Below are 57,671 nucleotides of genomic sequence, written 5' to 3'. Positions count from 1 at the left end.
AAGCAGCGGGCAACCATTCTAAATCTCCATTACGACGAAGAAAATGAAAATGCCATCCTACGTTTAAATGAGGAAGGAAAAGCGAGTATCATTACGCTTGTCATGAAAAAGGAAACTTTACATAATCAGCGCTGGTTTCCTGTACATATTCATTTAGATATGGATCAAGGTAAAGCCTCGCTATCGGCAAACAACATGGAATCTCTGTCCAGCGCAGCCGGACTACCCAAGGAATATAATCCATCGATTATCTTCGGAAAAAGTGATCATTTGATTGATGTGCCTCCGGTGGCTATACGGAACCTTTGGATTGGAAATACGAACGAATCCTACTTTTTCCCCTTTCGAGAACATGCTGGAACGCGCGTGCACGAGCAGCACGGAGTGGTCATGGGGAACGTCAGTAACCCCATATGGCTAATTAACGATTCCTACCACTGGAAGCAGACTTTCGAGAAGGCATCCCTTACAAATGCAGGATCTGATTACAGTGCCGCGCGAAACGAGGTTTACTATTTTAACGCCGAGGGTATGACCATCTTCAACATCAAGAGTGGCGAAACCAAAAGCGTCAAATTCGCGTCTTCATGCCCCATTCGGATCGTTCTGGGCAATAGCTTTGTAGATGAAGGGGCCGGTAAGCTGTATGTATATGAGACGTTCTACGATCCGCCCTATTCCGGACCAACACTGGCGAGCCTTGATTTAAACACTCTGGTATGGACGGCCGAGAGTAACGATAGGGTTGGACTTGAGCTGCACCATCACAGTTCTTTTTTTAACAACCGCGATAGCAGTTTCACCGTGTTTGGTGGTTTTGGTGCAATGCGCTATAGCAACGAGTTTTACACGTATTCCTTGCTGGAACATTCCTGGCGGACTGCGAAGATTAAAGGAGATCACATCGTCCCACGGTATTTCAGTTCCGCTGGGCAACCGATGGGTGACCGAGATATTGTTTATTTGTTCGGTGGTATGGGTAACGAAGCAGGAAAACATATCATCGGCAGAAAATATTTCTACGACCTTTATAAATTAGATCTAGATAAGGGAGAGATACGCAAAAAATGGGAAGCCCCGGGAGAGCCAATAGATTTTGTGCCAGCACGCGGCATCGTCATCCCCGACAGCATTAATATGTATGTTTTAGGCTACCCTGAGCATCTAACGAACTCTTTTATTAAACTGTATCGCTATGATCTAACGCGCGGTGAACACACGATCTTAGGGGATTCCATTCCTATATTTTCTGACCGCATATCCACCCGAGCAAAATTATATTATGACCATGCGCAAAAGAAGTTAGTCACGCTCGTACAGGAATCTCCGGACGACGTGCGCTCAACGCTTAAAGTGTTCGTTCTGGATTTCCCGCCTATATCCGAAGCTTCATTAAATGCTTTGCACAAGCAGTCCACCACGCGTGCAAAACTACTTGATGCACTCCTAGCGTTCTTGCTCTGCACGGCTTTAATACTACTCATCCGTAAGGCTCAAAAACCTCGTCCACGTGATATTCTACCGGACAGCCTCCCAGTTGAAGCCCCTATTCAAGCTACAGGACACAAACCTAACAGTGTTCAACTATTCGGCGACTTTACTGTAATAAATCGAGCGGGGAAGGATATCTCGCATCTTTTCAGTCTACGCTTACGTCAGGTATTCTGTTTACTGCTTTCCAAAACCGGTGAGAATGGTGTCAGTTCACAGTTGTTAAATTATACGCTATGGCCAGATAAAGAAAAAGAAAAGGCAAAGACTCTACGTGGGGTAACAATCAATCATCTAAGAAAAGTGTTAAGCGAACTATCGGGTGTTGAGATTGTGTTTAGCAAAGGTCATTTCCGTCTGGTTATTGGCGATGAGTGTTACTGCGATTACTTAGAATGCATGCGCCTAGTCGATGAACTACCAGAAATGCGAAATCAGAACGAATACCTTAGTATTTTATCTCGTGGCAAGTTCCTACTTGGGACAGACGATATCGTATTTGATAAACTAAAAGAAGAAACTGAATCAAAGGTAATCCCTATGTTGTTGGAAGACCTAAGACAGTCGGCGAAATTTAATCGTCCTCATAAAACGATTCAGATAGCCAATTGCATCTTTCAATTCGATCCTATTAATGAACAAACGCTATCCTACTGTATCAAAGCTAAAATTCAGATTAAACAAGAGGTCAAGGCGCACGAACTGTATTACCGTTTTTCGACAGATTATCAAAATGTTATGGCCGAAAAATTTGCTATTAGTTTTCAGGATCTTCTCAAAAAACAATACACGAGCAGCGATTGAATAAATTTTTAATACTTGTTCAGAATAGTATAACAACTTAAAGGGCTCTAAAACTAAAAATGCACCGCAGAAGCCAGGTCAAACGATTGATTATTTTTTAAAAAATTAAATTAAAAATCTTTACCCGTAAAAAATTCGATCAATAGTCGCTTAATGAACACGGGCGTAATCCAAAAGTTGGCTAGAGATTTTCTTATGTGGCATACTATATAGGCGCAACATCAAATCAAAAAATGTATACTAAAAATCTTATCATAGATCAACGATAGCTGCTCGCGTTTTTCTTAGTTTTGAACTAAACATGAAAAATATCGGATTTTTATCATTTGGTCACTGGGGAAATCACCCCTCTTATCAGACGCAATCAGCGGGCGATACATTGCTTCAGTCAATTGATTTGGCTGTCGCTGCTGAGCAAATCGGAGTAGATGGCGCTTACTTCCGTGTGCACCATTTTGCAAAACAACTTGCCTCCCCTTTTCCGCTGTTAGCGGCTATCGGCGCCAGAACAAGCAAAATAGAAATTGGCACGGGCGTTATCGACATGCGATACGAGAACCCGTTATATATGGTCGAAGACGCTGGTGCGGCCGATCTAATTTCTGGAGGTCGATTACAGCTAGGAATTAGCCGAGGTTCGCCAGAGCAGGTACTCGAGGGATGGCGCTACTTCGGTTACGAGCCACAACAAGGCGAAAGTGATGCAGACATGGGACGGCGTAACGGCTTGGAATTCTTCCAAAAATTAAAAGGAATTGGTTTTGCGCGACCTAATCCGAACCCCATGTTTCCGAATCCTCCGGGCCACCTACGCTTGGAGCCGCATTCCGACGGGCTCCGCGAGCGTATCTGGTGGGGAGCTGGTTCTAACGCGACAGCGGTATGGGCGGCTGAAAATGGCATGAATCTTCAAAGTTCAACGCTAAAAGATGATGAAAATGGAAAACCATTTCATGTTCAACAGGCCGAACAAATAAGATTATATAAAGAAGCGTGGAAGCTTGCAGGGCACGATCGTGAGCCACGTATCTCCGTGAGCCGTTCCATTTTTGCTATCGTCAACGACCAAGATCGCATGTATTTTGGCCAAGAATCCGAGCGAAGTGATCAAATCGGAATAATTGAAAAGGATAAACGTGCAATCTTCGGGAGAAGCTACGCGGAGGAGCCGGATAAATTAATTGAGCAGCTTGCAAAAGATGAAGCTATTCAAGAAGCCGACACAGTGCTGTTAACTATTCCAAATACCTTAGGTGTCGATTATAATATTCACGTACTCAATTCCATTATTAAGCACGTGGCCCCGGGACTAAATTGGCGCTAAAATCAAGGAAAGAGAATATGGCAAAGTACTGTTCTCTTTCCTATTTTGCGAAACGTCCTTCGATCTAAGTTTCTAAATCAGCTCGTTCTTTCAATTTAAAACGTAACAGCTCTTCGAACCAATAAACTTCGGCCGTAAATGCCATGCTTAACATAAAAAATTGATAAATTCTTCAATATTACGACGAAAATTCGTCCAATTATGTATTTCTTGTATATACACGACCATAACGCTCATAAAAGGAATCAATACTGTTATCATTCCAAATCTTGAGATTTTCGGCATCTCATATATGTAAAAACTGCCTCTTCCAAAATTTGAAAGAGGCAGTTTTAAAAAAAATATTCCTTGTTAATTATAGCCGGGGTTTTGCTCTAGAGCATTATTTCCCGAAATAGCTTGTGTAGGCACCGGAAAACGGTTCAAATGTGCCGAATTCTTTGGTGCGTGGTCCCACCATTGCTCTGTAACAAAACTGTTCCACCGTATTAAATCTGTACGGCGACGTCCCTCGCCTATAAACTCAATACTCCATTCATCTAGCATTCTATATTTGTCCAAATTGGTTGCCGTGACTGGATTGGGGTCCGCCGAATCTAGAAAGTTCCGTTCGCGGACCTTGTTAATCAAGTTTGCTGCCTCAGCGGAATTACCTTCGCGTAAGTTGCATTCGGCCAACATATAATATATTTCAGCCAATCGAATGATTGGAAGGTCAGCTCCCCAACGAAGTGTATTTTCGGCTATATTTGGAATCGGCACCTTGACCAGACGAATGCCTGTGTTTTCCTCACCTTCCGATATTTTAGATGGTAGTTTATCTACACTAGTATATTTCTTACCTGCACCAACTTCGGAAAAACGTCCAACTTGATCGACAAATACCAGTGGTTCATCTTTATACTCTTCACCGCCGATAATCTCGGCTCCTTCCGGTGATTTGTGTGCCCCCACTATAAACATCCCTTCATATTGCCCACTTCCAGTAAATCGATATGGTTGCTTTCTGATGTCGCCTTGATCGAATTTTTCAAAGGGAGAGCCTAATTTAAACTCCATTGTATAAAACGTTCCGTCGGGTTTACGCGAAGGCTGTAAATGGGCTCCGTTATTTCCTCCTAAATCTTGATTAAAATACTGTTTGGTATTATAGTGGTAAAAATCGGCGTAAAACCACTTGTATTCCATTTTTTTAAATTCCGATGGCATAGACCATATTAATTCAGGCGATCGATCATTTTTAAACCCGTGAGGCCCGTTCCAATCACTGTCAATTGCATACGTACCATATTCGTTGTTTATAATTCCCTGCGCTAATACTTTAGCTTCCGCGTACATCGGCTTATTAATATAAGACTCAGCATTAAAATACAATTGAGCAAGCATGGCTGCGGCTGCCCCTTGTGTAATTGCACCTTCTTCTGGCGCACCATCCACTTTTGCAGGAATCGTTTCGATCGCTTTTCTCAGGAGCTTTTCTATATGGTTAAAAGTTTCGACGTCGGTATTGCGTGGCAAGCCTTCACCTTCGAGTGATTCAAAAACCGGCATACCACCAAAAAAATCTAGACCACGTAAATAAAAAAACGCGATCAATGCATCCAGTTGACTCAGATGTGAAAGTTTTAACTCTTCGGTCAGTTGAAATTGTGTATAATCGAGTTTTTCCAAATCACTTTTCGCATCTAAAGCGAGCGCTACGCCCATCAACGTACCACGCCAGGATCCCCAAACCCAATTGTCGTCGGGAGTCCAAGTATGGTAATGAAACCGTTCATTCTCTCCCCCGTTATACCAATGACGACCTTTGGTGGTAATTGCGAAATTATCCGCCGTATATTCCTGGAGGCGCCAACGATCCTCACCTAAGTACCATTTAGCGTGTGTGAAAGGACGAAATAATGCGGCCTTTATATCCTTTTCATTTTCAAAAAATGTCTCTGGTGTCACCGAACTATAGAATTCCTGATCTAGTTTAACGCAGCTTCCGATAGATAGAAGACCGAGGCCAGTGCATAAAAATAAAATATATTTTTTCATCGTTATTTTCATTAAAAATTAAGTTGTAATCCGAACATGAACGTTCTGGTTTTCGGGAATACATTTTTTTCCTCGAAACCAGGTTCTAAGCCGTTAATATTTACTTCCGGATCTAGTCCTGAATATTTGGTAAAAACGAAAAGATCACGCCCCGTGGCGTATACTCGCAAGTTATTTAGCGGTTTTATCGCAGCCTTGTTGAATGTGTAACCAATACTAATTGCGTCTACTTTTAAAAAATTCCCCTTCTCCAACCAGTAATCGGAAAGTTCTTTCTCACCAACAATATTCTTGTGATCCTCGTATGCCTCTTCTAACACGTTCTGTCCTTGCACATTCGGTAAGCTATAATACATATTAATCATGTTAAATACGTCATGACCTAACCAACTACGCATGTATATGCTTGCATCCCAATTCTTGTAGGTAAATTGATTGTTCCAAGAAAGCTGAATGGTCGGGATCGCCTGTCCGACGAATGCTTTTTCTTCTTGTGTTTTGGCTTTATCACGCACGTCAAATGCATTCCCCTCTTGGTCGAATAACATCCAATAACCGTCCTCGGTAAATCCAGCAAACTGCCATAAAAAGAATCTACCAATTTCTTGATTCGGATATAGCCGCACGGCAGTACCTGGAGAGCCCGGCCCTGGAAAATTTTTATTATCCGCGAATGTTTGACTTCCCCATAATGAATTTAATTTACTCGTGTTATGCGAGCCGACAATTGCTGTGCGATAGGTGAAGTTTTCATTGTCAATAGCGTTATAATTTAACTCAAATTCAAATCCATTATTTTCCATACTACCAACGTTCATCGTTGTTTTATCGTGAATGGCTGGCGGTTGGGATACCGAAATATCGTATATCAAATCGTCAATTACACGTTTATAAACGTCAAAACGACCTCCTAGCCTATTATTCAAGATGGAAAAATCCATTCCTAAATTATATTCCTTTTTAACTTCCCATTTTATCCCGGGATTCTGATTATGTTTAACGCCATAGGTTTGAAACCATTTGCCGTCTTGCAAAAACCAGGAATCGGCACGATACATCCTAGTGGATACATCTGCGCCAAACCCCTCATTACCTGTTTCACCATAACCTGCTCTAAACTTCAAGTCATTAATAAACGAAACGTCTTTCATGAACGATTCCTCGGACATTCGCCATCCTAGAGATAAACCTGGGAAAAATCCCCAACGATTCTCTGGGGCAAATTTAGACGAACCCTCGTACCGGGCGGTACCGGTAATGATATATCGATCCAAATAAGAGTAATTTACACGTCCAAAAAAAGCAGCCAATTTCACCCATGGATTTTTCCATGAGCCGAGCTCTGCACGCCCCTCCGACAAATAGCTACCGGAGGCAAAATCGTGCTCTCGGATACCATCAACCGAAAAATCAGAATTAGCTCCTTTAAAACCCTGACCGTTAAAATCCTGATAACTATAGCCACCAACCGCATTTATAGAGTGATCTTCCCATCGTCTATCATAAGTTAAAGACCACTCGACAACGCGATCTGTAAATCGCTTGTAGTCCTGACTAGCAAAGCCGTCTACGTTGTCTTCGCGCGATATACGGTGTTGTGCGGAGCGAAATAAAGAACCGTGCTCGGTATTCCGTTTCACTCCGACTGTTGCGCTCGTAGTTAGGAATTCGTTTAATTTAATTTTTAATGTGGTATTCGCTAAAAGGTAATCATATTTGCGCCGATCATCACGAAGCTTAACTTCGGCTAAAGGGTTCCAGTAGTCATACCCACCCACGAGCACGTTGTAACCAGTAATGTCATTATCATTAAATGGCGTCTCAGTAGGATTCAAAACCATCGCCATATTAAAGATGTCCTGATTCGTAAAATCAGCATCGGCTTCATTATAACTTATATTAGTTGCTAACTCCGCACGGCCGTCGAAGAATTTGAAGTTTGTATTTACACGTCCGCCAATTTCACCTCTTTTGGATCCTAAGGCAATACCCGTTGCGTCCCGCTTGGTGAACGTCGCATAGACGTTGGCATTCTCTGAACCACCACTAACGTTTATTACCTGACGATGACTAAAAGGGTTGTCGTTCGTTACCTGATCGTACCAATCAGTCCGATGTCCAAGGTCATCCCCTAATCCAAGCTCAACAAATCGGTCTGCAGAAAGCACCTCCGGCCGCTTACGAATTCCCTCGAGAAAATATTCCGAAGTAAAGTTAACAACGGCTTTTCCGATCTGCGGGCGCTTTGTGGTAATTAAAATAACGCCCCCCGAAGCCCGAGTACCATATATCGCTGCACCTGATGCGTCACGTAAAATATTAATTGATTCGATATCCTCTTTGGCAACCGAATTCACGTCACCACCTGGCACCCCATCAATAACAACTAACGGTCCTTGCGATGCCTTCACGGAATTAACCCCGCGAAGCTGCAGGCTTACGCTAGAATTAGGGTCAGTACCATTTTCAGACACGACATTCAAACCCGGAACTTTCCCTTGCATTGCCATGAGCGGGGATACAGAGCCTGGCACCATTTCATCAGGCCGAATTGTTGTCACCACACTTGTTAGCTGCTTCTTCTCCAGCGAGCCATATCCAACGACTACCACCTCGTCAATTCCTTGGGGATCTTCTTGGAGAGTGACCACCAATTGTTTTCCATCAACCGATACTGTTTGGTTCAAATAGCCCACCATTGAAATGGTCAATGTTGCTCCGCTTGAGACGCCCGGTAATTCGAAATCACCGTCCTTGGCGGATTGTGTTGCGAGCGAGGATCCATTGACCGTGATTGTTGCCCCGGGTAAAGGGTTTCCATTGGCGTCTTTAATAACCCCTTTTACATCTTGTTGGAATGCAGAAAGTACATACGTCGAGGCTGCCGCATCGGTAATCGGAAGCACAGAGAGAGAGCCACTGAACAATAAAATTTTTGTTAGTGTCCTAAAATTAATAGGTTTTGTTTTCATCCAGTTTAAATAGTTTATGCGTTGAAACGATGGGTTTATAAACCGCTAAAATCAGACATCAGTGTTCGGGCGAACATTAATATCATATTAGCTGAATCGTTGCAGCAAATATACAATTTAATGCGAGAGGAGGAAAACAGGTCTGAAAACAACGGTGATAGGCATCTCCACCGTTAACTGCTCAAAAACAAATTGGTATTATCCTGTAGGGTATAAGTATTTTACTTTCTGAACGATACGACCAAGTTTGATTATTTTCATATTTGTTTAAACTTGGAATTTTTCAAAGCATAAAAAAGACAGAAACGCCTACACATTGTATAGGACGGACGTGACAAGAACCCTGAATGGTAGCCATGGCGGCCGGTAAAAGACTTTAACCAAATAAATCATATAACGGTAGATTTTTCTAACCAATTAGCGTAATAATTCGTACGTATTTAAGTTGGTGTATCAACTAGATTCGTGGTTCGCTAGCCGGCTACAGCTTCATTAAATTGCGCATCAAAACTAATTATTGACGACTGTAAAAGGTTCGTCCTGACCGTTGTGACAGGTCTTACATGAAATGTTTCGCAGCACGCCGTCGTGTTCATATTTAAAATGCTTTTTATTGATTTTGTTTGTCATCTTTATCATTGCACGCGCTACATTTTTCTTTGGATTTTCGTCTGACGCGAAATCCAAACCGCGCTCGCCGTGCGGCTTCGCAGCATGACAATGTCCACATTTCACACCCAACGCTACATTAAAAGACTTCATTGTACTATCCAACTCTGCGTGGCTGATACTTTTTGGAAGAACCTTGAGATTGATTGGTTGATCGTCCTGTTGTTCTTGTTGGAATCCACTCATGCCGACGACAATAGCAAGTAGAGAGGTAATTACGGTAATATTTCTTCTCATATTAATGTGTTTAACAATAACATTTTCCTATACAGCAAATATCCAGCCATTTGTAATATAAATGTCAGATTTCAACAATAAGAATAGTTACTTTTTTTTGCAAAATAAACCCGGGTGGGCGTCGAAAAATACTAATTTCAATTAATCGTCAAACCTAAAAAGCCGTAGCCGTGAGGACATGAATTATTTAAATCGACCGAATTATTATTCATGGCCCATCTTAATAAAGAAAGCTCAGCAAAAAAGCCGAGCTTTCACGAAAAAACACATCAGTAAAATTGCTTGAATTTAAGAAACGCTTACCTGCTGTGCCGGTTTAACACGTTCCAGATCCTTTTGTAAAATGATTGTTAAAACGCCATTTTCATAACTGGCGTGTACGCGTTCGGTAAGTATGTCATCTTGTAATTGAAATGCGCGCTGGAACGACGCATTGGGCTGTTCCTGGTGAATGAAATTTGCGGCGGCATCTGCTTCTAACGCTAGACCTGATATTGTCAGTATTTGTTTGTCAATACTTATTTTAAAGTCTTCTTTCCGACGTCCGGCGGCGTAAAGCTGCACTTGGTAAAACTCGTCATTCTCCATGATGTTCACGGGAACGTGTTGGCCTTGTGTGGAGTCACCAACTGGTGAACTGTCTGCAAAAAAATGTTGTTGAAGCTTCTCAAACTTTTGCTTGAAATTTCCATTACAGAATTTATTTTCGCCTTGGAAACCGGTTTTTGAATAATTATCTCTATTGAACATGTTGTTTTAATATTTAAAGAATTAATAGATAGGTACGATTGTTTTTTTATTTTCTTGAAATGCGTGTTGCACCGGAACTATAGCGCTTTGCTGCTGGCGGTATACGGCGTACATTGGATATGGGCTAATCGCGCCGTGCTCACTTGTTACCGAACGCTTGCGCTTTCTTATTTTTGCCGATACAAATGAAGTTACGCCAATACCTACGGTAATAAAAAGTATTAATTTAAAGATTGTCCCAATAATTAGGGTTGCTATCCCCAATAATACCGTTAAGACGAGTAGTCGGGGTAAAATGAATCGAAATTTATTTTTCATGTTTTTAATTTTTTATGAATTTTTAAAGGCCTTTGGTATTGTAGACGAATACCGCTATGGATATACTTTAAATTATTTCACTTTTCTTTTCAACAGCACAACGAACAACTGCAAAACCGGGATGATACCCAAATTCTACAATCAACGAAAAAAGACGAAAGCGTGGTTAGACATACAGCGTATCGAATAAAGCTGCATGATTTTGGACGACGAATTTTTATTGCGACGCATAGCCCTATGAGCGGTTCGAGGCACCGCAATGCTAAACGTATTTTGAGATCAGAGTGAAGTAAAGATTCGATCTTACGCAGGAAACTTGGTGCAGAATTGTACGTCGCGACACGCTGCTCTGTTCGTGCGCACCTAAATTATTGCCAGGTTAGATGGTGACAGCGCCACCTTCGTATTTGTCCTTTAATAGTTGTTCTAGTTTTTCAATTTCGGATTGATACATCGTTTTTTTTCGTGTTCCAAAATACAACGTATTCTCGAGCGGCTCGTCCCCTTCCCACACCAATACAATTTTTCCGGATTCTACTGCCTCGCGACATAAGAAATCAGGGACCACAGAATAGCCTTCAGAATTACTTAAACAACGGATGATAGAAGAGATATTAGGTACAATATAATTGGGTGAAAAATCTGGTCGTTCCCCAAAATGTCGCATCCAAAAATCCTTTAAATGATCCATGTCCGCTGCCGTGCTGTACCATAATTGATTTTTCAAGTATTCTACCGCTTCTTTTAAATTTCCACCCGCTATCAACCTATCCAACACGGTGGTATCGGTATTACTTCCAGCTATTAAAACAATTTTTTCTCGCGAAAACGGTTGATAAATCAAATTTTTCTGATTGCCACTGCGGGAAGTTACAATGAGGTCCAATAATCCATGATCCAAATCTTCCTGCATCTGCTTATATAAGCCAAATTTGATAATTAAGTTAAAAGGCAAGTCAGAGATGTACTCCTCCAAGGTGTACTGAAACGTTTCAAAACACATCCCTACTGAAATAGTTGCGCGCTCAACTAGTGTACGTTTATGAAACTGCTGTTCTGCCAACTCCAATTTAAGTAATGGATCTAATATAAAATTATATATCATTTTTCCTTTTTCAGTTGGTACCATCCGACGTGCCTGCCGATCAAACAATTTATACCCCGTATATGCTTCCAATGAGTTTAAATGCAAACTCACACCGGGTTGTGAGATATATAATTCTTGGGCAGCAGCTGACAGCGTACCCGTGTCGTAAATCGCTTTAAATGTTCTTAACCATTCTAAATTCCAGCGCATAACTATAATTAATATAATAGATGTATCAAACTTAAATTATTTTAAATATACATAAAACTAATAGATCTTTGCGCTATCAATAATTAAAATTATCGCAAATGAATGTATTTATCATTAATGCAGGACAGATATTTTCTCATTCAGGGGGAAAATTCAATGACTCACTAACCGATTGGACAAATCTATTCTTCGAAAATACGGGCAGTTCAGTACGTATTTTCAATATCAATGATGGCTTCGAAGCGAGTGCTCAAGTTAAAAATTTTAAGTGGGCAGATCTTATCGTCTATCATACCCCTATTTGGTGGTTTCAACTGCCCAACCGCTTCAAGTTGTATATCGACAACGTCTTCAACGAAGGGCATCGTAACGGAATGTACTCAAGCGACGGCCGAAGTAGAAAAAACCCGGCAATAAATTATGGGACGGGCGGATTAATGCACGGCAAAAAGTATATGGTCACAACGACCTGGAACGCTCCGGACACCGCATTTACACTTGAAGGTGAGTTTTTTGATCAAATTGCTGTAGACGACGGGATTTTGTTTGGCTTTCACAAAATGAATCAGTTTGTTGACTTGCAAAGAGTTTCTGGAATGCATTTTCACGATTTAGAAAAAAACGCCACACCGAAACGAGTTGATAGTTATCATCAGCAGTACATAAAGCACTTAGAAAGTCAGTTTCCAACTATCTTAAAATAAGCAACTTACTAACTGATCGGGTCAAATATATAGGCTCGCATTCTTTATAACTTTCAAAATAGTTGCGGGTACGTATAACCGAAATTGGCCGCACCAAGAGGTCCAAAAAAGGGTTCTTTTATCGAGCGAATTGTGCCAAATAAAAGAACCTTTTTTATCTAATTCCCCACTTTAAGCCAAACGCACCTTAAAAGCCACATTTGTCTTGAAAACGTCTTTTCCATTCCTCGCGTAACCGGTCTCGATCTTCGGGAGATCGATCATCTTGATCTCCGCTATCTATATCGTATTCGCGCCTAAATCTTCGCGGCCTTCCGGGCTTACCGCCAAAAAATAATTTCGCGAGTAAAAACAAGCCAAATGCTTGCCAATAGGTAATTTCCTTCAGCCCAAATATATCAGGCATAAGCCAGTTCCATAAGTATTGCACGACCGCGATAACTAACAGAACCATTGTGATCACCGCTATGACAATTAGCGCGATCTTTCCTTTGCTCTTTTTTTTCATATTTCTATTCATCGCACATCATATTAATAATTTAACTCCTCATACAGCGCACGCATACGAAGACGCAAATGCTTCACCGCGTACCCCTTCCTACTTATTACGGTCTTTAAATTCACGCCATCCTGCAGGGCTATCTCTTTGAGCGTCATCTCTTCAATTTCATTACGAATATACACCGTACGTTGATTTTCTGGTAACTCGGCTAGTGCCTTCATTAACTCATCCCAAAATATGTCTTTAAAGATCTTAAGTTCGGGATTATTACTGTCATCAGCAACTAGTAAATGCTCAAGGGAAAAGTCTTCTTCGTCCTTTGCTGCCGTCAGATCTTCCAGCGAATCGTTTTTCTTTTTTCGATAGTTGTCGGTAATTTTATTTCGTGTAACCGAGTACAACCATGCCCCTGTATTTTCTAACCCATCAATATCACTTATCCGGGAGAATTGATACCAGACTTCCTGCAGAATATCTTCCGCATCCACAGCCTTGCTAACCCTCGCTTTCACAAAGTGCATCAATTGGTTGCTATAAGTTTTTACAACCGCCGCAAATGATCGAGCATTTTTTTCCGCCATGTTTTCTGGGTAGAGCCTATCCATAATAGTATAGACGAATAAATCCCGCTTTTACTTTAAACTATTTAAATAATTTAGTGACAAGTCCGCTAAATCTTAAATGAAGTGGTTCGCACCCCATATTTTACCTTGCTTAGGGTTTGGCGAGCACTTGCTTCTGCATCGTGAGTTCTTTTTTTAAATCCGAGTATGAAACATTTTGCACATCAATACCGCCATCAATGGCGAGCGAAGCGGCTATTGCCGCGCTTTGAGCAAGAATCATAAAAACAGGTTCCATACGTATGCTTCCGAAAGCTATATGCGAGCTGGAAAGACATACCGGGACCAGTAAATTTGTACACTCCTCTTTTTTAGGGATTAGTGAACCGTAGGATATCTTGTATGCCCCACGTTTGGGCGCGACGCCGATATCCCCTTCATTTTGTACGTACCCGTCTTTCTTTACATAACGTTGCACATTATGCGAATCAAGGGCATAGGACCCCATCCCGACGGGATCTGCCACCTCCTTATCACTAAACGTATCGTGTTCGGTCATCACATATTGCCCCACCATCCGCCGCGCTTCACGAATATAAAGCTGATGCGGCCAATTACCGTTATCCACGAATTCATCTTTAGCAAGCCCCCACAGGGACATCCGGGCGCGCACATCGTCAGGCACTTTAGGATCATTAGCTAAAAAATACATTAATCCTTTTTGATAGCGTTCGTGCGCTTTAATGATCTCTTTTCGCTCTTCATAGGTGCTTTCGGGATAGCCATAATTCATTCCGATAAAATCGGTACTAAATGGACCGTGATTATTTGTGTCTGTTTTCCGATTAGGAATGGCATCAAACTTCTCAAAGGTCTCGCTCCAGCCCGATGCAAACACCCGCGCTAGGAGTTCATAATTTTCAGCATCATAGCCTTCTGGCTTTTCGAATGGCACCTTATTTTGGGGAACGTTACTCAAGCACATTCTAAAGCAGTAGGCTTGTATGCGCTCGTCCGCCTCACCATAGTTGCCGGGAAACTCCCCCGAAACACCATATAACAGGCCGCTGGAGCTATCTCCCGCAGTGCGATACGGACTAATATCACTTTTAAACCAATGTCCGTGATGAAGGACACCCGTTTGTACGCCGTTCCATTTTTCGTTGTATGTGTTTCTGGCTTCTCGTCCTACATGATAGCTGACTCCTGCGGCCGCCATCAGGTCACCTTCGTAAGTCGCATCAATGAACATTTTTCCGACATAAGTCTTTCCGTTAAGTGTTGTGATGGATACGATACGATTCCCCTCTAACTCTACGCCACGTTCCCTGTCTAACCATTCGTCCCTGTGCACCACTAATCCAAATTCTAAAACGTAATCCTCGAATATCGACTCGGCAACATGAGGTTCAAATATCCACATCGTTCGATTTTCGCCATCCATTGCTGGTGTCCCTTGTCCCTGGTTTCCATATTCATCCTGCTGCTGCCAGCTCCAGGCTGAGCTATCTTGGTAGTGCATATATACACGGTGATAAAAATCTCGTGCCAATCCGCCAATCACAGATTTGTCTCCCGTATCACTAAATCCAAGTCCACCTGACGATAATCCACCTAAATGTTTGTCGGGCGAGACGATAATAACGGACTTTCCTGATTTTTTAGCCTGAACAGCAGCAGTGATGGCCGCTGATGTCCCGCCGTATATGATTAGGTCCGCCTTTTGCGAATCGCGTTGGTTTGACTTACAGCCGCCTATTAAAAATATGGCTACAGCGCTAATCGTAAATAGTAGCTTTTTCATAAGAAGTCTTTTTTTATCGTGTTGTAAGATTGCGGCACGACCACACAGCGAGCGTTAGATCCCAATCTATCAAAATTTTTCACGTCGGGTTTGTTTAATTTGTTTTCTCCGGACCAAACGCCCACAATCTACGGCCTGTAGGATCAAACGCATATAAACTTAAACGGATGTCGATAATCGAGGAACGCTTACCGAAGTTTTAGGAAACAGCAATATCATTATCAATTAGTTCAATTCGGTTGTTCACTAGTTGTTCTTTTCCCCAGGCACGTAAATATAGAAAAATATTATGGGATGTTTGTTAGTCTGCTCCGATCTTGTCAAATAATATATAATCCCGGGTCGCTCATGATTAACCCTGCCTATTTAGCCGAAATTGAGATATAAATAGGCGAAATTAAACGGTAAGAATTTTACCACACACCGTTTTTATGCGTAATTTTGAGTAATGGAAACACAAAAGAACAACCCATTGCATGGTAAAAGACTGGACACTATAATTGAAGAATTATTAGCGCATTACGGTGGATGGAAACCCTTAGGGCAAATTGTAAGAATCAATTGCTTTGTGGAGAACCCGAGTATGAATTCTTCCTTAACTTTCCTACGCAAAACCCCGTGGGCGCGTAAAAAAGTAGAAGACTTATACATTGAAACCTTTTACTGTTAAGACCTTCGCTCCTGCTGGGGCAAAATCCGCTACATGGAAAAAGTAGCATGCGAGCGCAGCAGATCTAGACCATTTTTGTATATTTATCCGCCGATGCCTAAATTGCATGATCGGTATCCTTAAAATGCGCCTAACGGTTTAAATGTACTGCCCGTATATTAACGACATCAAAATATAGCTAACTATTTTAAAACTATACGTTTTTTAATAAACCACACAAACTATGAAGAAATTCTTCTCCAGCTTATATGTCCAAGTTATTCTGGGTATACTTATTGGAATTTTCTGCGGCGTATTCTATCCCGATTTTGCGATTGAATTGAAACCATTTGGCGATGGCTTTATCAAGCTCATCAAGATGATTATTGCGCCATTGATATTTAGTTCAATTGTAATCGGTATTGCGGGTATGCAAGATGTCAAGAAGGTGGGAAGAATTGGTTTAAGCTCCTTGATTTACTTTGAGATTATGACGACGGTTGCGCTGTTGATCGGTCTTGTGTTTGTCAATGTCATTCAACCGGGCACGGGAATGAATGTCGATCCGAAGAGCCTAGACCCCACGGCAATAGTTGACTATGTACAAAAGTCTACCGAACAAAATGATGTGATGAGCTTCCTGTTAGGGATAATACCTGACAATGTGATTGCCGCAGTTGCCTCGGATAATCTACTGCAAGTGCTGCTCGTCGCGGTTCTTTTTGGTATCGGTCTGACCAAGATAGGCCAAAATTCCGCAGAGCCGGTTATCACGGTGTTGCAGTCTTTCCTCAAGGGAATTTTTGCGGTTATAAGGATCATTATGTACCTGGCGCCAATCGGCGCAATGGGTGCGATGGGGTTTACGATTGGGAAGTATGGTATCGAGGCGCTTTCCTCACTAGGTCTGTTAATGGTTAGCTTCTATGCTACATGCTTGGTGTTCATTATTTGCGTAATCGGCGGCGTACTGTATATCTATGCGCGGGTGAATATTTTCAAACTACTAAAATATATTAAGGAAGAATTACTCATTGTCCTTGGTACTTCATCCTCAGAGTCTGCCCTGCCTGGGTTGATGCAAAAGCTCGAACATGCAGGATGTTCAAAGCCAATTGTAGGCTTAGTGATTCCTACGGGATACTCCTTTAATTTAGATGGCACCTGTATCTACCTTACGATGGCTGCAGTATTTATTTCACAGGCGCTCAACATGCATCTGAGTCTTCAGCAAGAAATCACGTTGTTACTCGTTCTACTGCTTACTTCCAAAGGAGCGGCCGGCGTGACTGGCAGCGGATTTGTTACGTTAGCAGCCACGCTACCTGTAGTAGGACATGTACCGGTTGAAGCGGTCGGTTTGATACTCGGCATCGATCGGTTTATGAGCGAAGCTCGCGCAATTACCAACATTATCGGAAATGCTGCCGCAACAATCGTCATCGCCAAGTATGAAAAAGGACTAGACCCGGTACTCCTGCATGATAAATTAGGCGTAAAGGAGCCCACCTAAACTCTTCGGTGCATCAATTGTTAATCTTTGCGGGAGTTTTTAACAAAACTTAACCCCGAAAGAAGTAGAATTAACCGTATTTTTATTGGGATAAGCTTGTTATTTTTATAGCTATGCAACTAAACTACACGAGGAGCAACTTATGGTTATTCGTCCTATATTCAGTATTATTTTACCCTGATCCGGGGTGTGCGCAATCGCCAACTGTTCGGGCAGGTACCGTATTATCCATAGACCGTACCGTGGTATTGGAAGGCGTCGCTATATCAAACCTCACTCGAAATATTCGTGAATTGTCCGATAACCGGGGGAACTTCAGCATCTTGTGTAGTCCGGGGGATAGCCTTGAATTACGCGCAGACGGTTGGAATACCGTCGGGGAAGTTGCGGAAGATCTTCCCGACACGATATTGCTTACCAGGACAAGGATTCAACTCGATCAAGTTATCGTTTTCGGCCGCAGTGGAAACTCGACACTACAAAACCTCAAAAACATCGCGGAAGAGAACAACAAGAAAAACGGCATCTATTATCAAGGCAAGCCGCCAATCGCGTTACTGTCTCCGTTTGGTGGAAAGCCAATCACTTTTTTTTATGAACTCCTTTCGAAACATGGAAAGCATGCACGCAAAATGTCCCAAACTATCGCCAAAGGAAAGAACGACGAAAAAGTAGACGAATTCTTTAATGTCGATTTAATACAGTCTATAGTCCCTTTATCCAACGCGGAGGTAAACGAATTTATGGACAAATTTCGCCCTCACTACGAGCAGGTTCGCGCGTGGACGAGCTACGACTCGCATGTCTATATCAAAAATAGTTACGCGGCATATACCGCTCAACAGCGAGACAAAAAATAGCTGGCTCGTTAGTCAATTACCTGCATAAATTTGCGGATTAGTTCATCGCTATCCGAAACACCCATAGAGTCAAGTAGCTAGATATGTGACGAGTATAACGATCGATCCGCGATCACTAAATTAGGGCGAAGAATTTCATCCAAAGGCCGCTTTCGGCGATTCATCGCGCTGCGGCGCATCTAGAAGTCCTGCTATTTAAATAATACGCCTTTAAGCACGCTTGCCGCTTGTTGAATGGCTACTTGTACTGCTGGAATATGTGCTAGCGGATTTAACATACCATAATCGTGAATAAATCCACGGTACTCGCTAATAACTGTGGGTACCCCAGCTTGATCAAGCTTTCGTCCATATGCGACGGCCTCATCATGTAGAATATCATTTTCTGCTATTTGTATTAGTGTTGGCGGCAAACCGTTGAGCTGCTCGACTTGCGCTTGAAGTGGTGAGGCATACTTGTCTTTGCGAGCATCTAGGTCTGGAAGATAATTGTCCCACATCCATTTCATCATTGGGGCTGTCAGAAAACGCTCTTGGGCAAATTCCGTATAGGAGCTTCGGGTGAAGTCCGCGTCGGTAACGGGCCACAATAGTATCTGCTGCATTATCGAAGGTCCTTGCATATCTTTAGCCATCAAGGCGACCACAGCAGCCATATTCCCTCCTACACTATTTCCTACTACAGCTAGTTTATTACCATCAACACCAATTTGCGCTCCATTTTCCTGTACCCATTTAGTGGCCGCATAGGCTTCATTGATCGCTACGGGAAACTGTGCTTCGGGCGAAGGGGTATAATCAGGAAAGACAGCTACGGCCCCGCTGCTCACGACCAGGTCGCGCACCAGCCGCTTATGCGTAGGGTAATCCCCCAGGATCCACCCACCACCATGAAAAAACATAAATACCGGTAATATTTCGGCAGCGTTCTTTGGTTTGATAATATGTATATTGACATCAATGCCCTCCGATGAGATTGTCTGTTCAGATTCCTGTATATCCAAATAATTGAACCTCACGGAGTCTTGGGCGCCGATTAAAACTTGACGAGCTTCATCAGGCGCTAGAGATTCTATGGGCGCATCATCGCCGCTATTCAATTCTGTTAAAAAGTCACGAATGTCTTTGGAGATGCGCTCGTCCTTCGCTGCCGCTACCGGTTGTCTTTGCTGTGCCATAGTGAATATTTTAAAAAGTGATTGTCCTTATACTAAGTATAACCTATTAGCGGCAATACTGTTCTAACTTTTTATTATTTTCAACCCCCGCCCCTGTTTTAGCAATTCGACACTTTAGTATCTGTGGACCTACTTTGGGCTCCCCAAATAGCGATGAACTTTCTATGGTTATTGTAAATTTCATTTGAGAGGTATTTTACAGATATCTTCCAAAGGTTGAGTTTTGCAAAAATCGAATAATTATTACGACGCAAGCGCAAAGCAATTCTTTACTGCATCAACCTATGCCATGTTGTTTTGGAAAGAAATTCGTTGAGACCAGTTTTTATAATCTAATGTTCACCTTATTTGGAGTCAACACACCCAATTCCACATACACCAGATTCTGAGCAACTGTATAGTAACCGAGATCCCATTTACTATCAGGTTCGCGCCTATAATCGAGGACGATTTGAACTAAAAAATTATGACAAAAAGGTCATTGATAACGAAGTCTAATATTAAATTTGGCTATAATTTGGAAATCGCTATTAATAGGAATTTAGATTTTTTATGTAAATGACTTTTTCATGTCAATAATTTTCTAAAATAACCGCACCTTTGTCTAACACTGTTAAATAGTTTTATACTAATTAGTGAATGGGAAGCAAAGAACGCATACAAAGACAAAAAGACGACAACAGAATTAACATTCTGACTGCCTCTCTTGAAATCGTCAAGAAAGAGGGCTGGCAGGCTCTTAGTATGCGTAAAATTGCGGATATTATTGAGTACACCGCCCCCATGATTTATGAATATTTCGCCAACAAAGAAGCAATTCTCAACGAGCTTGCCAGACAAGGGTTCATTCTCCTTTCGAAACAAATTAAAATAGCAAAAGAAAGCGAGACAACATTAGAAAACCAACTCGAAGCAATGTGGCTTAGTTACTGGGATTTCGCTTTTGAAGAAAAAGAACTCTATCAACTCATGTTTGGCGTCGGAACACAATGCTGCGCGCAAAGTGACGATTATAAAATGCCAACCGCGTATTGTACAATTATCGTTAATGTAATTCGTCAAATAATCATCGAGCGAAATGGCAACGAAGAAACGGTGAGTCGAAAATATTTTACATTTTGGTCGGTTATCCATGGATTAATTTCTATTAACTTGGTCAATCAGGGCAACGGTGAAATCACCAATCAAGAAATTTTAAAAGATGCCATTTCGGGCATAACACAAACATTATCAGACTAAATTTTTTTACGAAAAAAAACACAGTGTTTAATCATCTAACACTGTTAAATATAGCATCAATCTAGTTTCAACATAAAATAATCAACTCATGCAATCTTTCAGAATTTCACAACCTCTATTTAACACTGTTAAATTAACGAACATCATTAAATACATTCTACTTTCTAGTCCCTTACTTTTTTATGCTTGCACATCAAGCACGGGTAAAGAAGCCGTCACGGCGCCAATAGGATTGCCTGTAATGGCTGTACAAACAGACGATCAGACGATTCTACAAAAGTATCCTGCGAGCATTGAAGCTTCGGCTAATATTGAAATCAGGGCGCAAGTAGCGGGCATTCTGGAACGGATATACATCGACGAAGGATCCAAAGTCAAGGCGGGTCAGCTCTTATTTAAAATCAACGACCACCCCTATCAAGAACAGTTGAACCAGGCGAAGGCAAATCTATCCTCGGCCCAAGCAGACCTTCAAAATGCAGAACTTGAAGTCGAAAAAAAGACGCGACTCGTGGATAATAAAATAGTCACCGAATACCAGCTAAAAGCAGCTTTCGCTGCTCGAGACGCGGCCAAGGCGCGCGTAGGCCAAGCGGAATCCGCAGTCGAGTCAGCAAAAATAAATGTGAACTATACGTCTATCCGCGCAACTAGCGACGGCTATATCGGCCGGCTGGAAAAAAAGCAAGGAAGCCTCATCACCATGGCCGATCCGCAGCCATTAACGGTGCTTTCGGATGTCGGAAAATTGCACGTCTATTTCTCCTTGGGCGAGAATGACTTTATTGCATTCAAAAATGCTACACCTGGCAATACGCTACAAGAAAAACTAAAAAACCTGCCGCCGGTAAGCCTTTTACTTTCGGATGAAAATGTCTACGAGCATCAGGGCCAAATAGATATGGTCGATGGCCAGTTTGATAAGAACACCGCGGCCATCACTTTACGCGCAACCTTTGATAATCCGCAGGGGATATTACGCAGCGGTAATACTGGACGTATCGTTCTACAGAAGGAATATTCCGAAGCCGTGCTTATTCCGCAGCTCGCTACCCGGGAGGTGCAAGATAAAGTGTTCGTTTTCACCGTTGGTCCGGACAACAAAGTAACCCAACAATCTGTCGAAATTCTCGCGAAGAGCGGAGAAAACTACCTGGTTGAATCGGGCATACGTGCAGGCGATAGAATTGTATACAAAGGAATCGACTTGTTACAAGACGGACAACAAATAACACCTCAACCACTAGCAAAAGACAGCATACACTAATCCTACAATAAGATGTTTCAGAAATTTATAGAAAAACCAGTACTTGCCACAGTCATTTCCATACTACTGGTGATACTCGGCGTCATCGGGATAATCAAACTTCCTCTTCAACAGTTTCCCGACATCGCTCCTCCTGCCGTTCAAGTGATGGCGCTCTACCCAGGGGCGAATGCCGAAACGGTGCTACGCGCCGTAGCGCCATCACTCGAAGAGTCGATCAACGGGGTGGAAAATATGAGCTATATGAGCTCTACAGCCAGCAATGACGGATCGTTAACCATAACTGTTTATTTTAAGCTCGGTACAGATCCAGATCAAGCGGCAGTCAACGTGCAAAATCGCGTATCGCAAGCTACCAGCCAACTGCCGGTCGAAGTCGTGCAGGCCGGGATCACCACCGCCAAGCAGCAAAACAGTTTAATAATGGTGGCCGACTTATACACCGACGAGGTGAACAAATATGATCAGACATTTATCACCAATTACGCGCAAATTAATATTATTCCAGAGCTTAAACGTATCCCTGGCGTGGGCCAAGCCGTTATTTTCGGAGGAAGTAAAGACTATTCCATGCGGGTATGGCTAAACCCAAACCGGATGGCATCTTATAAACTGACTCCAGGTGAGGTTATGGCTGCCATACAGGACAAAAATATCGAAGCGGCGCCCGGAAAATTTGGAGAAAGTAGCAAACAAGCGTTCGAATTTGTCATCAAGTACAAAGGAAAGCTCAACCAACCGGAAGATTACGATAATATCATCATTCGTTCCAACAATGACGGCTCATTTTTGCGTCTCAAGGACGTGGCTCGTGTTGAACTGGGGGCATATACCTACGGGAGCGAAACGCGTATTAACGGGAAGGTTGGTGTTAATATCGGAATCATGCAGCTTGCGGGATCCAATGCGAACGAGATACAAATCGCAATCCAAGAATTCTTAGACCGCTCCTCGGCCGATTTTCCGCCGGGACTTAAACATTTAATACTTTATAATACCAAGGATGCACTTGATCAGTCCATTGATCAGGTAAAGACTACGCTCATTGAAGCTTTTATCTTGGTTTTCTTAGTCGTATTTATATTTTTGCAGGATTTCCGTTCGACATTAATCCCGGCCATTGCCGTTCCTGTTGCAATCGTGGGAACATTCTTTTTCATGCAGCTCTTCGGATTTTCGATTAACCTGTTAACATTGTTTGCCCTTGTGCTGGCCATCGGGATTGTGGTCGATGATGCGATCGTTGTCGTTGAAGCCGTCCACGCGAAGATGGAGCAGACCGGCATGCCCCCAAAGATGGCTACCACATCCGCGATGAGTGAGATTACCGGTGCCATTATCTCAATTACCTTCGTAATGTCAGCAGTGTTCCTCCCTATTGGGTTTATGGAAGGATCAACCGGCGTGTTTTACCGCCAATTTGCCTTCACTCTGGCCATCGCGATTGTGATTTCTGCGGTCAACGCACTGACTCTTAGCCCTGCTTTATGTGCGCTATTTTTAAAGCCAGTACATCATAACCCTGAGCACAAACCGTTAAAATTTAAAGATAAGTTCTTTGCGGGATTCAATGTAGGCTTCGAGCGGATTACGAAGAACTACCTTGGATCACTGCGTTTTCTTATTCGTTATAAATGGGTTACTTTCGCTGCCCTTGCGCTTATTATTGCCGCCAGCATTGCAATGGTAAAGAACACGCCGACAGGCTTCATTCCCTCAGAAGATCAAGGATTTATCGCTATATCACTGAGCATGCCCGCAGGTGCTTCGTTGGATCGTACCTCGAGCGCATTAAAACAGGTGGAAGATCATGTCCAAGAGGCGCCGTTTACCAAAACAATAAATACCATCGCAGGGTTTAATATTTTAACGCAGACGACAAGTCCCTCCTCGGCCGTTATTTTCATTCTTCTAAAGCCTCACGCTGAACGTGGCGAGATAAAAGATATCAATGCCATTATGGGGGACGTAAACCAACGCCTTTCGGCAATTAAAGGGGGCAATTTCTTTGTGTTTACTTTCCCGACAGTCCCTGGATTTAGTAATGTGGACGGGTTAGATATGGTACTGCAAGATCGCACCAGTAGTCCGCTGAATAAGTTTAGCGGAATCGGGCAAGAATTCATAGCAGAATTGATGAAACGCCCAGAAATTATGATGGCATTTTCGACCTTCAAGACAGACTACCCGCAATACGAGCTTGAAGTCGATGATGCTAAAGCTGAACAGCTTGGCGTCAGCACGCAGCGCATTCTACAAACCATGCAAGGGTATTTTGGAAGTATGCAAGCATCGGACTTCAACCGTTTTGGAAAGTATTATCGCGTGGTCATGCAAGCAGAAGCTAGCGGGCGTGCCGATCCTTCGAATCTTGACGGCGTTTACGTAAAAAACCGTCAAGGCGACATGGTACCGATAAACACGCTGGTTAATCTACAACGAGTATATGGTCCAGAGACCGCCTCACGCTACAATCTATTTAATTCGATCGGTATCAATGCAATACCGAACGCAGGTTATAGGTCGGGTGATGCAATACGAGCAGTAGAAGAAGTAGCAAAAACACACCTTCCAAGTGGGTTTACCTACGAATTTTCTGGAATGACTAAAGAGGAGCTTGTATCGGGCGGTCAGTCTGCATTAATTTTCACCCTGTGCCTTGTATTTGTATACTTCTTAATGGCCGCACAATATGAAAGTTATATCATTCCGCTTGCCGTGATACTGAGCATTCCCACCGGAGTTTTTGGTGTATTCGCTGCCATCGGTATGATGGATATTGCCAACAACATCTATGTGCAAGTCGCCTTAGTAATGCTTATCGGGTTACTTGCCAAAAATGCAATTCTTATCGTCGAATTCGCGATACAGGCTCGTAAGCGCGGATTGCCCATTACGCGTGCCGCGCTGCAGGCCGCACGGCTTCGATTACGGCCAATCATCATGACGTCCTTAGCATTTATTGTGGGCATGATTCCAATGATGCGCGCCATTGGGCCGTCTGCTCAAGGAAACCATTCGATAAGTATCGCGGCTGCAGGCGGCATGCTAAGCGGCGTGTTGCTTGGTGTGTTGATCATACCGGTACTATTTATTGTCTTTCAATATTTACATGAGAAAGTAAGTGGAAAACCGCAGTCCCCGCAGCATCGTGCCAAGCGAGAAATAGCTTCACCGATGCAGACGGAGGTCGAGCCGATTTAAAGGCAACCCAAGTCCCGTTCGGACGAGGCTAACACCTTCTGAAATGTTCATGGTATACAATGAGCATTTCAGAAAAAACGGGAAATGAATAAGAAAACGATTCAACCATCAGCAATTAATCATCAACATGAAATATAATACAAACTTATTGGCGCTACTCGCATTCACTCTCCTGTTTACCGCGTGTAAGACAGGAGAGCTGGCTGACCAAAATCAGCAAGCTCCTGAACTGCCGACCGCCTATAGACATGACCAGCAAAGCGATCACGAACATACTGCGCAAAGTATCGGTTCGGTTCCTTGGGAGGACTTTTTTAGTGACCCGACACTGATCGGGCTTATTTCAAAAGCGATCTCCCATAACATCGATATGCAAATTGCATTAAAAAACATCGAAAGTTCTCAATTGCTCTTAAAACAATCGAAAGCAAACTATTTGCCTGAGATCTCCGCGCAGCTTGGTGCGAGTAGCTCGAACCCTTCCAATTATAGCATGAACGGGCTCAATCTGGGACAGACACTAGGAAGTAACCACATCGAAGACTATTCAGCATCCATCGGGCTGAGCTGGGAGATCGATCTTTGGGGTAAACTCAAGAACAAAAACCGCGCGGCGTTAGCCGAATATCTACAAAGCCAAGAGGCAAAAAAAGTCATTCAGACCCAACTTGTCGCACAGGTAGCAAACGGCTATTATCAACTGCTATTATTGAATGAGCTTATGGAAATAGCGCGCCTTAACCTTGATCTGAGTACTAACACGCTAAATGTCGTTCAGCAGCAATATGAAATTGGTGAAAGCAACTTACTCGCTTTAGAACAAGTACATGCACAAAAATTAGCGGCAGAAAGTCTAATTCCAGATTTTCAGCAGCAGATCTACCTCCAAGAGAATGCACTACGGGTGTTGAGTGGCGAACTGCCACAAGAGATTAAAATTGCGACATCATTAGCTGACATTAAGTTGCCCGAGAATCTCCTTGGTGGTGTTCCGGCGGAACTGCTTCGTTACCGGCCCGACGTAAAGCAAGCCGAACTCTCCGTGCGCGCAAATATAGCCTACACGCAGGTAGCCAAAGCTCAGATGTACCCTTCACTTATTATTAGCGCGGAGGCCGGCGTTAATGCGCTAAAGACAAGCAATTGGTTCAATCTACCTGGTGCCCTATTTGGTGCCGTGGCTGGCTCCCTCACCCAACCGATCTTTCAGCGTCGAGCTCTAAAAACACAGTTCGAGATTAACGAAATTGAAAGAGATAAGAGTATCGCGGTTTTCCAGCAGTCTGTTGTCGCTGCTGTGGGTGAAGTATCCGATGCGATGATTTCCATACAAAAACTAAAAGAAAGACACGAGATAACAGACAAAAAAACAGAAAGGCTACGTCAAGCGAACAAGCACGCAACGATTCTTTTCGAAACGGGATCGGCAAATTATTTGGAAGTAATCACCGCCCAAAGTAATGTGTTACAAACCGAACTTCAACTTGCGCAAATAAAAAAAGACGAGCTTGCCGCTATCGTGAATCTTTATCGATCCCTCGGCGGTGGATGGAATAGCGAAAAAGTTGTCGATACGTCAACGGCGGCCGATAAGCGTTTGACAACGCTCAATAATGAACAATAGTTCAGACGCCCATCAAGCGCTCGACGCGAAATAATATCAAAAAGCGCTATCGTGCATTCGCTTCCGGAAAAACGGTAGCCTAGAAAACGAACTGTTTAATTCAAATTCCATCTTGGCCGGCTGAGCGTGTAGGCTGGCCTATGGAATGAACAAAACGAAAAACAGAAGTGTCATTTGTTAAAAAATAAAAATTTATAATATGCAAACATTAGTCATTGTTACACACCCCAATATTGAAAACTCAATAATCAATAAACGCTGGATCCAAGCCCTCGAAAGTCAGCCTGAAAAATATAAGGTACATCAATTATATTCGGCTTATCCGGACGGTAAAATTAATATCAGCGCCGAACAGCAGCTCATCGAGCAACATGAAAAAATAATATTTCAGTTTCCATTATATTGGTATAGTAGCCCCCCGCTGTTAAAGCAATGGTTTGACCAAGTGTTGACGTACGGGTGGGCCTATGGCAGTAACAGCGGACATAAAGCTTCGGGCAAGAAATTCGCTCTTGCAATTTCTGCCGGCGAATCGGCCGATGCATTCGGCCCTTCCGGGCGATTAAAAAATACACTTGAGGAGCTTACCCGCCCTTTTGCACTCTCTATCGCATACATCAAAGGAAAATTCATCAGTCCATTCGCATTTTATGACTTGGAATTCAATACGAGCGCGCTCTGGGTTGAAAAAAGCGTCCCTGAATATCTGGCCTATATTGATGGACTTTAGCCACACGGTGAACGATATCCAATGGTAAAACTTTCCTAGAATTTCTATAAACCATTAAAAAGCCTCCCCGAGTAACGAACTCTTGGGAGGCTTTGTAAAATATAGGAATAAATTTCCCTGGAAAAAGATCTTAATTATAACCTTCGTTCTGCGTTAATTCCGGATTACGTTGCAGTTCATCCATTGAAATTGGCCACAGCAGATCCGACTCTTTAATGGTCGCTCCCGAACCATTCTTCGCGCCGATTAGAGGCTGGTAAGTGACTTTTCCTTTTTCGGTCTCCGAGATAACAGGAAACATCCCGGTGCGCAGACAGTCGTCCCACATTTTGAATTCCAAAGGAAGCTCCCGTAATCTTTCTGTCCAACATTCTTCGACAAACATATCCACCGAAAGTCCCTGAAGTTCACTACTGTAGGTTTCTGCAGTCTTTCCTTTTGTATCGGCACGCGCTTTAATTTCCGCTAGGTATCCCGCAGCCTCGGCGGTGACGCCTTCCGATTTCGCTATAGACTCTGCGGCAATTAATAATGCTTCTGCATAACGGTATATATTCCAATCCTTAGTTCCCAGGCCCGTTTCAAGAACGGCATCTTCGTCATAGAAATACCAAATGCCCGCCGCATCCGAACTCCACTTTTTGTCGTTATCGGGATTTGTATAGTTCCAATGAAAGAATTGATTAGGTTGTATTCGTAAATCGTCCGCCTTATAAACATTTAAAAAAGCGTTCGACGGTCCATAAACGCGTTCGAAAATGGAATAGGTATCAAACACAGATGTCGCTGCGGAACTAAACGCGTAGCTCGGCCAGCGCCCGCTATTGCTAATAGCTTCATCAAACTCATACGAGTAGATGACTTCCGAAAGTCTATCGTCGGTGCGTAACTGATTGTACGCACTCTCGAGTTTAAGATCTTCATTGGCCGTTAACTTATGTGGGGAATCTGTTACTATTCGTATACTGCTCGCCGCCTCGGCGTACTTACTTTGCTGCAAATAGACGTTCGACAGCGCCATGGCCGCTACATATTTTGTTAGACGATAGCCATTACTGGTGAACATTGCCGCCGGAAGCACACTAACGGCTTCAGTTAAATCCGACTCAATTAAAGCATACACCTCGGCACTCGGCGTACGTGGAAGAAAGAGATTCTCCAAGAGTTCGTATGGTTCTACTGTCAATGGCACGTCTCCGAAAGTTTTAACTAAATAGAAATAGTTAAACGCGCGAAAGAATTTCGCCTCAGCGATAAGACGTTTCTTCTGGTTTTCATCCATATCAATCTCCGGAATATGTTTAATTGCGCCATTTGCAACATTTATTGCTTGGTAGGATTCATTCCATATCGAGTTCATCGTGTTGGATACCGTACGAGCATTTTGCTGACGCGTAAGCTGCCGTGAATATAAACAAACAAGCTCCTGCCCTTCATAGTTATTTGAAAAATAACCGGTTAAAAACGTATTAATTGATGCCGTTGGGCCAATATAGGCCGACGATGCAACACCATACCGGACAGGGGCGCCAAGCCGGTACATCGCAATAATATTCTCTTGCGCCTGTGCTGCATTTTTATAATATTCTCCCGATGGGATTGTCGATCTCGGATCTTCATCCAAAAAACTCTCACACCCTGTTGTCGTCAATAAGGTCGCTGATAACAGTGCTATTATTATATTTTTAGTTTTCATAATAAGTTCTCCTCTTTCAATTATAATGTTAGGTTTAAACCGAATGTGAATGTTTTTGCACGCGGATACGCGAAAAACACCATATTCTGTCCGAATTTATTGCCATCTCCTTGTGAAGTTCCTTCAGGATCATACCCTTTAAACTCCTTTGAGGTAATTAAAAACGGGTTATTTGCACTGGCATAAATCCTTAGTCCTGAAATTCCGAGACGACTAACAACATCTCGGTTGAAGGTATAGCCTAATTGAAGAACGTTGACCCTTAGGTACGAACCGTCAACGACCCACGAGGAATCGACATTCGTGTCTTGCCCTGCGTGCCCTTCGTTTGTCAATACAATGGCTTGCTGGTTCGTATTTGGGTTCGTTCCGTCATACCCATCGTATAGAATCTCTTTCAAGCCATTGGTTAAACCAAAACGGTCGTATGTCGAATGGTAAAATTGTTGCATCGTTTCTACACCATACACAAATTGTAAATCGACCATGAAGTCGAACGACTTATAATTGAAGTTATTAATAAAACTTCCCGACCAGTCCGGTGCACCCTTACCGAGTATCTCTTGTGTTGAAGAACGCTTCGGTCTACCGATCTGATTTTGCTCAATATCACCGTTCTCGAAGTCCTGAATCGTGTAGACGCCGTCGCGTTTGTACCCATAAAAACTGTTTAAGTTCTCCCCTACTCGTATAATACTGTTGGGGCCTCCAACCCAGCTGTTAAGTAAGATATCTTCGTTATTAACACCTAACTCCAATACTTCATTTTTGTTATAGTTCATGTTTAGCGTTGTGGTCCACGAGAAATCCTCACGCTGGATTGGCGAGGCGTTAACCATTATGTCAAATCCCTTATTGGAAACTGAGCCAATATTACGCATGACCGATGCAAATCCTGTCGAATTAGGTAGCGGCGCGTCGAGCAACAAGTCACTCGTCTCGCGCGAATAATAGGATACGTCGAAGTTTAACCGGTTATTAAATAGTCCTATTTCAATACCCCCATCGTAAGTACTGGTCTTCTCCCATTTCAAATCTGGGTTGGCAATACTGTTAATATAAGAATATGGCATACGCGAACCATCCATCAGAATCGTTCCGGAAGTAACATTCGCGAGCGAACGGTAGGGGCTGATCTCGGAATTACCTGTCAAACCGTAGCTCGTATGTAATTTCAAGTTGCTTATCCACTCGTTGTCCGCCATAAAATCTTCATTGGAGACGTTCCACGCGAGTCCAACGGACGGGAAAAATGCATATTTGTTGTTCGTCCCAAATTTCGAGGAGCCATCATAACGCCCCGTTACGGTGACAGAGTAGCGGTCGTTATAGGTGTAGGCCCCACGTAAGAAATACGAATTCATCGCCCAGCGGTCCCAAGCAGAAGTTGGTGCGTCAGGCGTACTTCCTACTGCCATATTATTCCATTCAAAGAAATCATTGGTAAACCCCTCAGTCCGTGAACCGTTCACGCTATAGGTACGCTCTTGCCAAGATAAACCCGCCATTGCGTTGATGCGATGTTTATCAAACTCTTTGTTATATGTCAGATAAGTTTCCTCCTGCCAGTACAAGATGTCGGAGTTCTCTATTTCCGCCCAACCGTTTGGCATCGAAAGATTATTTAAGATGATTGATGAATAGCCCTTATAAGCTTTCTTATGACTATCAATACCGAACTGTGTTTTTAGATCAAGCCCTTCAGCGAGATGAAATGTTAATGCGGCATTACCAAAAATCTGCGTGTTGTAACGCATTCTGCGCTGCTTATCCAGGATCGCTACCGGATTGGACATTCCTTCAAATCCAAGTACATCGGAAACTGAAGAGGAAGAAGAGGATGTGTACTCGCCTGCTGGGTCATAAATTGGATACCACGGGAGCATTTCGATCATTGTACGTCTAGCATCTTGACCGCCACCATCTTCCGGCGTATACCGACCCCAGGTATGGTTAGCCGTCAAATTGATACTGGTGGTTAGCCATTCTTTTGGTGTCACATCGTAGGCGAGCTTGCCGTTGATACGCTTATTATCGGTATTATTAACGATTCCTTGCTGATCAGTGTAGTTGATAAACGCACCGATAGAAGAGTTTTCGTCCCCTTGCTGAATGTTGAGCTGATGGTTGTGCGAGAGCGTCGTCCTTGTCGCCTCCTCCTGCCAGTCGGTATTGTAGAGCGGATCACCATTGCTATCAAAATAATCCGGATCGTCGAACCAGTCTCCTTTATTCAGCGACCAATTTTTCCCGTGCCATTTGTTTTCGTTTTCCAGGCCAATCATAAACGTTTGAACCCACTCGTTCGCATCTAGCACATCCATAAAACGCTGCGGCGAGCTTATGCTTGCTGAGGCCTGGTAGCTGACTCTTTTGCTACCATCTTTAGTTCCACGCTTTGTGGTTACCAATATCACACCGTTTGCACCGCGCGCTCCGTAGATCGCTGCCGAGGAGGCGTCTTTCAATACTTCGATACGCTCGATGTCATTTGGGTTTAGCAGATGGAAGTCTTCCATCACCACACCATCGACAACATAAAGAGGGTTTGATGAAGAGTTGATTGTCGCTGTCCCCCGAATTACCACCCGATTTGCATACGCGCCCGGCTGACTAGAGTTCGAATAGATATTTACTCCGGCGGCCTTACCACGCAGGTTGTCGAGCGGACTAAAGCTTTGTGCTTTAATCATGTCCTCGCCTTTTACCATGGAGATCGACCCGGTAACATCCGATTTACGCATCGTACCGTAGCCCACGACCACCACTTCCTCAAGCGATGCTTTGTCTTGGGTTAGCTCAAAGTTTACGGTGTTTGTTGTAATCGTTTGCTCCATTGACGCAAAACCTATGGATGTCGCCACCAGAGTCTGCCCAACCTCCGCCGGTACCGAAAATCGGCCTTCCGCGTCGCTCTGCCCGCCGACGGTGGTCCCTTTAACGGTAATTGTTACCCCAGGAATTGGCGTTCCTGTTTCGGCGTCTTTGACAACGCCGGAAACGGTCTGTTGCACCGGGGCTACTGTTAGCATTTTAATTGGTTCACGCGAGAAAGCCTCACCGTGCGCACAAAATGCTAACAAAGAAAATGCAGCTACGCCAAACTTTCTTTTCATTCGATTTGCTTGTAAATAAGTAATCATAACATTTTAGTTTGTTGATATAATTGTTAATATAATTGGCCTTAATGAGCGGCATATTCCTGTAATAGCAAGATTGCGTCGTACAACACACCTGCCGAACCTCGGAATGAACCGGACCCACTAGGTTGATTATCTCGGCTATAATATTCATAAAATCCGTCGTTGCTAAGCACTCTATCCAACATTGGAACGAGCTGCTCGTATGCATCTTGGTAGAACCCCATTTTTATCATTTGTTTGATAACTCGGCCACCAAACCAAGTCCAATCTCCACCATTCTGGTAGTCATAGGGTGCCATTCCTTTATTCTGAAAGCTCCCCGCTGGATAAGTTGGATATAACGTTAGGCCAACCGAAGGGGCGCCAGACTTTTGGACATTGTCGATCATTTTGTCAAACGATGCCCTTGCCTGTGCTTTGGAAAGCAGGTTAGCTTCCAGTGCAATAGCTGTTCCCCCATGATAAAAGACCTCATCCTCATTAAATGTTTTCGCAAATGGCGAATTTTTAAGATAAATATGTGGTTTAAACTTGGTGCGGGACTCATCCCACAGATGTTCCATCGTATTACGGGCAATATCTGCCCGTATCTTCTGCCATTTTGGAGCATCCTCGGGGTCCATTGTTAAGTAGTTATCGAGGGCCACTAAAAACATTGCATTATCATAAATATCGATGGCTAAATGCGAATTCTCATCCAACACTACGCCCCATGGATGTTCCGGTTGCACATCCCCCCAATCGGCGGTGGTAGCACCCCAGAGTAAACCATATTTCTTGTTTAAGCGGTGCTCCATCAAAAAATCTAATGCGCGCGCTAACCGCTTCTTGACGGTTACTCCAGCAATTGATTCGGCCAAAAAGGCATCATCACCGCTCGCTTGAATATATTTGTAAACCGCTTGAATCAGCGAAGATTCTTGATCGGTTTCAACCGTATTCTTGTGGCCAGCATAATTTGGCTCGAGGTCCGAATAAATGTACTGGTAACTAACTTTGGATTGTTTGGCTTTCTCGGCCGGGATGAAACCGTCGACGATATTACCATCTTTGCCTTGCAGGCGGAAAAATACGCGTAAGTTTTCTTTCGTCTTTTCGTGCTCATGCAGCCCGCTTGCCAAGCTAATAAATGTATTGTAGTCTCTTATCCATACTTCAGCATACCCGTCGCCGGCGGTGAAACCGCTTTTCACCAGCTCTGTTGCTTTGTCTTTGACCGCCTGTAAGCGTCCATCGGACTGAATCTGCTTCTTAAGATCTCCCTGACCCCAGGACTTATTAGGGTTAGGGCCCATTTCTAATACGAGGCTCCCTCCTTTTAAAACTTCCGATGCGGGGAATTTAAAGTCATAGAGCGGTTTGCCGTTTAACAGTGCACGCTGCACGTATATATTTGTCTTACTTGTGTTTTTTGCCTCAATAGTAAATGATTCACCACGGCCGTATTGTCCAGCTAGATCTATGGTAACTTTTTCAAACAAGGGGCTACCTATTTCGTACTGTGGCTCGATGCTGGTACCGCCATCTGTTTGGAACAAGCCGAGGGCATTCATCAGATACCAAGCGCTCATCTGTCCTTGATCTTCATCACCTAGGTAAGCATTGGAAACACCCGAACCGTAATAACGTTCGCCAATTGAGCGGCTCCATTTCTGAGTTAGCCAAGGTTTGCCCACCCAATTGAAGAGATAAGCGAAATGCATTGATTGTTGGTTTCCTTGTACTACTGGATAATCCCAGTATTGATCGTTCGGGCCATTATAACGCCATTTTGTGCTCTCTTGAAAACCCCACTCTAGGCGTTCGACAAATTTATCTTTACCAATCGTTTCGGCCAGCGCTGGAACATCCTGGGGAACGAAAAAAGTGAGCTGCCATGCATTGCCTTCTACGTAGTGTTTATTCGCGCCCGACTTAAAAGGGTCGAAATCTTCAAGCCAGTCGCCCTTGGAATCCCGAAGTCGCGCGTAACCGGTTTGGGAATCGATTGCATTTTTCCACCACTGACCGCGGTCATTAAAAAGCTCATAATCGTCCATCTTCCCTAATGCTTTAGCCAGCTGCCCGACCGTCCAATCATCAAAGCTATATTCCATTGAATTGGAGAAACGGCCCTTATCGTAAGGGACATATTTATGAGCAAGATAGGTCTCCAAGTCACGGTTTCCAGCGAAACCTCCGGCTACCGAAGTGGCCTTTGTGGTTTGCATTTTCTTTACCGCTTCGTATGCCTTTTCAACATCGTAGTCGCGGATCCCCATTTGGTAGGCGCCCACAATAAGCGGTATTTCATGTTCAGCAACCATTACAGGCACATACTCCATCCCGGCGGGTCCTTTGGCGAGCCATCCGTTAGCATCATACATAGCGAGCTGCGAACGTACCCACTTGTTAGACCATTCGGGCGTTACTAGGTTCCAAAATTGATTTAAGTTCCAGAAGGTATTCCAAAAAGCATCGCAGCCCAATGCAACATCCTGCTTATCACTAAATTGCTGTATTTTTTCATCGGCCGATCGCCAGCGACCATCCACATCACTGAAGGTATTACGACTCGCAAGCGTGCGGTACATGTTGCTGTAAAACTTGTGTTTCTGAAGCCAATTATCACTGCTAATCTCCACGCGGCTAAGCAGCGCATTCCATGTGTCGAGGTTCTGTTGCTTAACAGCGTCGAAAGACCAGCCGTATGGCTCCGCAATCTCTTGTTGGAGGTTTTCCGCAGCATTTTCAAGACTTACAAATGATATCCCGGTACGCAGTTGCACGGTCCTACTTTTTTGAAGATCAAATTCAGCGAACAACCCTGCGGTATTTGCGCTGTCGGCAAGGAGTTCCTTACCTAAACTAACCTGATCATTCAACCAAGACCCGTAGCGGACTATGGGCTGATCAAATTCGATAACGAAATAGATAGTATAATCCTGGTTTACATCGCCTGACCAAACATGCTTAGAGAACTGTTCACTTGTTCCTTCGATGCGCTGCGGACTCACTTTTGTGATATTTACTTTATGGAGGTCGTAGTTATATTCCGACGGGATCTTGAGGTCAATCATTACGCGTCCGGTATCACCTTGATTGTAGGTATACCGCTGGAAGCTGCTGCGAGTAAGTGCAGTAAGCTCTGCCTGAATATCATAGTCGGTTAAGTCAACTTTATAATACCCTAGCGGAGCTTCTTCAGTCGTTTTATCAATTCTCGAGCGGTAACCTCCGTGCGCCCCACTTTGATCGCCGACATCCGTTATTAGCTCGCCACGTACAGGGAATGTGCCCAGGCCTGCCATCGTCCACTCGTGGATATGACTGAAAGTCCCGATAGACTCAAATGTTGGGTCATACCCCGCTTGCCATCCTCCATTTTGGTTGTCGGGACTCAGCTTCACCATACTAAAGGGCATCCACGGTCCTGGAGCAATCATCCATCGGGAATGTGCTGCCCCCATCATTGTGCTGACGTAATCTGCCGGCCCGGCAATCGGCTGCGCACTACGGTTGATGTTGCCCGCAGTTTGCTTTTGGCCGTCGACAAAAATTTCATAACTGCTCTCTTTATCGTCGATCACAACCGGCATCGGCGCTTCTAGTACCGAGCGACCGCTATCCAAATTGACATTATATATTTCTTCATTATCCAGGATCACCGATAGACGGGTGTTGGCACGGGCATGGATAACATCGACGAGAAGCGGCTGTGCGCCCTCTTTTGTTTGAAACTTCGCTGCACTAACATTTCTGATAATAGCACCGGCCTTTGGTTTAATTGCCGCCGAGCCAGCACCCGTAAGTTTAAGCTGATCGAATGCCACCCAGCCCCCGTCCAGGGAAGTAATTATAATTTCATTGTATCCGGGTTTGATAAGCCCGCTGGGTAAAGCGATATCCAAAAGCTGTTGGTCCTGGTTTGAAAAAGGACCGACCGGCGGAGTTTCCGTCTTTTTAGCTTCCTGCGTCGTACGTGCGGTAGCGCTACTTTTCTTGCTCGATAAATTATACACGAAAGGCTTCCCATTGACCTGCATCTTTAAAACGACCCCATGCTGGGGGTCGACATCTAGGAGATCTAACGATAAACGCCATGCGCCGTCGTTCTCGTTTGCCGAGCTATTGCCCGTCTCCTCACTAGCAGTGGCTAATTCAAAACCAAGCGTTATGAAATGAGAACGGATACCCGCGGTGCGGCCTGTACCTCCCCAAGAATTATCGGGTCCAGGAAGTACAAACGGAAAATCCGTTTTGCTCTCGCTGCTGCCGATCATAAAATATCGATCTTCGTAGCCAAAATCGTGGCCGAGAAAATCTTCATATGCATCGGGATAAAGGGCCATATCTGCTGCCTGATTATCGTTCTTGCCGATCGACCACACAACGGATTGCTGTCCATAGAGCGATGATGCCCCAAAGGTCATGCATAGTACGAGATAAAAAAATACGTTTAACAACTTATTTATAGTAATCATCATAGGTTAGTTTTTCGATTTCTTCCAAAATTTTTCAATTTCTTCTAATGTTTTCCCTTTAGTTTCGGGCAGCAGCCTATAGACGGAGATAAAAACGATGACGCAAAAGATGCCGAACAGCCAAAAGGTATACGCCACGCCGAGCTCACGAATCATTACGGCGGTAAGCTGACCGATAATTGCATCGGCCACCCACATAACCATGATGCTTATCCCTAAAGCTTTACCGCGGACGGCCGTTGGGAATATCTCCGAGGCAACTACAAACTTAAGCGGACCAATTGAAAATGCAAAGCTGGCCAAGAACAAAGTAACCGCCACGAGAATCCATAGCCCTGGAACATTACCAAGGTAAAAGAAAATACCGGTAAGAATTAGGCTAAGGGCGGCGCAGAAAGAGCCAACCAGGTATAGTGGACGGCGTCCTAGCTGATCCACCTTCCAGATCGCAATGAACGTAAAAAGCATATTGGCCGCCCCAAATAGAATTTGACTTTGGTACGAGTTGTCCATACTAATGCCTGCGTCTTTTAAGATGGTCGGTCCATAGTAAATAATGGCATTGATTCCACAAAATTGCGAAAAAAGCGGCAAAAGTATACCCAGAAGCATCGGGCGGCGTAGTGCTTTCGAAAAAAGCATACTATAGCTTCCTTTATTCGCTGCATTATCGATGTCACTTTGGTCCGTCCGACCGCCTAGTTCGGCACCAGGCGCTTTATTTTGTGCTAGCCACCGGCTGCTCTCGGGTACAAAAAATAGTCCAATGACAAATAGTGTGGAGGGGACTAAGCCCACTAAAAACATGGCTCGCCATTTCTGCTCTATAAAAAGATAGTTCCACAACCCTGTGGGAGATATGCCGTGTCCATCATTAAGTAGAAGCACGTAATTACTGACGTAGGCTACTAATATCCCTATTGTTATCGCGAGCTGATAAAAGGTGACATACCGCCCCCGTTTTGCTGCGGGGGCCATTTCGGAGATGTAAAGCGGCACAATATTAGAAGCGATACCTACGCCAATTCCGGCGACAATTCGTGCCGCAATAATGCTTGAAAAAGTGTCCAGAAGTGCGCAGCCTAGCGCCGAAAACCAAAATAAAATGGCCGCAGCAAAAAGCAGTTTTCGACGTCCGAATTTGTCGGTCATCATTCCCGAAAGCGCGACACCGATAATGCAGCCAACAAGCGCGGAGGAAACGAGCCACCCTTCTTGGCCCGCGGAGAGCTCAAATTGCGATTGCATGAGTGGCAGAACACCTGAAATCACTGCCATATCAAAGCCAAACAGAAAGCCTCCTATTGAGGCAATAGTACATATTAGGGCCAAAAATGAGCTAGTCTTTTCCATCGCCTCCTTGATTATTCACATATGAATCTCGCAATCCGCTTTGTTGTTCGGATGATTTTAAAAATGCTTTGATGACTTTTACTGGGTGGTTTGTGGTATTCACTAAGCGGTAGTTCCGCGCCCCCGCAGGGATTATAAATGTTTCCGCATAATTGAATTCACTGGCCGATCCGTCGGCTGTTATAACCTGAATGCATGTTCCCTCCACAAGCATTAGAATATGGCATACATTGTCGTTTTGCACCTCAATACTGGAATCAAATTCCAAGCGGTGAACATCGTAATAATGTTCCGCATGGGTAGGCAGATGAACCACCTTCCAGCCTTGGCCCTGATCAAGAAGCTTCGGCACTGAAATAAATTCCTCCGCGACACGTGCACCTTTACGCTCAAAATCCAGATTATGAAATGCGTGGTCGATATTTATTGGTCTGGGGTTACCTTGGGCGTCCTTCTGCAGCCAGTCATACATCTTAAACGTAAATATATATGGTGTTGCACTTATCTCAAGCACCAAATTGTCCTTGCCGGCGCTATGAACCGTGCCGCTGGGAATTAAAAACAGCTGATGCTTAGCAGCGGTAAATCTTTGGACGTATTTCTCAATGGCTACCGGCTGATTGCTTTTTACGCTGTATTCCAGCGCTTGCCGAAAATCCGCTGCGACGATGTCTTCCTGAAAGCCAAGATACACCTGTGCACCTGGCTTGCAATCCAACATATAATACGTCTCGTCTTGCGTATATTTCTCTCCAAAATTCTTCTGTATGTACGATAAACGAGGGTGGCACTGTATCGAAAGATTGCCTCCGTCAAAGGTGTCTAAAAAATCAAAACGTATTGGAAAATAATGTCCAAATTGCGTTGCATGCTCCCCCAGAATAGACTGCTGCTCGCGAAACATCAACGTATCGAAGCTGAGTTCCAAAAGTACACCGTCACTTTGAAATACAACCCCATTTTCTGGGGCGATAATCTCAAATGACCAGGCCAGGTTCTGCTCCTCCGCGCCGAGCGGACTAAACCGTTCTTTCATCCACTGTCCACCCCACACGCCAGGGTCAAACCATGGTCGTGGCCTAAAAACGCTCGTTGCCATTTTGCGCATTGCTGAAAAAATATTTTCCGATAGCGCCCAGGAAAGTGTGTTATCCCACTGTGTATCCGCGAAAATTGCTATCTCATTTATTAAGGTTTGCTTATGTGCATTTAAAACGACCCAGTCCACAAAATAAAACCGCTTATACATCGTACGGTCATCCGCTATTTTGGCCGACCCGATGTTTGTAATGGATTTCGCACGCATACGGTACAAAAGCTCATTTTTCGGAAGATCAAGGTACACAAGCGGCGCCTGAATTGGGGCAAGCGCTGCCCCCACGCCTACAATAATATTAACCTGGAAGCTCGAATCAAGTTTTACGTCTTGAAGCTGTTCGATGACTAAAAGGTCCGCAAGCGCCAACTTCGTATTGGTACCCCATACCGAATCTGCGTCCCCTAAATAAGGAGCGATGAGCTCATCGAGCTCACTTTCGGATTTTAAAAACTGCTCCATTTCAATCCAGTTGACACGCACTCCGCGTTTATCGAACGCATCCGCTAAAGCGGTTCTAGCCGTCACCCAGTTCACACCGACATAACCGTCTATTTTTACCACCGCATGGGTAGTCATCCAATCTGCCAAGGAATCGTAACCGGTAAATATATCTCCCGATGGCAAAAAATGAGAAGGGTATAAATTATATCCTTTCTCACGTGCCACCGGCGCGGGAAGAATTTGTGGCATGACTCCTTGATTCGTTTTCCTTTGGTTTTCTTTACTATTCATTTAAAATTTATTATCATGTATATACATATAGGTTTTACATAGAATACCTTCTAAACGTATTAACAAGGCATACACAAATGGCAATCTGACTCATTAATAGGTTTTAGCAGATACAATATTAAGTAAATTAAATCCACAACCAAATTTTTAGAGACTATTTTATGCTAAAAAAACCATTATGTATATACATATTAATTTATTGAAAATTTTGTAGTACTTTTACGCCAATACGAATAGATAATGAAAGTAAGTATAGATCATTCAAGCGCGGTTCCCTTGCATATCCAAGTAGAACAATTACTGCGAAAAATGGTAGACTCCACTGAGTATAGTGAAGGCAAACTTCTTCCCAATGAAGTCAATTTAGCCAAGCGATTGGCGATTTCAAGGACTACGTTGAGGCAGGCAATAAATAAATTGGTTTACGAAGGACTCCTAATTCGAAAGAAGGGCGTTGGTACATGGGTAAATGACAATCGTTCGCTGAGTACCAAATCCAAAAACTGGCTTAGCTTTTCCCAAGAGATGGCTGCGCGAGGGATTCCTATCCGGAACTTTGAGCTCCATGTAAGTTGGGTCACCCCTGACCAAGAGCTTTCGAATTTCTTCGAAATAAAAAAAGATAAAAAAATTCTGAAGCTCGTGCGCTTGCGTGGGACTATTGAAGGTCCATTTGTATATTTCGTATCTTATTTCCACCCAAGAGTCAACTTAACGGGCGAAGAGGATTTTAAGCTGCCGCTGTATGAGATGCTTGAGCGAACCCACGCGGTAGTTGCTGATAAATCGATGGAAGAAATTGGCGCCCGCGCGGCGGGAGACTTTTTAGCTGAAAAACTTGAAATCGACGCTCACCAGCCCGTACTTTTTCGCAAGCGGCATGTATACGATCAAGGGGGCCGTCCGATTGAGTTTAATCTTGGATATTACAACGCAGAGAGCTTTACGTATACGGTTGAAAGCACTCGAGATTAGTAATTAAAGGCCTGTGTCACTGTTTTCTGGCAAATGCAATTTTGAACACAGAACGCAATAATTAGTCTGACGATCCGTCAATGTCTAACGGAAATTCGGTATACGGCGGGCTATATAGTACTTAGCACATAATCAATGAGAAATGCGCTGGTGATAAGCGTTGCGATCACGGCGAACAAAATTAATGGATTGGAACCAGCATAACCACCCGTGATGATTTGCCGTTTGGTTCTGATATACGTCAGATATGCCATTAAGGTTAACAGTGCGCCGGCAGCGATCAAAAACATACCGATCGTTTCGGACTGGCGGCCGGACTGCCATCGAATCTCCGTATCCAACATCATCTTGATCTGCGTGAGGAATATAGAGAATTTCACGACGACAAAGCCAAACCCCATCACCGCAATACTCGTTCTGACCCAGGCAAGAAATGTCCGTTCATTTGCCAGGTGGTCATTCGTTCTATTTTCGTTCATCGATTTTTTATTTCAAAAATTAACAGCAAGCTACAACCCTCCCGCTCCACTATGTACTAAAGGATCACCGTTTTCGATTTTTCTGCCGAACGGATTGCCGCTTCAAGAATTTCAACTGTAGCAACATTGACTCGCAGGCCGTAAAGGTCGTTTTCCTCTAACACCAATGTACCTTTGACGACCGCATTTAAAACCGAAAAGGGGTCATCAAACGGCGCCGGGCGCGCAGCAAGCTCAATTGTTTGCCGCTCGCTTCCGTGCTTCAAACGCGTAGCGAGAGTGGTCGCATCCTCCGCAATGGCGTACCCTTTGGTACCATAAACTTCCATATCCTTTCTCGAAAAAGGCCAGTTCCAAGATGCCTGAATGACGCACTGCGCCCGGGGATATTGCAGAATAATGGTCGCCTCGTCGTCCACGTTTTTATAAATATGGGGCTTGTTCTGATGTACAACCGCTGTTACCGAGATTGGCCTCTCGCCTTTCATCAACCAAGTCATTAAATTCGCACCATAACATCCAAAGTCTACTAGGGCACCGGCTCCATTCTTTTGGGGGTCGGTAAGAATGTCAAAAAACTCATCGCTCACGCCAATCTCTTTAGGCCCCTCATGGCCGTCATTAACGACAACTCTTCGAAGATCACCCAACTGACCGTCCTCAAGCATGCTTTTTACTTGTTGATTGCTTTGGTACCACGATGTTTCAAAATTTGTCAAAACATGAATGTTATTTTTATTCGCTAATACTTCGATTTCCTTTGCATCGGCAAGCGTTGTTGCCAAGGGTTTTTCCACCATCACGTGGACTTTTCGAGGCGCACAGGCACGCACCACGGTGACATGATCGCTGATCGCCCCAAAGGCCGATACAGCGTCAGGTTTTACCTCCTTTAACATATCCTCGAGCGTGGAAAAGAAAAGTGACTTGTCAATATTATAGCGTTTGGCATACCGCTCGACCAAATCGGGGTTCTCCTCGAAGATCCCAACCAATTCAATATCACTTTTTTCCGCGCGATTAAATATCCAGTCAACATGTCCGTGGCTTAATCCAGCAACAGCGACTCTTAGTGGTGTCTGCGAAAAAGCACTACAAACAAATAGTGTCAGTATACAACTTAGTGCAATAGATTTCATAAGCAATAGTTTAATTAATTTTAAATTAGGTATTATTTTTTTGATTGCCTAATTGTTTCCAGTGATACTGTCATGTTTTGATTAATAATTTCATCAAATCGTTGAAACAGAAGGCTACGTGTTACGAACACAAATTTGCTTCATCATTCCAGACCAAGCATCGCAATCCTATCACCCAGCGTCAATTCTTTCATCCCCTGCTCGACAGCATCAAAACCCGCTTTACCAACACTTTTTAATACCGAACCATTGTCTAACAAATGAATTTCATCACAGCAATCTTTTAGCGTCGAAAAAATATGAGAACTAATAAGCACGATCTTGTTGAGGTCCTTGAGCCTGTGAATTACACCTGTCACAATAATATTGCTCTGAAGATCAAGTCCATTGAAAGGTTCGTCAAAAATAAAATAATCATTCTTTTGCAAAAGGATGCCGGTTATCGTTAGTTTTTTCCGCATGCCTGTCGAATAGTTCACAGCATATTCCTGAAGCGGTAGATCGAAGATGTTTTTTCCAGAAAAATTGGTTTCATTAACTTTTCTAGCGTGACAAAGCAGCCGAAGAGTATCTTCGGCTGTAATTTTCGAAAATAAATAAGGATCAGTACTCAGAAAACCCATGTGATCTTTAATACTGTTAAATTCCGACTCGACACTGCCTTCAAAGTTCTCAATGCCCGCAATACATTTAAAAAAGGTAGATTTACCTGCGCCATTGTTCCCGACAATCCCATGAACTTCCCCCCGATTGAAGGTGAAATTAATGTCTTTCAAGACTCGTTTTGCACCATAGCCTTTCGACAAGTTCCGAATTAAAATCATTTCAATATTGCTTTAAGATTCCCTCGTGATTTAACATAAAAATACAGAATAAACACGAGCACAGACGGAACAAAGATTACGCCCAGAAGAAACAGAATGGCGTCAGGTATTGGCAAGCTTCTCGGGAAATACACATACTTACTCAACAATGACGCTATCACAGTCAAACACCCAATCATTTGCACGATTGATAGTACCATATACTGATCGTAAAAAGCAACTGCCATGGCAATTAAAATTGGAAGAGTTAGAAACGTAGTATATAAGAGGTAAAATATAAAAAATCGTCCGATGATTCCACCTCGAATTTAAACCCAACGTACAAATGTTGCAAATATATTTTAACTTAGTACCAAGACAATTAACTACCAATATGTATCGACCTTTTCTATATCTACTGCTTATCGCATTGCCAACAATAACTTCCTGCACCGATCCAGCTGGTAAGTCGCAAAGACCTCGTGTTATTGTGAGTACTGACATTGGCGGTACGGATCCAGACGATAATCAATCTTTGATCCACTTGATGATGTATTCGGACAAGGTAGAAATCGAAGGAATTCTCTCCTCGCCCTATGGTAATGGCCGAAAGCAAGAAATACTTCGTATGATTGATATATATGAAAAAGACTATCCTCAATTAAAAAAACACAACGATAAACTTGCTTCCCCAGAACATTTACGCGCAGTGACTAAGCAAGGCGTTATAGACATAGCTCCCTACAAGGGTTATTCCGTATCAACCGAGGGCTCCAAGTGGATTATTTCACGAGCAAAACAAACAGACAAAGGGCCGCTCTGGATGCTCGTATGGGGTGGGCTTGAAGATTTAGCGCAGGCTCTGCATGATGAACCGGAAATTAAGAACTACTTGCGCGTTTTCTGGATCGGCGGTCCCAATAAGAAATGGAGCGTCAACTCCTATGACTATATCGCCACTCACCACGCGGACCTCTGGTTCGTTGAATCAAATGCAACGTATCGTGGTTGGTTTATGGAGGAGGCAAATACCGGTGGCCCGTTGAGTCAGGAAAACTATTATAAAAATCACATCAAAGGTCACGGTCATATGGGTGCAGATTTCTTTAATTATTACGATGGACAAATCAAAATGGGCGATACCCCGTCGCTAGGCTACCTGCTACATGGGCAACCCGAAGATCCGACAAAACCAAGCTGGGGCGGACGGCACACCCTTGTTAGTTACAGCTCAAAACACATTTTTAATCAGGGGTCTACCGGTACGGATACCGTCCCCACATACGGCGTGGTTGAATGGCAATTCAAAGGACCAACAAAGGTGATACCATCGGATAGCGCTTGTTTTGAAGTCGCTATTGAAGGCGACACTTTTCCAGGGTTCTATATCAAGGAAGGAATCTATGCCGTACGTTACAGCCCGAAAAAGGCAGGAACATTTCGGTACCGAACGCTAAGCGACATCGCCGAACTCGACGGTCTCGAAGGTGAATTTGTAAGCACCGCACCGTGGCCTGCAACTCCAAACAAAGATGACTATCCGTTGGGCGGTAATTGGTACAGCGACAGGACAGATTCGCGCTATTTTTTAGAAGGGCAACAAGGAGCTAAGACTCTATCGGTACACCGCGCAGAATACCTGTCCGACTGGGCTGCACGCTGGCACTGGCTAGGGGAACCATCCCGATAAATTAACATCTCCAAAAGCGTAAAATGATTACCCAAGGCTCGCGCATACAGATTTATCTACCACAGGAATTACTGTGTGCTAGATAAATCTAGTTTAATGGCCACCCCGCCTGCGATTCCCGATATCTAGTACACGCTTACAATGCTAATTTGTCGCTTCTTCTTGATATGCAAATTTTAAATAACGTCCCTGTGCACCATTGCTGGCTTGTAGGTGCAGACCAAAACGCGGGCTTCTATCCCACGGGGCAAGCCCGGCTAAGGAAAAATCGGACGGCTCGACGGCCGCGATCTCTCGCCACTCATCGTCTTCCGTATAGCGCACAAACGCTGCGCAAATATTGTCGGGCCTAACCTCGATCTTTAGCATTGCGGTACTCGGCGAATTTTCAAGAGACACTTCCCCAAGCACCTCATAATTCCCTTGGTGCACGCGCCATAAGATTGTTTTGTCCCCCTGAACACCGACGCCAATGGCGTTAATGTGATCGCCATAAATAACAAGGCCTTTCAACACCTCCACCGGCGAGGCATTTAAATCGATCTGGGTACTAAAACTGTATGTTGCCGCGCTAGGACGTAGCGTCAATGCGGCACCTACTTTATTTTCACTTCCTATTTCAGCCTTAACCACCAGCCCTTCTTCGCTCCTATTAAGCTGGGATGATGAATATTTGAAATCAGTTTGCCATAACAACTCGTGCGAATCTGGCGCACGGAAATCGACCTCAAACTTGCGAGTACGTGGCGCTTCGGGTGCGATAAATTCAAACGCAGGTACACCTGTGTCGGACCAAACTAGCTCCGCTAACAAACCCTGACGTCCGGTATTTATTTGGCTCGTTTTATTATAGCCGTGAAATAAATAGTAATCCTTCCCTTGGACATTGTGAACGAACGTACCGTGCCCCATGCATTTCCATCGCTGGTTTTCACCCAGAAGAACAGCTTCTCCGATTTGCGCATAAGGTCCTTCGATTGCTTTGCTACGTGCCGCTTGTACGCGGTAGTCGCAACCGGAGCCACAACATGCACCTAGTGAATAAAAAAGATAGTAGTAGCCGTCCTTTTTCACGAAGCTTTGCCCCTCAATACCCACACCTTGAGTATCTTTTAATAGGGTAAATGGCTGCCCAACAAGTGACATCCCATCGGGTGCCATTATACTAGCCAATATCTCGATCGGACGATCGTCTAAACCATATGCTTTCCAGGTCATATACAATTCTTCACCTTGCTTAACTACATAGGCATCAATACTCTCGGAGCCGTGGGCAACAACAATCCCGTGATCCACAAATCCACGATCGGGATATTTCGAGGTTGCAACACCGATACAGGATACTCCATCGGCTTTACGTTTGGCGGAATAATAAACATAATACAGCCCCCGATGATAAAAGTATTCGGGCGCCCAAAAGGATGATCCCGTCCACTCGGGGGCCTTCTCAAATAAAAATCCTTCTTGAGTCCATTCATTCAAGTCGTCCGAACTATAAATTGGGAAATGCGGTGCCCATTCGCTCGAAGTGCCAATGCTATAATATTTTCCGCCCGCCGCTATAACCGAAGGGTCTGCAAAATCACCAGGTATATGCGCGGTCTGTTGCGCTCTTAAAAGCGGCAACGGAGTAACCATTAATATAAAAAGAAATAAAAAAAGAGATTTAACGTTAAGTGTCATATGCAACAATTAGAATTTTGATTTATGAAGGTTATGTGGAGCGTAAGATACACTTTTTAGGCTTTATCTCCATCGCCATTAGGGCAGTATATTAATCCCATCAACGAGCTGCTCGACGCAGACGTCTGAAAAAAAACATTCTAAGGCCCCACTTTCCAGCGGCCAATCACCCATTCCGCTGTTATAGTCGTTGCATAAACGCGCGCTTTTTTCGGCGTTGCTGCGCCCGATAAATTCAATTCGTCACCTTCATAAGAAACAAATATGAACTATCCCAATGGCTCATCTACTCATCAATAATTCCAAAAAAGACAGTCTGAAATAGTCATCAGTAACCGCATTTTTCAATCGTAACAATTCTGTCACTTAAGCTATTAATCACTAAATTGCTTAGGCAAAGGAATCTGAATATCTTAAATTTAGACTATAAACCTACACTGAATATAAATGGATACCAGAAGAGAATTTCTTCGGAAAGCAATATTACTTTCCGGAAGCACAGGCTTAATCAATGTGATGCCTACGGCCATCCAAAAAGCTATGGCTATAAACCCCGCACCAGGCAGCACTTATCTTGACGCAGAGCATATCGTTATTTTAATGCAGGAGAATCGTTCATTCGATCATGCCCTCGGGAGCCTTTCGGGTGTTCGCGGTTTTAATGATCCGCGCGCAGTGGTCCTACCTAATAAAAAACCGGTTTGGTTTCAAACCGATGGGATGGGTAGAACTTACGCTCCGTTTCGCTTAAACATCAAAAACAGTAAAAGTACATGGACTGGCGATCTCCCGCATTCTAGGGCAAGTCAGGTCGACGCCTTTAACCAAGGGAAATATGATAAGTGGCTGCCTGCAAAAAAATCACGTCACGCCAAATACGCTGCCATGCCCCTCACATTGGGTCACTATACACGAGATGATTTACCATTCAATTTCGCTCTAGCTGATGCGTTCACGGTATGCGACCAAAACTTTTGCTCGGCGATGACTAGTACCACGCCAAACAGGTCTTTCTTCTGGACCGGAAAGATCACCAATATCGAAAACGATCTACAAAAAGCAAACATTCGGAATGAAGATTATTCATACGGCAAGCACACCTGGAAAACCTTTCCTGAATTATTAGAACAGAACGGCATCTCTTGGAGCTTCTATCAAAACGAACTCAGTGCGAACGGCGGGTTTTCGGGCGAAGAACGTTCCTGGCTGAGTAACTTCGGATGCAATCTATTGGAGTTTTTCGCCCCATACAATGTGAAGTTCCAAAACCGCTATATCGAAAGTCTTCAGAAACGGGTAAACACACTACCTGGAGAAATAAATACGCTGCAGCAAGAGAGCCCATCGAGCGAAGAGCGTGCACAAAAAGTACAAGCGGATATCCGTAACAAACAAAAAGCATTGGACGATGCTACGGGGCAGTTGAAGAAATGGAATAGGAAAAATTTTGAAAATTTACTTCCCTCGGAAAAAAATTTACATCAACGTGCCTTTGTCACCAATCAAGCGGATCCTAACTACCGCACGCTCGATAAACTTGCCTACAAAGACGGTGGAGTGGACCGCGAGCTCGCTATACCAAAAGGCGACTTGTTTCACCAGTTCCGCGCCGATGTTGAAAATGGATCACTACCAACAGTATCGTGGATGGCTGGTCCCCAAAACTTTTCCGATCACCCGAGTGCACCGTGGTATGGCGCGTGGTATGTCTCCCAAGTGATGGATATCTTAACGCAAAACCCCGAAGTTTGGAAGAAAACGATCGTCATTGTAACCTACGACGAGAACGACGGGTACTTCGACCATATCCCACCTTTTTCGATACCTGATAAAAACAAACCCGAAACTGGAAAAGTGTCCCCTTCGATCGACACGGAAGTTGAATATGTACGCCTGGCAAGCGAAGTGGCACAAGGGGTACCAGAAAAACAGGCACGCGAAGCCCCCGTCGGTCTTGGATTTCGCGTTCCCATGATTATTGCTTCTCCTTGGAGCCGCGGGGGGAAGGTCTGTTCACAGGTGTTCGATCACACCTCCACGCTACAATTTCTCGAACATTTTGTAAACAAGAAATACAATAAAAATATTCACCTTGACAATATCAGCGCATGGCGCCGCACAATTTGTGGAAACTTAACCTCAGCATTCACACCGTTTGACAAACAAGAAAAAACAATAGAATTCATTGATCGAGATGCTTTTATTCAGACAATATTCAGTGCTAAGTTTAAGGACGACCCCGGCAACTTTAAGATGATCGACAGCGATCAAATTGAACAGGCAAAACGCTCGGGATCTTTCAAGGAACTAATGTCGCAACAGGAATCTGGAAAAAGACCGTCATGCTCGCTTCCCTATGAGCTTCGAACTGACGGAGTCCTGCAAAAAGATCAAAACATATTTACCATCAAGTTTGCGGCTGACAATTCACTTTTCGGCGATAATGCCGCGGGGTCTCCATACACAGTATATGCGCCGGATTCCTATACGGATGAGGCGGGTAACTCCGAAGTTTGCCGTAACTGGTCTTTTGCAGTAACTGCGGGAGAAGAGCTAAACTATCAATGGCCACTTAAGGCATTTAAGAACAATAGCTATAAGCTGCACGTTCATGGACCGAACGGGTTTTATCGTGAATTTTCCGGTGATTCAAATGATCCCGGACTTACTGTAAGTCCCCGTATCGAGCGAAAATCACTCACCAAAGGTGCAACTGGAAATCTAGAAGTGTTATTAACGAACAACACGTCTCATGAGGTAAGTATAACACTCGCGGACTTGAGTTACGACACAGGCCTTTTGGATACTAAGACAATCCCGGCTGGAGAATCTCAAAAAGTAGTGATCAAACTTCAAGGGTCTCACGGATGGTATGATTTTGCTATTACCACAGCAGCTGAAGGGCCCTACCGGCAGCGTTTTGCTGGTCGTGTAGAAACGGGAAAAGAAAGCTACACCGATCCATTGATCAGTTAAACAAGCGTATATAGCAAATTCAACGTACTATACCGGTTATGTGTTTAAAACAAAACGTAACCGGTATATCACGTATAACTCGAAGCATAAATATGCGAATTTTAGTTCTTCGCTCCTAGCTGTACTAATTGTAAACTGCAAGGCACGTAAAAAAAAATAAACCTATGCATAAATATTTCCGTCACTTCGTTCTACCAGTCATCATGACCATTATAGGCTGCAATAATCTTCATGCACAACCCTACGTGCAGAATAAATTGCCGTTGCATCAAAAGCCATTCATGGAATTGCCATTGGGTTCGATTAAACCCAGCGGGTGGCTTATGGAAATGCTAGTGAGCCAAAGAAACGGTGCAACAGGCCAGCTGGACAAATTGTACCCTTTGGTTATGGGCGAGCGCAACGGCTGGCTGGGTGGCGATGGCGACCAATGGGAACGAGGGCCGTATTGGGTCGACGGGCTATTACCATTAGCCTATCTATTGGACGACGACACGTTGAAACAGAAAGCACAAAAGTGGGTAGAATGGGCCATTCAGAGTCAAACCAAAGAAGGATATTTCGGACCGGCGCAGGACTATGAATATGAGCCCGGTGTGCAGCGTGACAACGCACACGACTGGTGGCCGAAAATGGTTATGCTTAAAATATTGCAACAGTATTATTCCGCAACGGAGGACCCACGTATCGTCACTTTATTTACTAAGTATTTCGATTACCAGCTTAAAACGCTCGAAGAGAAGCCTCTTGGTCATTGGACCTTTTGGGCAGAATATCGTTCAGCGGACAATCTACAGGCAGTATACTGGCTTTATAATATCACTAAAAATCCGAAATTAATAGATCTAGCGGAATTATTACACGGACAGGCGTTTGATTTTACACAAAAGTTTATCGACAGAAATATGCTTGCCACCCACCGCAGTATCCATTGTGTAAACTTAGCACAAGGATTAAAAGAACCGGTAATTTACTATCAGCAAAACCGCGACCCGAAATACCTTTCGGCAGTAAAGCAAGGACTTTCCGACATCAAGTTATTTAATGGTCAGGCCCAGGGAATGTACGGCGGTGATGAAGCGCTGCATGGAAGCAACCCAACGCAAGGCTCAGAATTATGTTCAGCAGTTGAGCTCATGTTCTCGCTGGAAAAGATGCTGGAAATCACCGGCGATGTTGGGTTTGCGGAGCATCTTGAAAAAATAGCTTTCAACGCCTTGCCAACGCAGATATCCGATGATTTCATGCGCCGCCAATACTTCCAACAGGCAAACCAAGTACAGATCACTCGTCAAATGTACAATTTCGACGTGAATCATAGCGGTACAGATCTCGTTTTTGGATTACTGACAGGCTACCCCTGCTGTACCTCCAATATGCATCAAGGATGGCCTAAATTCACTCAAAACTTATATTACGCAACAGCCAACGAAGGGGTCGCTTCGATGATATTTGCGCCATCGAGCGTTGACGTAAAAGTTGGGAAAGAAGATAAATTTATTCATATCGAGCAAGAAACATTTTACCCGTTCGAAAATAAGATAAACCTCACCATTACGCACCAGGAAAAATCTATTGAATTTCCCTATCAAATTCGAATTCCCTCGTGGACTAAAGATGCTGTGATCCTTATTAACGGAAAGGCGTTCCAAAGCAGCCCGAAACCGGGGTCGATAATAGAAATTGTGCGTAAATGGAAGGACGGCGACGTGCTTTCGCTCACTTTCCCGATGGAATTCAATTATCGAACGTATCATGAGAGCTCTAGATCCATCGAGCGAGGCCCGTTGGTTTATGCGCTAGATATCCCGGGTGAGGAAAAGGAAGTGTTTCTAGAAGGCCAAGATAAAATTGAATTTGGAAACTCTTTTATCGAAGTACGGCCGAAGGCGGACTGGAATTATGGGTTGCCACTTTTTAATAAAGAGGAAATGAACACCCTATTTTCAGTTAAAAAGATCGCAAATCGAGACAAGCTAAACCCTTGGAACCGTGAAAATGCGCCCATAGAGCTTACCGCAAGCGCACGACAACTTCCCTTTTGGAATCTATATAACGGAATGGCTGGACCAATGCCGTCGGCAGATATGCATGGAGTGGATATTAACAAACTAAAAGAAGTTCAAGTGCGGCTCATACCGTATGGGTGCACTACACTCCGGATTTCACAATTTCCAATGATTAGAAAATGACATTAGTTTTGTTTACCCACACCTAGGCACAAGGGATTTTAAAAACAAAAAAGCAGCTATAAATCCGGATAAAAACGATACTTTTATTCCATGAAACATCTGTGCATATTATCATCAGCCGCTATCATTTTGGCGTTTTCATCTTGCGGAATAAGCAATGATAAAAACCAAACTAATGCAAGTTCAACACATTCGTCGGATACAGTCGTTCACGAGGACACATTGGAAAAAGGACTATTTGCTAAAATTTCCATAAACGATGTTGTCACCGCTGATGAACCGGTCGAATTAACCTTCACCGTGTACAACCGGGCAGACACCGCCCAGCGTTTTTGTAAATGGCATACCCCATTTGAACCATTTATAAGCAAATATTTGGAAATAAAATCAGCGAGCGGCGAAGAAGTTAATTACAAGGGCGCAATGGCCAAGCGAGTGATGCCGCCACCAGCCGATAGCTATATCGAAGTGAAGTCTAAAGACAGTGTTACAGCGCGCGTCGATCTATTAAAAGGATATGATTTTATCGATTCTGGAGAATATACCATTATTTACACGGGCCAGAACATGAGCGGCTTGATTGTGACCGACAGTGTTGCATTCACTTACAATGGCCGGCAACAGTAGACGACCACAAGTAAACACTTTAAAAGCCAAAATCAGGCATAGCACCTGTAAACTAACGTCTTACAGGTGTCCGTTATTTTTAGATCACCTGGATTTCACAAACAAAGATCATACATAGAAACTGAAGAGCGAGAAGGTATCAGATGTAATTGTACTTCAATTAACTTTTTGATTTTGGGCCGTTATGGATGCGACTATCAATACTCCACGGAAAATTATTGCACCCAGCTAACAGTAAACTCGCAAAGCTAGCCACAAATACCGAGTAGTTGAATGGTGCTCGAAAATGAAGAAAAAACATCATGCTCAACGCAAAAATTAACGTTAATGCGAAACTTCCCAGTGCCGCATAGCGAATTTTATAGCCAACCAATAGTAATATGCCTAAAACAAGCTCAAGAATGGTGGCTATAAAAGCAAAATATGATGCCATTTTTAGAGTAATATAGGGCATCAATTGATGGGTATAGACAACGAAAGCAGTCCAATCCCCCCATGCGACGTTAGGTTCTCCAGCTTCTCCAAAATAACCTATTCGATCAAGCACAGGTAGTAAAAATCCGATCCCTAATGCGAACCGAAGGAACAATTGTCCAATTGAATGAAAATTTTTCATTTGTTTTCCTTTTTAAATAGGTAAAAATACACCAGAAAGTGCCCGATATACATTCGTTACAATTCCTATCGGATTATCCAATATTTCCAAATCAATCAGCGGCTGTTTCTTCAAATCCATTTTCATCGGTTCCCCTTTCTCCCTGCAAGTAACTGATAATTTATGAATTATACTGTGCCTTCTAAAATAATAATAGCAATAAAAAATTGCAATTTTAAAAATAACACCTATATTAGTGTATTATTTAAATAGTACACTAATATGATAACTATTGAAACCTTAAATTTCAGCTACGGCAAAAACCGTCCATTATTTAAAAATATGGATATGCAGCTTCATAATGCTCACATTTATGGACTCCTCGGGAAAAATGGCGCGGGAAAATCTACATTATTAAAAAATATTGCAGGTTTGGTGTACCCACAAAGTGGACATATTTCCGTGTTAGGCCACGATCCGAGCAAGCGCGAAGTGTCGTTATTGCAGGATATTTGTTTTATTCCCGAGGAGTTCCATTTACCTTCCGTGAAATCCGAGAAATATATTAAAACCACCGCGGGCTTTTACCCTAATTTTGATCGGGCGTATTTCGAGGAGTTGATCCGGGAATTTGATATCCCGGACCAACAAAAATTAAGCGATATGAGCTATGGGCAAAAGAAGAAATATATTATCGCATTTGGATTGGCTACGAAGACAAAATTGGTCATTATGGACGAACCTACCAATGGGCTGGATATCCCTTCAAAGACCCAGTTCAGAAAGATCATGGCCTCTACAATTGATGAGGAACGTTGCGTCATTATTTCGACTCATCAGGTACGAGATCTCGATAATCTCATTGACGCCGTAATTGTCCTAGATGAGTATAAAATAGCACTGAATGCTTCTATCTTCGAACTAGCTGATCGGCTTATGTTCAAAAAAGTATCTGTGCTATCACCAGAGGTTTTGTACGCGGAACAAACAATGGGCGGATATTCGGCTATACTTCCCAATACAACTGGTGAACAATCGAAGGTCGATCTAGAATTACTATTTAACGCGCTGTTACAACAAAAATTAGAATTTGCTAACGTATTAAAACCCATAAATCATGAATAACACGTTTGTTTTTAGCCGACTTGTTCGTTTAATCAATAGGCAGTGGATAGGGTTTGGAAAAATTTACCTGATGGCCTTAGGTATAATTGCTGGGATATTTGTGGCATTTTTCAGCTTTCGAATTTATCAGGTCGCCCAATCACAAAATCTGGAGGATATCAGCACAATATTTTCATTCCGACCGTACCTATTTACTGTTATTGGGATGGCCTTCCTCTCGATTGTTTCTAGCTCCTACTTTTCTGTTCTGGGACAAAAATCGAAAGCTATAACCGAAATCCTCATTCCCGCGTCGCGAACCGAGAAATTTATTTCGGCGCTTTTTTATACGGCGCTACTGACCACAGTTTCGTATGTGTTATTATTCTACATTATCGATTTCAGTTTTGTATCATATGTACGTAGCCGTTTCGAAGCGTCACCAGTGTTCATCTCACCAGACACGGACAAAGGCTTCAACCTTAATCGATTGAACTACTTCTTTCAGATTCCGCTGGCGGACGAAATATACTGGTTGTTATTTTTACCATTCTTATCTAGTGCCGTGTTTCTACTCGGGTCGATTTATTTTAACAACTTTCAATTCATAAAAACTGCTATTATTATTGTGGTCTACGGTGCGCTCTATGCTATATTTATGGTTAAAATTATGGAATGGTATACAAGCGACACCGTATCGATCGTTACCGATAGTGGCGCTTTTTTTAATCAGGAATCAAACATTATAAAATCGTTTTGTACTGTCGGCATTTTAGTGACACTGCTGATATGGGGTATCTCATTTCTCCGACTAAAAGAAAAGGAAGTATAGCATGGAATTTAATTCAAATAAAGCAATCTACCTACAGATCGTCGAGCATGTATGCGAGAAAATAATGCTTAATGTCTGGATATTAGAAGAAAAGATACCATCCGTCCGCGAACTCGCGATACATCTTGAGGTAAATCCAAACACAGTGATGCGAGCTTACGATTTCTTACAACAAAAAGAAGTCATCTATAACAAACGCGGAATAGGCTTTTTTATCTCGCACGAGGCTATGAAAGCAGTGAAATTGTACAAAAAAGCAATCTTTTTGGAAGAAGAATTACCGCAGGTACTTCGTAATATATACCTATTGAATATTAGCTTGGACGAATTGAAAGATCGTTATCAAGAATTTGTAGATCAAAACTTTAACCCTAATCAGCATGAAAACGAGCAGTAAATTATTAATCATATTGGGAATTGCCCTATTTATTCTTCCAGTAGGTGGAATGGTTTATTATGCAAAAATAAGTCGTGTCAATACAAGTCAGTTTTCCGCTGCACTCGAGCTTGAGGAGCGAAATATTAATACAAAAGATCGATTCTTAGTTAGTAGAGAAGTGAAACTCTTCAATAAGGTCATTATTCAAGGCACAAACAATTTATACACCAAAATATCGATCGTCCAATCAGATCAGCCCAAGGTTAAATTCGCCAAGAATACGGAATCGCTATTCAGGACATCAGTTGATGCCTCCGGAACGTTATCTATAGCTGTTGACTCAGTCCAGGGATATCAGTATTCCGCGATATACGTCTTTGTTCCCCATATCGACTCCCTTTCTTTAGAGCAGCTCCAGGTTTCGGAATTTGACACGAATTTCGAGAACATGAATATCTACGCCTCAAACATCAACAATCAATTTAATTTCGGGGAGAATAGCAGCTTAAAATCGTTACAACTTACTATTCATGATTCCAGAATTAGTATCGGAAGTTCGAACCAGGTCAATTCGTTTTTGAAGGATCTTCAGAACTTCGACATTAACGTTAATAATAGTGCAATTTCCATCGGTCCCTCAAGTTACAACACCATGCATGTTGATCTAAAAAATTCGAGTCTCAATTTTATAATTGAAAAGCGAGGTGATGAAGCTAATGTCACCAGTGTCAAAGATCTTCAAATTAACAGCCACGGTACCTCGAGAATCGTGATACCGGAGCACGCTGTGGAAATTGGCAAATTAACTGGCTCCTTGTCCGATAGCACAACAATAGATCTGCCATATTATAAAACAAAAAGCCTTTTCAATCAATAAATGTTTCGTTTATCTGGCACCATAAATGCTCATTTAATTGTTAGATTCTGTACTTTTCAGCTTATCTTTAAATGATTATGCCTAACCTCCCTTGCGCCATACTACAAGACGACCTTAAAATATTGATCTGCCAGCGGCCCGCTACGATGAGTCGACCGCTGAAATAGTAATTTCCTGGCGGCAAGATAGGACCGGGCGAATCTAAAACCGACTGTCTTCAGGGAAATTCGGGAGGAATTGGGCATACAGATTGAACTTGGTAGAGAATAAACTCGGGTCGAACATCGGTATACTGATTTTAAAATATGTCTCTACCCGTTCCAATGATCGATAATATCAGGGGTGCATCAACCGCTCGTGCATGTGCAAGTTCGCTGGGTGACACCCGATTAATTACTACATTATGATGGGCGGACGCGGATAACCCCACCGTTAAAGAATATATTTCCGCGAACCATTTGATCGGATGGCTACCGGGCGCTTTAATTTCCATAATTTGTCAATAAGGATGTCGATTATGCAATCTTAAGACAATATTATCGGATCTTTAATCGGAACAAAATATTAGAATTGAACGAGAAACCGCTAAATAGCCGGTCACCACATCAAATTAATATACGCATGCACATACAAGAAATAATATTAGCAGCAGCAATAATCTTGTCGGCCTTAATGTCGGGATTCTTTTTTGCATATACTTTTTCAGTTAATCGCGGCCTTCACAAACTGCAAGACAAAGCATATCTATCCGCAATGCAAAATATCAACAGAGCGGTTTTAAATCCTGTATTCTACATCTGTTTTTTGGGAACGTTAATTCTTCTCATTATCGCCTCGCTCATGTATTTTGACCCTCGATCACCTAAATTTTATTTGATATTTACCGCATGTGTCGGTTACGCCGTGGGTGTATTTTTCATTACAGGCGCCCGAAACGTGCCCTTGAACAATCAGCTGGATACATTTGATATTGCGAATGCGTCCGAAACATCGCTAAAAAACATACGACGTAGCTATGAACGTCCGTGGAATACTTGGAATGTAAATCGTCAGCAAAAAGTGGACATGATAATTTAGAATCTTAAGGAGTGTTTT

43 protein-coding genes (1 of these 43 running past the window's edge) are annotated in these 57,671 nt (G+C 43.3%); 22 read left to right on the top strand and 21 right to left on the bottom strand.

The window, feature by feature from the left end; genetic code table 11:
• Positions 1-2,295 carry the 3' portion of a DNA-binding transcriptional activator gene (locus FM107_RS16555; protein ID WP_143559519.1) on the top strand. It extends 225 nt beyond the left edge of the window, so only the last 2,295 of its 2,520 coding nucleotides appear in the window; its start codon lies off the left edge, out of view; it ends in the stop codon at positions 2,293-2,295.
• Positions 2,296-2,596: 301 nt separating this feature from the next.
• Entirely contained in the window at positions 2,597-3,619 is a 1,023-nt protein-coding gene (locus FM107_RS16550) for an LLM class flavin-dependent oxidoreductase (protein WP_086949605.1), read from the top strand.
• Between the two features lie 351 nt (positions 3,620-3,970).
• Here FM107_RS16550 and FM107_RS16545 read toward each other — a convergent pair whose 3' ends face one another.
• From FM107_RS16545 to FM107_RS16525, 5 genes are all read right to left on the bottom strand, one after another.
• Positions 3,971-5,659 (bottom strand): RagB/SusD family nutrient uptake outer membrane protein, encoded by a 1,689-nt coding sequence (locus tag FM107_RS16545; RefSeq protein WP_086949624.1) that lies wholly within the window; start codon positions 5,657-5,659, stop codon positions 3,971-3,973.
• An 11-nt stretch (positions 5,660-5,670) separates the two neighbouring features.
• Positions 5,671-8,631 (bottom strand): SusC/RagA family TonB-linked outer membrane protein, encoded by a 2,961-nt coding sequence (locus tag FM107_RS16540; protein ID WP_086949604.1) that lies wholly within the window; start codon positions 8,629-8,631, stop codon positions 5,671-5,673.
• A 510-nt stretch (positions 8,632-9,141) separates the two neighbouring features.
• A complete protein-coding gene (locus FM107_RS16535) occupies positions 9,142-9,537 on the bottom strand; it encodes a c-type cytochrome (protein WP_086949603.1) in 396 nt (131 codons plus the stop codon).
• A gap of 288 nt (positions 9,538-9,825) precedes the next feature.
• On the bottom strand, positions 9,826-10,287 hold the full coding sequence (locus FM107_RS16530; RefSeq protein WP_086949602.1) for an Hsp20/alpha crystallin family protein: 462 nt from the start codon (positions 10,285-10,287) through the stop codon (positions 9,826-9,828).
• Positions 10,288-10,308: 21 nt separating this feature from the next.
• On the bottom strand, positions 10,309-10,605 hold the full coding sequence (locus FM107_RS16525; RefSeq protein ID WP_086949601.1) for a hypothetical protein: 297 nt from the start codon (positions 10,603-10,605) through the stop codon (positions 10,309-10,311).
• Between FM107_RS16525 and FM107_RS16520 the strand changes: the two genes are divergently transcribed.
• Complete coding sequence (locus FM107_RS16520; RefSeq protein ID WP_086949600.1) at positions 10,604-10,795, top strand: hypothetical protein; 192 nt, start codon at positions 10,604-10,606, stop codon at positions 10,793-10,795. The two genes, FM107_RS16525 and FM107_RS16520, sit on opposite strands and share 2 nt — an antisense overlap.
• Positions 10,796-10,984: 189 nt before the next feature.
• Here the strand turns inward: FM107_RS16520 and FM107_RS16515 are convergent, their stop codons facing one another.
• Positions 10,985-11,902, bottom strand: a complete 918-nt coding sequence (locus FM107_RS16515; RefSeq protein WP_086949599.1) for a LysR family transcriptional regulator — start codon at positions 11,900-11,902, stop codon at positions 10,985-10,987.
• Between the two features lie 98 nt (positions 11,903-12,000).
• On the opposite strand from FM107_RS16515, the gene FM107_RS16510 reads away from it, so the two are divergent.
• Entirely contained in the window at positions 12,001-12,606 is a 606-nt protein-coding gene (locus tag FM107_RS16510) for an NAD(P)H-dependent oxidoreductase (RefSeq protein ID WP_086949598.1), read from the top strand.
• Between the two features lie 187 nt (positions 12,607-12,793).
• Here FM107_RS16510 and FM107_RS16505 read toward each other — a convergent pair whose 3' ends face one another.
• From FM107_RS16505 to FM107_RS16495, 3 genes are all read right to left on the bottom strand, one after another.
• On the bottom strand, positions 12,794-13,126 hold the full coding sequence (locus FM107_RS16505) for a hypothetical protein (protein WP_218779032.1): 333 nt from the start codon (positions 13,124-13,126) through the stop codon (positions 12,794-12,796).
• An 11-nt stretch (positions 13,127-13,137) separates the two neighbouring features.
• Positions 13,138-13,713, bottom strand: coding sequence for an RNA polymerase sigma factor (locus FM107_RS16500; RefSeq protein WP_086949596.1), 576 nt, complete (start codon positions 13,711-13,713; stop codon positions 13,138-13,140).
• 109 nt (positions 13,714-13,822) lie between these two features.
• Positions 13,823-15,475 (bottom strand): FAD-dependent oxidoreductase, encoded by a 1,653-nt coding sequence (locus FM107_RS16495; protein ID WP_086949595.1) that lies wholly within the window; start codon positions 15,473-15,475, stop codon positions 13,823-13,825.
• A 448-nt stretch (positions 15,476-15,923) separates the two neighbouring features.
• On the opposite strand from FM107_RS16495, the gene FM107_RS16490 reads away from it, so the two are divergent.
• From FM107_RS16490 to FM107_RS16480, 3 genes are all read left to right on the top strand, one after another.
• On the top strand, positions 15,924-16,145 hold the full coding sequence (locus tag FM107_RS16490; RefSeq protein WP_086949594.1) for a VF530 family DNA-binding protein: 222 nt from the start codon (positions 15,924-15,926) through the stop codon (positions 16,143-16,145).
• Between the two features lie 223 nt (positions 16,146-16,368).
• On the top strand, positions 16,369-17,637 hold the full coding sequence (gene dctA, locus FM107_RS16485) for a C4-dicarboxylate transporter DctA (protein ID WP_086949593.1): 1,269 nt from the start codon (positions 16,369-16,371) through the stop codon (positions 17,635-17,637).
• Between the two features lie 113 nt (positions 17,638-17,750).
• A complete protein-coding gene (locus FM107_RS16480; RefSeq protein ID WP_086949592.1) occupies positions 17,751-18,497 on the top strand; it encodes a hypothetical protein in 747 nt (248 codons plus the stop codon).
• Between the two features lie 191 nt (positions 18,498-18,688).
• On the opposite strand, the gene FM107_RS16475 is transcribed toward FM107_RS16480, so the two are convergent.
• Complete coding sequence (locus FM107_RS16475; RefSeq protein ID WP_086949591.1) at positions 18,689-19,675, bottom strand: alpha/beta hydrolase; 987 nt, start codon at positions 19,673-19,675, stop codon at positions 18,689-18,691.
• A 639-nt stretch (positions 19,676-20,314) separates the two neighbouring features.
• On the opposite strand from FM107_RS16475, the gene FM107_RS16470 reads away from it, so the two are divergent.
• The 5 genes from FM107_RS16470 to FM107_RS16450 all read left to right on the top strand — a co-directional run bounded on the left by FM107_RS16470 (position 20,315) and on the right by FM107_RS16450 (position 27,739).
• Entirely contained in the window at positions 20,315-20,914 is a 600-nt protein-coding gene (locus tag FM107_RS16470) for a TetR/AcrR family transcriptional regulator (protein WP_086949590.1), read from the top strand.
• An 88-nt stretch (positions 20,915-21,002) separates the two neighbouring features.
• Positions 21,003-22,181, top strand: a complete 1,179-nt coding sequence (locus FM107_RS16465) for an efflux RND transporter periplasmic adaptor subunit (protein WP_086949589.1) — start codon at positions 21,003-21,005, stop codon at positions 22,179-22,181.
• Positions 22,182-22,193: 12 nt separating this feature from the next.
• Positions 22,194-25,385: an efflux RND transporter permease subunit gene (locus FM107_RS16460; RefSeq protein WP_086949588.1), complete on the top strand. Its 3,192-nt coding sequence runs from the start codon at positions 22,194-22,196 to the stop codon at positions 25,383-25,385.
• A gap of 127 nt (positions 25,386-25,512) precedes the next feature.
• A complete protein-coding gene (locus FM107_RS16455) occupies positions 25,513-27,009 on the top strand; it encodes an efflux transporter outer membrane subunit (protein ID WP_256959595.1) in 1,497 nt (498 codons plus the stop codon).
• A 199-nt stretch (positions 27,010-27,208) separates the two neighbouring features.
• A complete protein-coding gene (locus tag FM107_RS16450) occupies positions 27,209-27,739 on the top strand; it encodes an NAD(P)H-dependent oxidoreductase (protein ID WP_086949586.1) in 531 nt (176 codons plus the stop codon).
• Between the two features lie 130 nt (positions 27,740-27,869).
• On the opposite strand, the gene FM107_RS16445 is transcribed toward FM107_RS16450, so the two are convergent.
• The 5 genes from FM107_RS16445 to FM107_RS16425 form a co-directional block, all read right to left on the bottom strand.
• Positions 27,870-29,435 carry a RagB/SusD family nutrient uptake outer membrane protein gene (locus tag FM107_RS16445; protein WP_086949585.1) on the bottom strand — a complete coding sequence of 522 codons (1,566 nt, stop codon included), beginning with the start codon at positions 29,433-29,435 and terminating at the stop codon, positions 27,870-27,872.
• Between the two features lie 20 nt (positions 29,436-29,455).
• Positions 29,456-32,551 carry a TonB-dependent receptor gene (locus FM107_RS16440; protein ID WP_218779031.1) on the bottom strand — a complete coding sequence of 1,032 codons (3,096 nt, stop codon included), beginning with the start codon at positions 32,549-32,551 and terminating at the stop codon, positions 29,456-29,458.
• A 68-nt stretch (positions 32,552-32,619) separates the two neighbouring features.
• The gene (locus tag FM107_RS16435) at positions 32,620-37,044 is read right to left on the bottom strand and encodes a GH92 family glycosyl hydrolase (protein WP_218779030.1); all 4,425 of its coding nucleotides are present in this window, start codon (positions 37,042-37,044) and stop codon (positions 32,620-32,622) included.
• Between the two features lie 3 nt (positions 37,045-37,047).
• Positions 37,048-38,394, bottom strand: coding sequence for a sugar porter family MFS transporter (locus tag FM107_RS16430; protein ID WP_086949582.1), 1,347 nt, complete (start codon positions 38,392-38,394; stop codon positions 37,048-37,050).
• Positions 38,381-40,225: a class I mannose-6-phosphate isomerase gene (locus FM107_RS16425; protein WP_179204531.1), complete on the bottom strand. Its 1,845-nt coding sequence runs from the start codon at positions 40,223-40,225 to the stop codon at positions 38,381-38,383. The genes FM107_RS16430 and FM107_RS16425 overlap by 14 nt, the downstream gene beginning before the upstream one ends.
• 240 nt (positions 40,226-40,465) lie before the next feature.
• Here FM107_RS16425 and FM107_RS16420 point away from each other — a divergent pair, with 240 nt between their 5' ends.
• A complete protein-coding gene (locus FM107_RS16420; RefSeq protein ID WP_086949581.1) occupies positions 40,466-41,200 on the top strand; it encodes a GntR family transcriptional regulator in 735 nt (244 codons plus the stop codon).
• Positions 41,201-41,310: 110 nt separating this feature from the next.
• Here the strand turns inward: FM107_RS16420 and FM107_RS16415 are convergent, their stop codons facing one another.
• From FM107_RS16415 to FM107_RS16405, 3 genes are all read right to left on the bottom strand, one after another.
• Positions 41,311-41,679, bottom strand: coding sequence for a YidH family protein (locus tag FM107_RS16415; protein WP_086949580.1), 369 nt, complete (start codon positions 41,677-41,679; stop codon positions 41,311-41,313).
• 56 nt (positions 41,680-41,735) lie between these two features.
• Positions 41,736-42,818, bottom strand: a complete 1,083-nt coding sequence (locus FM107_RS16410) for a Gfo/Idh/MocA family protein (RefSeq protein ID WP_086949579.1) — start codon at positions 42,816-42,818, stop codon at positions 41,736-41,738.
• A gap of 143 nt (positions 42,819-42,961) precedes the next feature.
• Positions 42,962-43,642 (bottom strand): ATP-binding cassette domain-containing protein, encoded by a 681-nt coding sequence (locus tag FM107_RS16405; RefSeq protein ID WP_086949578.1) that lies wholly within the window; start codon positions 43,640-43,642, stop codon positions 42,962-42,964.
• 325 nt (positions 43,643-43,967) lie between these two features.
• Between FM107_RS16405 and FM107_RS16395 the strand changes: the two genes are divergently transcribed.
• The gene (locus tag FM107_RS16395; protein WP_218779029.1) at positions 43,968-45,311 is read left to right on the top strand and encodes a nucleoside hydrolase-like domain-containing protein; all 1,344 of its coding nucleotides are present in this window, start codon (positions 43,968-43,970) and stop codon (positions 45,309-45,311) included.
• 144 nt (positions 45,312-45,455) lie between these two features.
• On the opposite strand, the gene FM107_RS16390 is transcribed toward FM107_RS16395, so the two are convergent.
• The gene (locus tag FM107_RS16390; RefSeq protein ID WP_086949575.1) at positions 45,456-46,994 is read right to left on the bottom strand and encodes a glycoside hydrolase family 43 protein; all 1,539 of its coding nucleotides are present in this window, start codon (positions 46,992-46,994) and stop codon (positions 45,456-45,458) included.
• A gap of 447 nt (positions 46,995-47,441) precedes the next feature.
• Here FM107_RS16390 and FM107_RS16385 point away from each other — a divergent pair, with 447 nt between their 5' ends.
• From FM107_RS16385 to FM107_RS16375, 3 genes are all read left to right on the top strand, one after another.
• On the top strand, positions 47,442-49,970 hold the full coding sequence (locus FM107_RS16385) for a phosphocholine-specific phospholipase C (RefSeq protein ID WP_086949574.1): 2,529 nt from the start codon (positions 47,442-47,444) through the stop codon (positions 49,968-49,970).
• 164 nt (positions 49,971-50,134) lie between these two features.
• Complete coding sequence (locus FM107_RS16380) at positions 50,135-52,162, top strand: beta-L-arabinofuranosidase domain-containing protein (protein WP_086949573.1); 2,028 nt, start codon at positions 50,135-50,137, stop codon at positions 52,160-52,162.
• Between the two features lie 90 nt (positions 52,163-52,252).
• Positions 52,253-52,789: a protease gene (locus FM107_RS16375; RefSeq protein ID WP_086949572.1), complete on the top strand. Its 537-nt coding sequence runs from the start codon at positions 52,253-52,255 to the stop codon at positions 52,787-52,789.
• A 160-nt stretch (positions 52,790-52,949) separates the two neighbouring features.
• Here FM107_RS16375 and FM107_RS16370 read toward each other — a convergent pair whose 3' ends face one another.
• Positions 52,950-53,405 carry a DoxX family membrane protein gene (locus FM107_RS16370; protein WP_086949571.1) on the bottom strand — a complete coding sequence of 152 codons (456 nt, stop codon included), beginning with the start codon at positions 53,403-53,405 and terminating at the stop codon, positions 52,950-52,952.
• 261 nt (positions 53,406-53,666) lie between these two features.
• Between FM107_RS16370 and FM107_RS16365 the strand changes: the two genes are divergently transcribed.
• From FM107_RS16365 to FM107_RS16350, 4 genes are read left to right on the top strand one after another with little or no spacing between them, the layout of a single operon-like run.
• A complete protein-coding gene (locus FM107_RS16365; protein ID WP_086949570.1) occupies positions 53,667-54,509 on the top strand; it encodes an ATP-binding cassette domain-containing protein in 843 nt (280 codons plus the stop codon).
• Positions 54,502-55,320 carry a hypothetical protein gene (locus tag FM107_RS16360; RefSeq protein WP_086949569.1) on the top strand — a complete coding sequence of 273 codons (819 nt, stop codon included), beginning with the start codon at positions 54,502-54,504 and terminating at the stop codon, positions 55,318-55,320. Before FM107_RS16365 ends, FM107_RS16360 begins: the two co-directional genes overlap by 8 nt.
• Position 55,321: 1 nt before the next feature.
• Entirely contained in the window at positions 55,322-55,717 is a 396-nt protein-coding gene (locus tag FM107_RS16355) for a GntR family transcriptional regulator (RefSeq protein WP_086949568.1), read from the top strand.
• Positions 55,701-56,576, top strand: a complete 876-nt coding sequence (locus FM107_RS16350) for a hypothetical protein (RefSeq protein WP_086949567.1) — start codon at positions 55,701-55,703, stop codon at positions 56,574-56,576. Before FM107_RS16355 ends, FM107_RS16350 begins: the two co-directional genes overlap by 17 nt.
• 298 nt (positions 56,577-56,874) lie before the next feature.
• On the opposite strand, the gene FM107_RS16345 is transcribed toward FM107_RS16350, so the two are convergent.
• Positions 56,875-57,069 carry a hypothetical protein gene (locus tag FM107_RS16345; RefSeq protein WP_086949566.1) on the bottom strand — a complete coding sequence of 65 codons (195 nt, stop codon included), beginning with the start codon at positions 57,067-57,069 and terminating at the stop codon, positions 56,875-56,877.
• Positions 57,070-57,197: 128 nt separating this feature from the next.
• On the opposite strand from FM107_RS16345, the gene FM107_RS16340 reads away from it, so the two are divergent.
• Complete coding sequence (locus tag FM107_RS16340; protein WP_086949565.1) at positions 57,198-57,653, top strand: DUF1772 domain-containing protein; 456 nt, start codon at positions 57,198-57,200, stop codon at positions 57,651-57,653.
• Positions 57,654-57,671 lie beyond the last annotated feature (18 nt).

The sequence above is a fragment of the Sphingobacterium sp. JB170 genome (assembly GCF_900163865.1).
Lineage (GTDB): Bacteria > Bacteroidota > Bacteroidia > Sphingobacteriales > Sphingobacteriaceae > Sphingobacterium.
This window is presented reverse-complemented; position numbering and strand designations above follow the sequence as displayed.

Bases quoted from the DNA above. Each gene is read 5' to 3' on its own strand.
- FM107_RS16515 (WP_086949599.1), bottom strand. From the start codon at position 11,902: ATGCGCTGGAATTTAGAATGGTTAAGAACATTTAAAGCGATTTACGAC.
- FM107_RS16395 (WP_218779029.1), top strand. From the start codon at position 43,968: ATGTTGCAAATATATTTTAACTTAGTACCAAGACAATTAACTACCAAT.
- FM107_RS16350 (WP_086949567.1), top strand. From the start codon at position 55,701: ATGAAAACGAGCAGTAAATTATTAATCATATTGGGAATTGCCCTATTT.
- FM107_RS16460 (WP_086949588.1), top strand. From the start codon at position 22,194: ATGTTTCAGAAATTTATAGAAAAACCAGTACTTGCCACAGTCATTTCC.
- FM107_RS16360 (WP_086949569.1), top strand. From the start codon at position 54,502: ATGAATAACACGTTTGTTTTTAGCCGACTTGTTCGTTTAATCAATAGG.
- FM107_RS16430 (WP_086949582.1), bottom strand. From the start codon at position 38,394: ATGGAAAAGACTAGCTCATTTTTGGCCCTAATATGTACTATTGCCTCA.
- FM107_RS16510 (WP_086949598.1), top strand. From the start codon at position 12,001: ATGAATGTATTTATCATTAATGCAGGACAGATATTTTCTCATTCAGGG.
- FM107_RS16410 (WP_086949579.1), bottom strand. From the start codon at position 42,818: ATGAAATCTATTGCACTAAGTTGTATACTGACACTATTTGTTTGTAGT.
- FM107_RS16490 (WP_086949594.1), top strand. From the start codon at position 15,924: ATGGAAACACAAAAGAACAACCCATTGCATGGTAAAAGACTGGACACT.
- FM107_RS16505 (WP_218779032.1), bottom strand. From the start codon at position 13,126: ATGAATAGAAATATGAAAAAAAAGAGCAAAGGAAAGATCGCGCTAATT.
- FM107_RS16445 (WP_086949585.1), bottom strand. From the start codon at position 29,435: ATGAAAACTAAAAATATAATAATAGCACTGTTATCAGCGACCTTATTG.
- FM107_RS16340 (WP_086949565.1), top strand. From the start codon at position 57,198: ATGCACATACAAGAAATAATATTAGCAGCAGCAATAATCTTGTCGGCC.
- FM107_RS16440 (WP_218779031.1), bottom strand. From the start codon at position 32,551: ATGAAAAGAAAGTTTGGCGTAGCTGCATTTTCTTTGTTAGCATTTTGT.
- FM107_RS16425 (WP_179204531.1), bottom strand. From the start codon at position 40,225: ATGAATAGTAAAGAAAACCAAAGGAAAACGAATCAAGGAGTCATGCCA.
- FM107_RS16450 (WP_086949586.1), top strand. From the start codon at position 27,209: ATGCAAACATTAGTCATTGTTACACACCCCAATATTGAAAACTCAATA.
- FM107_RS16495 (WP_086949595.1), bottom strand. From the start codon at position 15,475: ATGAAAAAGCTACTATTTACGATTAGCGCTGTAGCCATATTTTTAATA.
- FM107_RS16465 (WP_086949589.1), top strand. From the start codon at position 21,003: ATGCAATCTTTCAGAATTTCACAACCTCTATTTAACACTGTTAAATTA.
- FM107_RS16375 (WP_086949572.1), top strand. From the start codon at position 52,253: ATGAAACATCTGTGCATATTATCATCAGCCGCTATCATTTTGGCGTTT.
- FM107_RS16520 (WP_086949600.1), top strand. From the start codon at position 10,604: ATGTTTTTAATTTTTTATGAATTTTTAAAGGCCTTTGGTATTGTAGAC.
- FM107_RS16390 (WP_086949575.1), bottom strand. From the start codon at position 46,994: ATGACACTTAACGTTAAATCTCTTTTTTTATTTCTTTTTATATTAATG.
- FM107_RS16420 (WP_086949581.1), top strand. From the start codon at position 40,466: ATGAAAGTAAGTATAGATCATTCAAGCGCGGTTCCCTTGCATATCCAA.
- FM107_RS16380 (WP_086949573.1), top strand. From the start codon at position 50,135: ATGCATAAATATTTCCGTCACTTCGTTCTACCAGTCATCATGACCATT.
- FM107_RS16345 (WP_086949566.1), bottom strand. From the start codon at position 57,069: ATGGAAATTAAAGCGCCCGGTAGCCATCCGATCAAATGGTTCGCGGAA.
- FM107_RS16550 (WP_086949605.1), top strand. From the start codon at position 2,597: ATGAAAAATATCGGATTTTTATCATTTGGTCACTGGGGAAATCACCCC.
- FM107_RS16455 (WP_256959595.1), top strand. From the start codon at position 25,513: ATGAAATATAATACAAACTTATTGGCGCTACTCGCATTCACTCTCCTG.
- FM107_RS16365 (WP_086949570.1), top strand. From the start codon at position 53,667: ATGATAACTATTGAAACCTTAAATTTCAGCTACGGCAAAAACCGTCCA.
- FM107_RS16385 (WP_086949574.1), top strand. From the start codon at position 47,442: ATGGATACCAGAAGAGAATTTCTTCGGAAAGCAATATTACTTTCCGGA.
- FM107_RS16525 (WP_086949601.1), bottom strand. From the start codon at position 10,605: ATGAAAAATAAATTTCGATTCATTTTACCCCGACTACTCGTCTTAACG.
- FM107_RS16480 (WP_086949592.1), top strand. From the start codon at position 17,751: ATGCAACTAAACTACACGAGGAGCAACTTATGGTTATTCGTCCTATAT.
- FM107_RS16370 (WP_086949571.1), bottom strand. From the start codon at position 53,405: ATGAAAAATTTTCATTCAATTGGACAATTGTTCCTTCGGTTCGCATTA.
- FM107_RS16545 (WP_086949624.1), bottom strand. From the start codon at position 5,659: ATGAAAAAATATATTTTATTTTTATGCACTGGCCTCGGTCTTCTATCT.
- FM107_RS16530 (WP_086949602.1), bottom strand. From the start codon at position 10,287: ATGTTCAATAGAGATAATTATTCAAAAACCGGTTTCCAAGGCGAAAAT.
- FM107_RS16435 (WP_218779030.1), bottom strand. From the start codon at position 37,044: ATGATGATTACTATAAATAAGTTGTTAAACGTATTTTTTTATCTCGTA.
- FM107_RS16470 (WP_086949590.1), top strand. From the start codon at position 20,315: ATGGGAAGCAAAGAACGCATACAAAGACAAAAAGACGACAACAGAATT.
- FM107_RS16355 (WP_086949568.1), top strand. From the start codon at position 55,322: ATGGAATTTAATTCAAATAAAGCAATCTACCTACAGATCGTCGAGCAT.
- dctA (WP_086949593.1), top strand. From the start codon at position 16,369: ATGAAGAAATTCTTCTCCAGCTTATATGTCCAAGTTATTCTGGGTATA.
- FM107_RS16415 (WP_086949580.1), bottom strand. From the start codon at position 41,679: ATGAACGAAAATAGAACGAATGACCACCTGGCAAATGAACGGACATTT.
- FM107_RS16405 (WP_086949578.1), bottom strand. From the start codon at position 43,642: ATGATTTTAATTCGGAACTTGTCGAAAGGCTATGGTGCAAAACGAGTC.
- FM107_RS16535 (WP_086949603.1), bottom strand. From the start codon at position 9,537: ATGAGAAGAAATATTACCGTAATTACCTCTCTACTTGCTATTGTCGTC.
- FM107_RS16500 (WP_086949596.1), bottom strand. From the start codon at position 13,713: ATGGATAGGCTCTACCCAGAAAACATGGCGGAAAAAAATGCTCGATCA.
- FM107_RS16475 (WP_086949591.1), bottom strand. From the start codon at position 19,675: ATGGCACAGCAAAGACAACCGGTAGCGGCAGCGAAGGACGAGCGCATC.
- FM107_RS16540 (WP_086949604.1), bottom strand. From the start codon at position 8,631: ATGAAAACAAAACCTATTAATTTTAGGACACTAACAAAAATTTTATTG.